53 protein-coding genes and 4 tRNA genes are annotated in these 52,536 nt (G+C 65.0%); 27 read left to right on the top strand and 30 right to left on the bottom strand.

Annotated features, from left to right (window positions below):
* The first annotated feature begins 124 nt into the window (after positions 1-124).
* Positions 125-799: a DUF1707 SHOCT-like domain-containing protein gene (locus tag GOEFS_RS15205; protein WP_040525239.1), complete on the top strand. Its 675-nt coding sequence runs from the start codon at positions 125-127 to the stop codon at positions 797-799.
* 175 nt (positions 800-974) lie between these two features.
* Here GOEFS_RS15205 and GOEFS_RS15200 read toward each other — a convergent pair whose 3' ends face one another.
* On the bottom strand, positions 975-4,388 hold the full coding sequence (locus tag GOEFS_RS15200) for a pyruvate carboxylase (RefSeq protein WP_007318817.1): 3,414 nt from the start codon (positions 4,386-4,388) through the stop codon (positions 975-977).
* 45 nt (positions 4,389-4,433) lie between these two features.
* Here GOEFS_RS15200 and GOEFS_RS23500 point away from each other — a divergent pair, with 45 nt between their 5' ends.
* Together GOEFS_RS23500 and GOEFS_RS15195 are read left to right on the top strand one after the other, a co-directional pair.
* Positions 4,434-4,604 carry a hypothetical protein gene (locus GOEFS_RS23500; protein WP_007318816.1) on the top strand — a complete coding sequence of 57 codons (171 nt, stop codon included), beginning with the start codon at positions 4,434-4,436 and terminating at the stop codon, positions 4,602-4,604.
* 37 nt (positions 4,605-4,641) lie between these two features.
* Positions 4,642-5,553, top strand: a complete 912-nt coding sequence (locus GOEFS_RS15195) for a TIGR03564 family F420-dependent LLM class oxidoreductase (RefSeq protein ID WP_007318815.1) — start codon at positions 4,642-4,644, stop codon at positions 5,551-5,553.
* Between the two features lie 122 nt (positions 5,554-5,675).
* Here GOEFS_RS15195 and GOEFS_RS15190 read toward each other — a convergent pair whose 3' ends face one another.
* Positions 5,676-6,674: an acyl-ACP desaturase gene (locus GOEFS_RS15190; RefSeq protein WP_007318814.1), complete on the bottom strand. Its 999-nt coding sequence runs from the start codon at positions 6,672-6,674 to the stop codon at positions 5,676-5,678.
* A 265-nt stretch (positions 6,675-6,939) separates the two neighbouring features.
* On the opposite strand from GOEFS_RS15190, the gene GOEFS_RS15185 reads away from it, so the two are divergent.
* Entirely contained in the window at positions 6,940-8,346 is a 1,407-nt protein-coding gene (locus GOEFS_RS15185) for a WS/DGAT/MGAT family O-acyltransferase (protein ID WP_007318813.1), read from the top strand.
* Between the two features lie 72 nt (positions 8,347-8,418).
* On the opposite strand, the gene GOEFS_RS15180 is transcribed toward GOEFS_RS15185, so the two are convergent.
* From GOEFS_RS15180 to GOEFS_RS15165, 4 genes are all read right to left on the bottom strand, one after another.
* Complete coding sequence (locus tag GOEFS_RS15180) at positions 8,419-9,321, bottom strand: serine hydrolase (RefSeq protein ID WP_007318812.1); 903 nt, start codon at positions 9,319-9,321, stop codon at positions 8,419-8,421.
* Between the two features lie 8 nt (positions 9,322-9,329).
* Complete coding sequence (locus GOEFS_RS15175; protein ID WP_007318811.1) at positions 9,330-10,211, bottom strand: LysR family transcriptional regulator; 882 nt, start codon at positions 10,209-10,211, stop codon at positions 9,330-9,332.
* A 35-nt stretch (positions 10,212-10,246) separates the two neighbouring features.
* Positions 10,247-11,185 carry a class A beta-lactamase gene (bla, locus tag GOEFS_RS15170; protein WP_040525237.1) on the bottom strand — a complete coding sequence of 313 codons (939 nt, stop codon included), beginning with the start codon at positions 11,183-11,185 and terminating at the stop codon, positions 10,247-10,249.
* A gap of 148 nt (positions 11,186-11,333) precedes the next feature.
* Positions 11,334-13,433 (bottom strand): NAD(+) synthase, encoded by a 2,100-nt coding sequence (locus tag GOEFS_RS15165; protein ID WP_007318809.1) that lies wholly within the window; start codon positions 13,431-13,433, stop codon positions 11,334-11,336.
* A gap of 69 nt (positions 13,434-13,502) precedes the next feature.
* Between GOEFS_RS15165 and GOEFS_RS15160 the strand changes: the two genes are divergently transcribed.
* The 5 genes from GOEFS_RS15160 (at position 13,503) to GOEFS_RS15140 (ending at position 16,735) form a co-directional block, all read left to right on the top strand.
* Complete coding sequence (locus GOEFS_RS15160; RefSeq protein WP_007318808.1) at positions 13,503-13,790, top strand: hypothetical protein; 288 nt, start codon at positions 13,503-13,505, stop codon at positions 13,788-13,790.
* A gap of 77 nt (positions 13,791-13,867) precedes the next feature.
* The gene (locus GOEFS_RS22565) at positions 13,868-14,440 is read left to right on the top strand and encodes a hypothetical protein (RefSeq protein WP_007318807.1); all 573 of its coding nucleotides are present in this window, start codon (positions 13,868-13,870) and stop codon (positions 14,438-14,440) included.
* Between the two features lie 89 nt (positions 14,441-14,529).
* Entirely contained in the window at positions 14,530-15,261 is a 732-nt protein-coding gene (locus GOEFS_RS15150) for a YcnI family copper-binding membrane protein (RefSeq protein ID WP_007318806.1), read from the top strand.
* Positions 15,254-15,775: a copper resistance CopC family protein gene (locus GOEFS_RS15145; RefSeq protein WP_040525236.1), complete on the top strand. Its 522-nt coding sequence runs from the start codon at positions 15,254-15,256 to the stop codon at positions 15,773-15,775. The genes GOEFS_RS15150 and GOEFS_RS15145 overlap by 8 nt, the downstream gene beginning before the upstream one ends.
* A gap of 9 nt (positions 15,776-15,784) precedes the next feature.
* A complete protein-coding gene (locus GOEFS_RS15140; protein WP_007318804.1) occupies positions 15,785-16,735 on the top strand; it encodes a CopD family protein in 951 nt (316 codons plus the stop codon).
* Between the two features lie 7 nt (positions 16,736-16,742).
* Here GOEFS_RS15140 and GOEFS_RS15135 read toward each other — a convergent pair whose 3' ends face one another.
* The 8 genes from GOEFS_RS15135 to GOEFS_RS15100 all read right to left on the bottom strand — a co-directional run bounded on the left by GOEFS_RS15135 (position 16,743) and on the right by GOEFS_RS15100 (position 27,503).
* Positions 16,743-17,492 carry a MerR family transcriptional regulator gene (locus tag GOEFS_RS15135; RefSeq protein WP_007318803.1) on the bottom strand — a complete coding sequence of 250 codons (750 nt, stop codon included), beginning with the start codon at positions 17,490-17,492 and terminating at the stop codon, positions 16,743-16,745.
* Positions 17,493-17,501: 9 nt separating this feature from the next.
* Entirely contained in the window at positions 17,502-18,989 is a 1,488-nt protein-coding gene (locus GOEFS_RS15130; protein ID WP_007318802.1) for a flavin-containing monooxygenase, read from the bottom strand.
* 10 nt (positions 18,990-18,999) lie between these two features.
* A complete protein-coding gene (locus tag GOEFS_RS15125; protein ID WP_007318801.1) occupies positions 19,000-19,923 on the bottom strand; it encodes a hypothetical protein in 924 nt (307 codons plus the stop codon).
* A 30-nt stretch (positions 19,924-19,953) separates the two neighbouring features.
* Positions 19,954-20,811, bottom strand: coding sequence for an SDR family NAD(P)-dependent oxidoreductase (locus GOEFS_RS15120; RefSeq protein ID WP_007318800.1), 858 nt, complete (start codon positions 20,809-20,811; stop codon positions 19,954-19,956).
* Positions 20,811-21,752 (bottom strand): alpha/beta hydrolase, encoded by a 942-nt coding sequence (locus tag GOEFS_RS15115; RefSeq protein ID WP_050949923.1) that lies wholly within the window; start codon positions 21,750-21,752, stop codon positions 20,811-20,813. Before GOEFS_RS15115 ends, GOEFS_RS15120 begins: the two co-directional genes overlap by 1 nt.
* 131 nt (positions 21,753-21,883) lie before the next feature.
* Positions 21,884-22,792 (bottom strand): alpha/beta fold hydrolase, encoded by a 909-nt coding sequence (locus tag GOEFS_RS15110; RefSeq protein WP_040525245.1) that lies wholly within the window; start codon positions 22,790-22,792, stop codon positions 21,884-21,886.
* Positions 22,793-22,826: 34 nt separating this feature from the next.
* Positions 22,827-24,329: a carboxylesterase/lipase family protein gene (locus GOEFS_RS15105; RefSeq protein ID WP_007318797.1), complete on the bottom strand. Its 1,503-nt coding sequence runs from the start codon at positions 24,327-24,329 to the stop codon at positions 22,827-22,829.
* A 114-nt stretch (positions 24,330-24,443) separates the two neighbouring features.
* Positions 24,444-27,503 (bottom strand): MMPL family transporter, encoded by a 3,060-nt coding sequence (locus GOEFS_RS15100; protein WP_007318796.1) that lies wholly within the window; start codon positions 27,501-27,503, stop codon positions 24,444-24,446.
* Positions 27,504-27,750: 247 nt separating this feature from the next.
* Here GOEFS_RS15100 and GOEFS_RS15095 point away from each other — a divergent pair.
* The 3 genes from GOEFS_RS15095 to GOEFS_RS15085 all read left to right on the top strand — a co-directional run bounded on the left by GOEFS_RS15095 (position 27,751) and on the right by GOEFS_RS15085 (position 29,553).
* A tRNA-Lys gene (locus GOEFS_RS15095) sits at positions 27,751-27,826 on the top strand.
* 173 nt (positions 27,827-27,999) lie between these two features.
* The gene (locus GOEFS_RS15090; protein WP_007318795.1) at positions 28,000-28,509 is read left to right on the top strand and encodes an alpha/beta hydrolase; all 510 of its coding nucleotides are present in this window, start codon (positions 28,000-28,002) and stop codon (positions 28,507-28,509) included.
* 144 nt (positions 28,510-28,653) lie between these two features.
* Positions 28,654-29,553 carry an alpha/beta fold hydrolase gene (locus tag GOEFS_RS15085; protein ID WP_007318794.1) on the top strand — a complete coding sequence of 300 codons (900 nt, stop codon included), beginning with the start codon at positions 28,654-28,656 and terminating at the stop codon, positions 29,551-29,553.
* Here GOEFS_RS15085 and GOEFS_RS15080 read toward each other — a convergent pair.
* Genes GOEFS_RS15080 through GOEFS_RS15065 form a run of 4 tightly spaced genes read right to left on the bottom strand, consistent with a single transcriptional unit; the run spans position 29,517 to position 32,202 of the window.
* On the bottom strand, positions 29,517-30,803 hold the full coding sequence (locus GOEFS_RS15080; protein WP_007318793.1) for an alanine racemase: 1,287 nt from the start codon (positions 30,801-30,803) through the stop codon (positions 29,517-29,519). The two genes, GOEFS_RS15085 and GOEFS_RS15080, sit on opposite strands and share 37 nt — an antisense overlap.
* Positions 30,800-31,195 carry a VOC family protein gene (locus GOEFS_RS15075; protein ID WP_007318792.1) on the bottom strand — a complete coding sequence of 132 codons (396 nt, stop codon included), beginning with the start codon at positions 31,193-31,195 and terminating at the stop codon, positions 30,800-30,802. The genes GOEFS_RS15080 and GOEFS_RS15075 overlap by 4 nt, the downstream gene beginning before the upstream one ends.
* Before the next feature lie 2 nt (positions 31,196-31,197).
* Positions 31,198-31,479, bottom strand: a complete 282-nt coding sequence (locus GOEFS_RS15070) for an ArsR/SmtB family transcription factor (protein ID WP_007318791.1) — start codon at positions 31,477-31,479, stop codon at positions 31,198-31,200.
* Between the two features lie 60 nt (positions 31,480-31,539).
* Positions 31,540-32,202, bottom strand: a complete 663-nt coding sequence (locus tag GOEFS_RS15065) for a response regulator transcription factor (RefSeq protein WP_007318790.1) — start codon at positions 32,200-32,202, stop codon at positions 31,540-31,542.
* 98 nt (positions 32,203-32,300) lie between these two features.
* On the opposite strand from GOEFS_RS15065, the gene GOEFS_RS15060 reads away from it, so the two are divergent.
* The 7 genes from GOEFS_RS15060 to GOEFS_RS15030 all read left to right on the top strand — a co-directional run bounded on the left by GOEFS_RS15060 (position 32,301) and on the right by GOEFS_RS15030 (position 35,293).
* Positions 32,301-32,576, top strand: a complete 276-nt coding sequence (locus GOEFS_RS15060) for a GlsB/YeaQ/YmgE family stress response membrane protein (protein ID WP_007318789.1) — start codon at positions 32,301-32,303, stop codon at positions 32,574-32,576.
* 52 nt (positions 32,577-32,628) lie between these two features.
* Entirely contained in the window at positions 32,629-32,826 is a 198-nt protein-coding gene (locus GOEFS_RS15055; protein WP_007318788.1) for a CsbD family protein, read from the top strand.
* A 33-nt stretch (positions 32,827-32,859) separates the two neighbouring features.
* On the top strand, positions 32,860-33,567 hold the full coding sequence (locus GOEFS_RS15050) for a PAS and ANTAR domain-containing protein (RefSeq protein WP_007318787.1): 708 nt from the start codon (positions 32,860-32,862) through the stop codon (positions 33,565-33,567).
* Positions 33,568-33,683: 116 nt separating this feature from the next.
* Entirely contained in the window at positions 33,684-34,886 is a 1,203-nt protein-coding gene (locus GOEFS_RS15045; RefSeq protein ID WP_007318786.1) for a lipase family protein, read from the top strand.
* An 88-nt stretch (positions 34,887-34,974) separates the two neighbouring features.
* Positions 34,975-35,047, top strand: a tRNA-Glu gene (locus GOEFS_RS15040).
* 38 nt (positions 35,048-35,085) lie between these two features.
* Positions 35,086-35,162: transfer RNA gene (locus tag GOEFS_RS15035), tRNA-Asp, on the top strand.
* Positions 35,163-35,219: 57 nt separating this feature from the next.
* Positions 35,220-35,293, top strand: a tRNA-Phe gene (locus GOEFS_RS15030).
* 131 nt (positions 35,294-35,424) lie between these two features.
* Here the strand turns inward: GOEFS_RS15030 and GOEFS_RS15025 are convergent.
* Positions 35,425-36,627, bottom strand: coding sequence for a tyrosine-type recombinase/integrase (locus GOEFS_RS15025; protein WP_007318785.1), 1,203 nt, complete (start codon positions 36,625-36,627; stop codon positions 35,425-35,427).
* A gap of 158 nt (positions 36,628-36,785) precedes the next feature.
* Here GOEFS_RS15025 and GOEFS_RS15020 point away from each other — a divergent pair, with 158 nt between their 5' ends.
* Positions 36,786-37,046 carry a helix-turn-helix domain-containing protein gene (locus tag GOEFS_RS15020; RefSeq protein WP_007318784.1) on the top strand — a complete coding sequence of 87 codons (261 nt, stop codon included), beginning with the start codon at positions 36,786-36,788 and terminating at the stop codon, positions 37,044-37,046.
* 70 nt (positions 37,047-37,116) lie between these two features.
* Here the strand turns inward: GOEFS_RS15020 and GOEFS_RS15015 are convergent, their stop codons facing one another.
* The 10 genes from GOEFS_RS15015 to GOEFS_RS23265 form a co-directional block, all read right to left on the bottom strand.
* The gene (locus GOEFS_RS15015; RefSeq protein WP_007318783.1) at positions 37,117-37,722 is read right to left on the bottom strand and encodes a hypothetical protein; all 606 of its coding nucleotides are present in this window, start codon (positions 37,720-37,722) and stop codon (positions 37,117-37,119) included.
* 79 nt (positions 37,723-37,801) lie between these two features.
* Entirely contained in the window at positions 37,802-37,942 is a 141-nt protein-coding gene (locus GOEFS_RS23495) for a hypothetical protein (protein WP_170323183.1), read from the bottom strand.
* Between the two features lie 78 nt (positions 37,943-38,020).
* Positions 38,021-38,446, bottom strand: coding sequence for a hypothetical protein (locus GOEFS_RS15010; protein ID WP_007318782.1), 426 nt, complete (start codon positions 38,444-38,446; stop codon positions 38,021-38,023).
* A gap of 13 nt (positions 38,447-38,459) precedes the next feature.
* A complete protein-coding gene (locus GOEFS_RS15005; protein ID WP_007318781.1) occupies positions 38,460-39,053 on the bottom strand; it encodes a hypothetical protein in 594 nt (197 codons plus the stop codon).
* Between the two features lie 18 nt (positions 39,054-39,071).
* Entirely contained in the window at positions 39,072-39,656 is a 585-nt protein-coding gene (locus tag GOEFS_RS15000; RefSeq protein WP_007318780.1) for a hypothetical protein, read from the bottom strand.
* 72 nt (positions 39,657-39,728) lie between these two features.
* Complete coding sequence (locus GOEFS_RS22560) at positions 39,729-40,901, bottom strand: DUF2637 domain-containing protein (protein ID WP_170323182.1); 1,173 nt, start codon at positions 40,899-40,901, stop codon at positions 39,729-39,731.
* Positions 40,902-41,134: 233 nt separating this feature from the next.
* The gene (locus GOEFS_RS14990; RefSeq protein WP_007318778.1) at positions 41,135-41,470 is read right to left on the bottom strand and encodes a hypothetical protein; all 336 of its coding nucleotides are present in this window, start codon (positions 41,468-41,470) and stop codon (positions 41,135-41,137) included.
* On the bottom strand, positions 41,467-42,075 hold the full coding sequence (locus GOEFS_RS14985; RefSeq protein WP_007318777.1) for a hypothetical protein: 609 nt from the start codon (positions 42,073-42,075) through the stop codon (positions 41,467-41,469). The genes GOEFS_RS14990 and GOEFS_RS14985 overlap by 4 nt, the downstream gene beginning before the upstream one ends.
* 20 nt (positions 42,076-42,095) lie before the next feature.
* Positions 42,096-44,015, bottom strand: coding sequence for an ATP-binding protein (locus GOEFS_RS14980; protein ID WP_007318776.1), 1,920 nt, complete (start codon positions 44,013-44,015; stop codon positions 42,096-42,098).
* 2 nt (positions 44,016-44,017) lie between these two features.
* Positions 44,018-45,004 (bottom strand): hypothetical protein, encoded by a 987-nt coding sequence (locus tag GOEFS_RS23265; protein WP_138918027.1) that lies wholly within the window; start codon positions 45,002-45,004, stop codon positions 44,018-44,020.
* Between the two features lie 248 nt (positions 45,005-45,252).
* Between GOEFS_RS23265 and GOEFS_RS14970 the strand changes: the two genes are divergently transcribed.
* The 7 genes from GOEFS_RS14970 to GOEFS_RS14940 all read left to right on the top strand — a co-directional run bounded on the left by GOEFS_RS14970 (position 45,253) and on the right by GOEFS_RS14940 (position 51,975).
* On the top strand, positions 45,253-45,459 hold the full coding sequence (locus GOEFS_RS14970; protein ID WP_007318774.1) for a helix-turn-helix domain-containing protein: 207 nt from the start codon (positions 45,253-45,255) through the stop codon (positions 45,457-45,459).
* The gene (locus GOEFS_RS14965) at positions 45,456-45,680 is read left to right on the top strand and encodes a hypothetical protein (RefSeq protein ID WP_007318773.1); all 225 of its coding nucleotides are present in this window, start codon (positions 45,456-45,458) and stop codon (positions 45,678-45,680) included. The genes GOEFS_RS14970 and GOEFS_RS14965 overlap by 4 nt, the downstream gene beginning before the upstream one ends.
* An 81-nt stretch (positions 45,681-45,761) precedes the next feature.
* Complete coding sequence (locus tag GOEFS_RS14960) at positions 45,762-45,983, top strand: hypothetical protein (protein ID WP_007318772.1); 222 nt, start codon at positions 45,762-45,764, stop codon at positions 45,981-45,983.
* Positions 45,980-48,988, top strand: coding sequence for a bifunctional DNA primase/polymerase (locus tag GOEFS_RS14955; protein WP_007318771.1), 3,009 nt, complete (start codon positions 45,980-45,982; stop codon positions 48,986-48,988). Before GOEFS_RS14960 ends, GOEFS_RS14955 begins: the two co-directional genes overlap by 4 nt.
* A 376-nt stretch (positions 48,989-49,364) precedes the next feature.
* On the top strand, positions 49,365-50,759 hold the full coding sequence (locus GOEFS_RS14950) for a hypothetical protein (protein ID WP_007318770.1): 1,395 nt from the start codon (positions 49,365-49,367) through the stop codon (positions 50,757-50,759).
* A 40-nt stretch (positions 50,760-50,799) separates the two neighbouring features.
* Entirely contained in the window at positions 50,800-51,216 is a 417-nt protein-coding gene (locus GOEFS_RS14945) for a hypothetical protein (protein WP_007318769.1), read from the top strand.
* Positions 51,217-51,276: 60 nt separating this feature from the next.
* Complete coding sequence (locus GOEFS_RS14940) at positions 51,277-51,975, top strand: hypothetical protein (RefSeq protein ID WP_100452045.1); 699 nt, start codon at positions 51,277-51,279, stop codon at positions 51,973-51,975.
* Positions 51,976-51,992: 17 nt separating this feature from the next.
* On the opposite strand, the gene GOEFS_RS14935 is transcribed toward GOEFS_RS14940, so the two are convergent.
* Positions 51,993-52,536 (bottom strand): uracil-DNA glycosylase family protein (locus tag GOEFS_RS14935; RefSeq protein ID WP_007318767.1); only part of this gene is annotated, 544 nt, incomplete at its 5' end.

Raw genomic sequence — 52,536 nt, 5'->3', positions numbered from 1 at the left:
CCTCATGTAGGCCCCCTGACAACAGTCAGGGGGCCTACATGCATTTGCGGACCTTGCGGTCCACGTCATCCTCGATATCGCACAGTCATAGTTCTCATTGGTGTAGACGCGCTAGGCTCCTACTATGACGAGGCCCGAACCGATGGGATCAGATCCCATCCGCGCTCGCGATACGGACCGGGTGACAACTCTAGCCATCCTTGACGATGCCCTCGCCGATGGGCAGCTCCAGATGAACACCTACATCGAGCGAGTCGAGGCAGTTAAGGCTGCCGCGACGCTCGCCGAGCTGACGCACCTGACGAAGGATCTTCAACGCCGAGAGTTTGGATCCGACCACGGTAAACGACGGCCACGTACCGGCCCCAAAAGATCGACGATAGTGATCGGAGTGCTCTCACTGCTGGTGGTGATCTTCGCGAGTATCGCCGTTCGCGGTCTTTTCGAGGATAGAGACACCGTAACCACAGTGAGTATGGAGAACCGAGACCCGCTGGTCGTCGGCGACATGTATACCGTTGACGGGATAAACGAGGTCATTGCCGCCATCGAAAAGAGGTTCGGCACGACTGTCATTGAGGGGATGCACCTCTTTAAAGAAAAGGCCGTTGTGTATGTCAAAGACAAGGCGTCGCCGGTCGGTCACACCTCGTATAACTATTCGTTAGGCGGCCAGTTCCACAGCCCGAGTTATTACGGAGGCCAGGCAGTCGGTTCGAGCGTGGGAACAACAGTTGACGTCAAAAGCTCGACGTCGACAAGCTCGTCGCGACCATCTCCTCAGCACCCGAGCGTCTGAAAGTCGATGCCATCAAGGCCGAACGCACCCCATTTCGAGTGTCGGTCAATGGCGACGACGGAGGTGAGGTCTGGATCGGCCTTAATAGCAATGGCATTGACTCCCATATGGTTACGACGCTAGATGGCACGCTCAAAGGCGCCGAAATATGCGGATGGGGTTGCTAGGGGCACTCCTACTCGCTAACTCCCGCCGCCGACACGACCGCGAGTAGGTCCCCGGCCTCTACCTGAGCCACCTTGGTGATCGCCGTCCGGCTGATCGTGCCGCCGCGCGACGCGGTGATGGCGGCTTCCATCTTCATCGCCTCGATGGTGCCAATAGTGGCACCGGCTTCGATGGTGTCGCCTTCGGAAACGGTCAGGGTGACCACACCGGCGAACGGTGCCGCGACGTGACCGGGATTGTCCTTGTCGGCCTTCTCCGCGGCCGGTACATCGCTGACGATAGAACGATCGCGCACTGCGACCGGCCGCAACTGGCCGTTGAGAATGCACATGACCGTGCGCATTCCGTGTTCATCGGCTTCGGAAATGGCCTCCAGCCCGATGAGCAGGGTGACACCTTTGGCCAATTCGACATTGTGCTCGTCGCCGCGGCGTAGTCCGTAAAAGAACTGATTGGCCGACAGCCGGGAAACATCACCGTATTTGTCGAGGTGATCCAGGTATTCCTTGGTCGGGCCGGGGAAGAGCAGTCGGTTCAACGTCGCCTGGCGGGTCGCTGAATCACCCGCGAGACCGGCCTCGTCCTCCGACGTCAGCGGAGTGATCGGCTTCGCCGAGGTACGCCCGGCCAGCGCACGAGAGCGGAACGGTTCGGGCCAGCCGCCGACCGGTGTGCCAAGCTCGCCGTGCAAGAAGCCGATCACCGAGTCGGGGATGTCGTAGCGACCCGGGTCCGCCGCGAAGTCCTCGACGTCGACACCCGTGCCGACGAGGGCCAACGCCAGGTCACCGACAACTTTCGACGACGGCGTCACCTTCACTAGTCGGCCAAGCAACCGGTCCGATGCCGCGTACTTCGCCTCGACCTCTTCGAACCGGTCGCCGAGTCCCAGCGCGATCGCTTGCTGACGCAGATTCGACAGCTGCCCACCGGGAATCTCGTGAGTGTAGACGCGGCCGGTCGGCGACGGGAGGCCAGATTCGAAGGGCGCGTACACCTTTCGCAGTGCCTCCCAGTAGGGCTCCAGGTCGCAGACGGCGTCGAGTGAGATACCGGTGTCACGTTCACTATGTGCGGCGGCCGCGACGATCGCCGACAACGACGGCTGGCTGGTGGTACCGGCCATCGGCGCACTGGCGCCATCGACCGCGTCCGCTCCGGCTTCCCACGCCGCCAGATAGGTCGCCAACTGGCCGCCCGGGGTGTCGTGGGTATGGATGTGAATGGGCAGATCGAAATTGCTTCGCAGTGCGGTGACCAACTTCGACGCGGCGGGTGCGCGCAGCAGTCCGGCCATGTCCTTGATCGCCAGCACATGCGCCCCGGCGTCGACGATCTGTTCGGCCAGCTTCAGGTAGTAGTCCAGCGTGTACAGGTCTTCGGCCGGATTGGCGAGGTCGCCGGTGTAGCTCATCGCCACCTCGGCGATCGACGTGCCGGTCTCCCGTACCGCGTCGATAGCCGGACGCATCTGGTCGACGTTGTTCAACGCGTCGAAGATGCGGAAGATATCGATACCTGTCGAAGTCGCTTCGGCGACAAAGGCTTTCGTGACCGCTTCGGGGTAGGGCGTGTAGCCGACGGTGTTGCGTCCGCGAAGCAGCATCTGCAGACAGATATTGGGAACGGCCTCGCGGAGTTGGGCGAGACGATCCCACGGATCCTCGTGTAGGAATCGCAGCGCGACGTCGTAGGTGGCGCCGCCCCACGCCTCGATGGAGAGAAGTTCGGGGGTCATTCGGGCCACGTGGCCGGCCACGCCGAGCAGGCTGGATGTACGCAGGCGCGTCGCCAGCAACGACTGATGTGCGTCGCGGAACGTGGTGTCGGTGACGCCGAGCGCTTTCTGCTCGCGCAGCGAAGCGGCAAAACCGTCGGGACCCAACTCCAACAATCGCTGCCGCGACCCGGCAGGCGGCGGTGTCGACAGATCGATGGCCGGCAGCTTGTCTAGTGCGTATACCGTGGTCGGGCGGGTGCCGTTCGGCTTGTTGACGGTGACATCGGCCAGGTAGGAGAGGATCTTCGACGCGCGGTCGGCCGAGGAGTGCTGCGTCAGCAGATGGGGGCGTTCCTCGATGAACGACGTGGTGACATGCCCGGCGCGGAAGTCTGGGTCGTCGAGCACCGCTTGCAGGAAGGGGATATTGGTGGAGACGCCACGGATCCTGAATTCGGTCACCGCCCGGCGAGCGTGGGCGACCGCGGTCGGAAAATCTCGACCGCGACATGTCAGCTTGACCAGCATCGAGTCGAAATACGCACCGACTTCGGCGCCGAGCGTCGTCCCACCGTCGAGGCGTACGCCACCGCCACCCGGGGAGCGGTACGCGGTGATCCGGCCGGTGTCCGGGCGGAAACCGTTCGCCGGGTCTTCAGTGGTGATACGGCATTGCAGAGCAGCGCCGTGCAGTTTGATGTTCTCCTGCGCCAGGTCCAGGTCGGCGAGTGTCGCCCCGGCGGCGATCCGCAATTGCGCCTGCACCAGGTCGACATCGGTGACCTCCTCGGTCACCGTGTGCTCGACCTGGATCCGGGGATTCATTTCGATGAACACATGGTTGCCGCGTTCATCGACGAGGAACTCAACGGTACCGGCGCAGCTGTAGTTGATCTGTCGGGCGAACGCGACGGCGTCTGAGCAAATCTTCTCCCGCAACGTCGGGTCCAGGTTGGGCGCTGGCGCCAGTTCGACGACTTTCTGGTGGCGACGCTGTACCGAACAGTCGCGCTCGAACAGATGGATGACATTGCCGTGGGTGTCGGCGAGGATCTGCACCTCGATGTGGCGCGGGTTGATCACCGCTTGTTCGAGGAATACCGTCGCATCGCCGAATGCCGACTCGGCTTCCCGGGCCGCGGCCTCGATAGCCTCCCGGAGGTCGGAAATCTCTGCGACGCGGCGCATACCGCGGCCACCGCCGCCGGCCACAGCCTTCACGAATAGCGGAAATGTCATCGACTCGGCGTCGGCCAGTAGTGCGTCGACGTCGGTCGACGGCTCCGACGACGCCAGTACCGGAAGGCCGGCGGCCTTGGCCGCGGCGATCGCGCGAGCCTTGTTGCCGGTCAGTTCCAGCACGTCGCGAGATGGTCCGACGAAGGTGATGTCGTTGGCCGCACAGGCCGCCGCGAGGTCGGGATTCTCCGACAGAAAGCCGTACCCCGGATAGATCGCGTCCGCGCCGGCCTGACGGGCCGCGGCGACGATCGCGTCGATGTCGAGGTAGTTGCGGACCGGGTGGCCCGGCTCGCCGATCTGATAAGACTCGTCCGCCTTGGTGCGGTGCGGTGAATTGCGATCTTCGTAGGGGAATACCGCGACGGTTCCCACGCCCAGTTCATAGGCAGCCCGGAATGCGCGGATGGCGATCTCGCCACGGTTCGCTACGAGCACTTTGGCAAAGGCACTGCTGGTCATCTGATCGGTATTCCCTTGAGCTTCGGTTGAGGAAGTTGCTCTGACGTGGACCTTCGGATGCCGCGCTACGACACCCCGACCCGCACCGTGCGTGGACGGCTCCTCAACCCTGCCACGTTGATTTCCCGGACGCGAACAATTGGGTTACGCGGGGGTTACATCGGCCTGGTGCCAGCGACTATCGAGCTGTCAGAAGTTTCGGGTGCGCTCGCGTAGGTTTGATTCCGAACCATCCGCGGCCCAAAGGAGTGTCATGCGTATCGGAATCATGCTCAACGATCAGACCGGCCCCGACGCGGTGCGTCGACTGACCGATGAAGTGGCTCAACTAGCCGATGAGGGATTCGAATCCGCTTGGCTCTCACATATTTTCGGGCTCGACGCGTTGACGGCGCTCGCCATCGCCGGCTCGCGCGTGCCGGGCATTGAACTTGGCACGGGCGTAGTGCCGACCTACCCGCGACATCCGGGTGCGCTGGCCCAACAGGCGCGGACCGTCGCGCTCGCCGTCGGCGCCGGCCGGCTCAATCTCGGCATCGGCCTCTCTCACCAGGTCGTCATTGAGAATATGTTCGGCTACGACTTCTCCCGGCCGGCCCGGCACATGAAGGAGTATCTCAATATCTTGATGCCCTTGCTCGACGGCGACCAGGTGTCGTATACCGGCGAGACGATGTCGGGCCATCTCGCGATGACGATGGGTGACAGTGGTCGCGTGCCGGTGCTGGTCGCCGCGATGGGCACCTCGATGCTGAAACTTGCCGGACGTCGTACCGATGGGACAGTGCTGTGGATGACCGGGCCGGTCACCGTCGCCGAGCATATCGCGCCGACGATCACCGCTGCCGCCGCTGACGCGGGTCGTCCGGCGCCGCGAGTTGTCTGCGCGTTGCCGGTCCTGGTCACCGACGACGTCGAGGCGGCAAAAGCCAAGGCCGCCAAAATATTTGAGGTCTACGGGACGCTGCCGTCGTACCGGGCGATGATGGATCGAGAAGGTGCGGCCGGACCGGAGGATTTGGCGATCATCGGCGACGAAGCTCAGGTAGCCGACCGAGTACGCAATGTATTCGCATCGGGTGCAACGGAATTCGTCGGATCGGTCTTCAGTGGTGGCGACGACGCGGTCCGCACCCGAGCGGTGTTACGCGAGCTGGCTGACTGAAGTCTGCGCTGTGGGTGGCGTCGGGGGACTGATACCCTCGCCGACGCCGACGGTGCAGATTGTGGCCCGAAACGACGACGCCGCCGCCCCGGAAATCCGGGACGGCGGCGTCGTGTCTAAACCTAAGAAGCCTGAGCCTGCTTGGCAGCCTTCGCTGCTTCACGAGCCAACGCGCGGTCGCGCATCTCCTCGAAGCGAGTCGCATCCTTGCCCAACTGCTCGAGGAAGGCGGCCAGCTCTTCGCGGGTCTTCTCACCCTCGGGACCGAAGTCGGTGCGGTCGAAGACATTCCACTTACGCAGCACCGGCATGATGACCTCTTCGAGGTGCTGGCGCAGGTCGTAGATGCCGTGCTTGGCCATCAACACACCGTGGCGACGGAAGTTCGGCATACCGGCACCCGGCATCTGGAAGTTGGTGACGATGTCGGTGACCGCCCGCAATGTCTGGTCGGGGGAGATATCCATGCCCGCACCACAGATGTTGCGGTAGAAGATCATGTGCAGGTTCTCGTCTGCTGCGATGCGCTGCAACATGCGGTCGGCGATCGGGTCGTTACAGGCCTTGCCAGTGTTGCGGTGGCTCACTCGCGTAGCCAATTCCTGGAAGGTCACATATGCGACCGAATGCAGGATGCCCAGTTCGTCGGCGTGCGCCTCGAGCTCGTCGGCTCGCCCGGCGGCGGCCAGCATGGGGTCGTAACCGTTGGTCATGTGGATCATGCGCGCCTCTTCGAGGGCAACGGGATCCACGCCACGGGTTACGACGAGATAGTCGCGCATGACGATGCCGTGGCGGTTTTCCTCGGCGGTCCAGCGGCCGACCCAGTCGCCCCACGCCGAATCCATCGAGAAGTTATCGGCGATCACGCGGTGATACGACGGCAGGTTGTCCTCGGTCAGGAGGTTGGTGATCATCGCGGCTTTGGCGACCTCGTCCAGCTGTGACTGCTCAGGGTCGTAGTCGACACCGCCGAGCTCGGCGAAGTTGCGGCCCTCGTCCCACGGCACGTAGTCGTGCGGGTTCCAGTTCTTCGCGGTTTTGATGTGACGGTTGACGTTGTCCTCGGCCACCGGCTCCAGTTCCTGGAGAAGTTCGAGTTGCGTGAGCTCGCGTGCCATGTAATTTCCTCCGAACAAGCTTTCCGCGGGTATTAGTGATTCTGGGTCGCCCAGCGCGCATTCACATAGTGAAGGTGGGCACCAGTTTTCAGCCTACGGCATTCAGGCAAGGTCGCCCAAACTTCTCCCTACGGTGTCGTAACCATCTGTGAGGTCGCTGTACACCCCATTACATGTCGCTGCGAGCACCGCGAGCGTTAGCCGGATTCGACGATATGTTGCCGACGTCACCACCGACGTCGACCGCGTGCGGCACGATAGAAAGATGCAGCGGTTGAGCGGATTAGATGCCTCGTTCCTCTACCTGGAGACCAGATCGCAGTTGATGCACGTCATCGGCATCATCGAAATCGATCCCGCTACCGTCCCCGGCGGATACAGCTTCGAGACGATGCGAGCAGAACTCGAGCGACGACTGCAAGCGATGCCGACGTTCCGGCGCAAACTAGCCAATTCCGTACTCAACATCGATCATCCGGTCTGGATCGAAGACACCGATTTCGATATCCAGCGTCATGTCCACCGGGTAGCTGTGCCCTCACCCGGCAGTGAGCGTGAGGTGGCCGATTTCTGTGCCCATCTCGCCGGCCAGACCCTCGATCGAGGCAAGCCGCTATGGGAGCTGTGGATTCTGGAAGGCGTCGCCGGTGGGAAAGTCGCGGCCATGCTGCGTATGCATCACGCCGGGGTCGACGGCGTCACCGGTGCCGACCTGCTAGCTCAGCTATGCACCCTCACTCCCGATCTTCCAGAACTCGACGAACAGAAGGTCAAAGAGACTGCGGGGTCGTCGTCGCGCACGACGATGGCGGCCGGTGGCGCGGTGAACTACCTGGTACAACGCCCTATCGCGATGGCCAAACTGCTGCCCGCCACGCTGCGTGTTCCGGTCGGCTGGTTGCGTCGGGCCCAGTCGGCCGATGCCATGCCTGCGCCGTTCCAAGCGCCACGTACGCCGTTCAACGCGCCGATCACACCGCATCGGGTGGTCGCGATGGGCCAGGTCCCGATGGCCGATATCAAGGAAATCAAGAATCATTTCGGCGTCAAGATCAACGAAGTGGTGTTGGCTCTGGTTGCCGGCGCGCTGCGTGACTACCTACTGCATATCGACGCACTGCCCGAGCAACCGCTGGTCGCGATGGTGCCGGTGTCGGTCCACGACGCCGATGAGACGGACCTGGTAGTGGAGGGGACAAACAAGGTCAGTGGAATGTTCACCGAGTTGGCGACCGACGTCGCCGATCCGGCCGAGCGAATCGAGGCGTCGGCGCGTGCCTCACGGATATCCAAAGCCCATCATGCCGATATCGACGCCAACATCCTGCGTGCCTGGGCGCAGTTCGCGCCGGGGACAACGCTGGCCGCGGCGATGAAGTTCTACGGCGACCGCAAACTGTCGAATCGGCACCCGGCGGTGTTCAACGTGCTGATTTCAAATGTCCCCGGCCCCGACTTTCCGCTGTATTTCCTCGGTGCGCGGGTGGAAGGCGTCTATCCGCTCGGTCCGGTATTCCACGGCGGTGGTCTCAACATCACGGTATTTTCCGCCGACGGAAAGCTGAACTTCGGGCTATTGGGCTGCAAGGAGCTGGTTCCCGATGAATGGTCGATCGTGGAGAGTTTCCAAGCCGAGGTCGACGTGTTGCTGGCCGCGGCGGCTGCCCCTTGAAAACCGCACGCTAGGGACGCGCCGAGGGCAGTGTGCCCCCGGCTGGGTCTTACGGTGCGGTTTCCAGGGACGTTAGACCAGCGGTCGGCGCAACGCCATCACCACCGCGCGCGCCACTTCGCCGATCGCGCGGTCGACAGTCGGTAGCGAGGCAGCGGCACGCGCACTTTTCGTGAAAATCGCGATCGCCACAGACGATTCACCGGGGAACTCCACAACGGCGATCTCGTTGCGAATCGAACCGATGGTGCCGGTCTTGCCCGCGACGGTGGCATGCGGCACCGCCAGTCCGGACGCGATCCGCGTCGTGAACACCTGCTTGCGCATGGTGCGACGGATGAAGTCGCACGAATCGGGCGATGCCGCGACATCCCGCCATACCGCGTCTAACAGCGTGGTGCACTCGCGAGGAGTACCGGCGCTGGCATACGCGGCATCGTAGGCGGAGACCTCGGCCTCGACGTCGGGATTCGCGAGGGCTTCGAATGCTTCGGCGACGGTCGAGGTTCCGGTCTCGGCGCGCAGGCGCGCGTGGACTTCGCGCATCCCGCTCACGATCCTGGTGTGCGACAACGAAAGATCGGCGAGATCGGCGGCTAGCTGGTGCAGGCCGACTCTTCCCAGCACGACGTCGGCGGCGGCATTGTCGGAGACCGTCATCATCGACACGCATAGATCGCGCCAGCTCATGGTCACCGGATCATGTAACACGGAGAGTCCGGTTGCGCCTTCCGCGACGTCGTGCGGCGTTACGGTGACACGCTCGGCAAGGTCAATGTCGTTGCGGTCCGCCATCCGACAGAGTGAAATCATCAGTGGCAGTTTGTATACCGATGCGAGGACAACCGGCGCATCGGGTCGATATCCGTATTCGACGCCCGACTCGTTCAGAGTACGCGCGTGAACCCAGCCTGCGCATCCGGCGTCGGCGAAGGTGTGGGCCACGTGGTCGTCGAGCGTGCTGTCATCAACCATCGCGTGTCTCATCGGCCGGCTCGGGCGAGTTTCCACATCGACGATGTCACGACTTCGGCGGCTTCACGATGTTCCGCGGATTTGTAGACAACTCGCAATCGCAGTGCGACGGTGTCGGGACTTACTGTGAGACAACAGATTTCCGGCACTTGGTCGAGGTCCGTCGACTGGGATGTGAGGCCAAACGCATGGCCGGAGGCGATGGCCGCTGCCGCCTCGGCGGCGGTGTCGACGACGATTGGGTTCGGGTCGAGTCCATGACCGCGCAGACAGTCGAGCAGATCGTCGAAGCCGGCCGGGTTATGACTGCGCGGCGGATGGACGAAGGCCAACCCGCGCAGGTGCCGCAGTGTGGGCTGGATGGCCGAGGTGATCGGGTGGGCGCTGGGAACCATCAGGCGACGCGGTACGCGCACCGGTGACGCGGTCGGTAATCCATTTGTCAGACAGGGGGATTCGACCACAGCGAGGTCGAGTAGGCCCGCGCTGACCTGCTCGACCAGCTGCGTCGTCGGAGCGGTGCGCAGGTGGTCCGCGCGTTGATGCTGGGCGAGTCGACCGGCGACATGCGCTGCCATGCCGACATCGAATTGCGGTGTGGCACCCCATTTCAATGCCTCGGAGTCGTCACGCAGGCGACGTGCCTCACCGGCGAGGCGGCTCGCATCGTCGATCAGCAGCCGGGCTCGTGGCAGCAGTTCGCGTCCAGCGGCCGTCAGCTCCGCACCACGAGACGTCCGGCGGATCAGGGTCACACCGAGTTCTTTCTCCAACCGGCGTAGTCCTTGCGAGACAGGTGGTTGCGTCATCTCCAACCGGGAGGCGGCATCGCCGAAGTGTCCTTCCTCGGCGACTGCGACGAAGAAGCTCAGATGCCGGACGAGATCCATGCCTGCACCATAACCCGGCTACCGGCCCAGGTGGCTCATGCGATCAGCGGGGTGAGCAGCTGGGTCACTCGTGCGAGCAGAGCGTTGAACGCGGGTGCGTCAGATCGGTTCCGGGCATCGCGCGTCATGATCACCAGGTATAGACGCTTGCCGGATGGGGTGAGGATGACGCCTGCCGCGTTCGTGGTCCCATAGTCTCCGGACCCGGTCTTGTCCGCGGTAGTCCAGCCGGCGGGAAGGCCGGCGCGGGTGCGTTGGTCGGAGGTCTTGGTCGCGCGCATCCACTCGAGCAATTGTGTCGAGATATGTTGTCCCGCACCGCCGTCGAGTAGTTGTCGATATCCGCTCAGGAGTCCGTCCGGTGTTGTGGTGTCGCGGAAGTCACCCGGCGCCGCCGAGTTCAGGTCGGGCTCAATCCGAGTAAGTGAGCTCTGGTCGTCGCCGAGTCGGCGTGCGGTGGTGGCGATCGACGTCGGTCCGCCCAGGTCTCGTAACAACAGGTTGCCTGCGGTGTTGTCGCTGCGGGTTAACGCCGCTATACACAACTCCTGCAACGACATTGACGTGCCCACCGCTGCCGACGTCACCGGTGAGTTCACCACTATGTCGGCTGAGGTAATCCGAACTCGCGCGTCGAGTCGTGCGCCGATGCCGTGTTTACGCAGTATCTCCGCGACCGCGTACGTCTTGAACGTCGACAGCATAGGAAAACGGTTGGCGGAGTTGACTTTAACGGTGGCTCCCGTCGCCGGATCGTAGGCAGCGACGCCGATCTCGGCGCCGGACATCGCGGCGGCATCGCGAATCTGAGCTTCGATGGCAGCGGTCCGCGCCGACGTAACCACTTGCTGGCTCGCAGTAGCCGACGCAGCGGTGTGGTCGGAGTCGGGTGTGCACCCGGTAGATAACGCCGCACCGACGGCGATCACGGTGCTGGCAGACAGGAGACGTCGGAGAAATATGCGAGTGGGCATGCCCTGCAATCAATCAGTCAATCGCGCTCGGGACAAAGTGCGGCACTGGTCGACTTCGATAGCGAACCGATATCGCCGCTGGTCACCCGCGTCTTTCGAAATCCGCACGCTCCGGGCCTGTCGAGCGCAATCTGCCCCCGGCGGTGGCCTACGGTGCGGTTTTCGGGGAGTCCAGCTCCTCCAGCCACGCCCGAACCGACGCATCCGACGGGGAGCGCCAATCACCGCGCGGCGACAACGATCCGCCCGATCCGATCTTGGGACCATTCGGCATCGCGGTTCGCTTGAACTGATTGGCCATAAAGCGTTTCAGGAACACCCGCAACCATTTCTCGATGGTCGCTCGGTCATAGTCCGGTGACCACGCGTGCTCAGCCAGGAAGGCTACTTTGCTTGGGCGGTAACCGAATCGAGTCAGGTAGTACAAGAAGAAGTCATGCAACGCATACGGCCCGACGGTGTCCTCGGTCGACTGGATCGACCCGTCCTCGCCGGGGGGAATGAGCTCCGGTGAGATGACATCATCGAGGATTTCGCGGAGCGTCGCCGCGGTAGCCTCGGAATAGCGTCGCGAGGTCGCGCCACCCGTCGCTTCGCTCACCCCGGTGACATTTTCCGTCGCTTCGCTCGCCCCGGTGACATTTCCCGTCGCTTCGCTCGCCCCGGTGACATTTCCCGTCGCTTCGCTCGCCCCGATCATCCAGCGGATCAGATGCTGGATAAGGGTTTTCGGCACCGAAGAGTTGACGTTGTAATGTGACATCTGGTCGCCGACGCCGTAGGTGCACCACCCCAGCGCCAGTTCCGACAGGTCGCCGGTACCCAACACGATTCCGCCGAGATGATTGGCCAGGCGGAACAGATGCGACGTCCGCTCACCCGCCTGCACATTCTCGAAGGTGACGTCGTAGACCTTCTCACCCTTCGCGAACGGGTGGTCCAGATCGGCGAGCATCTGCAAGCACGACGGCCGGATGTCGAGCTCGGTCGCCGACACCCCCAACGAACTCATCAACTCGTGTGCCCGCCGTAGCGACGCGTCGCCGGTGGCGAAGCCCGGCATCGTATAGGCGTGAATGTTGGTGCGAGGCAAGCCGAGAAGGTCGAATGTGTCGACCGCGACGAGTAACGCGAGGGTCGAATCCAGTCCGCCGGACACGCCTATCACGATCTTCTCGATGCCGGTGGCGCGCAACCGTGCCGCGAGTCCTTGGACCTGGATATTGCCGACCTCGCGGCACCGCAGATCACGGTCGACGACCCCGGCGGGAACATATGGGAACCGCGCGACGTCCCGACGCAGGGTGGCAACTGGCGTTGGGTTGAGGTCAAACCCGATGCGGCGCAACTGTTTCAGATCGGAGGCATAGTCGCCCACCTGGTCGCGCATGCTGATCATGCGACGTCGTTCCTGTGCGAGACGATCGAGATCGATGTCGGCCGTGATGGTTTGGTCCGCGATCGCGAAGGGCTCGCTGCGGGCGAGCAGACTCCCGTTCTCCGCGATCAACGCGTCGCCGTCCCAGGCGAGGTCGGTCGTCGACTCGCCGAATCCGGCGGCGACGTACACGTATGCCGCCGAGAGCTTGGCGGAATGACTGGTACACAACGCTTTTCGATACGATTCTTTGCCCACCGTCACCGGACTACCGGATAGATTCACCAGCACCGTCGCGCCGGCCATCGCCGCCCAGGTGCTGGGTGGAATCGGTACCCAGCCGTCTTCGCAGATCTCTACGTGCAGGTTGAAGCCCGGTAAGTCATTCGCGGTGAAGATGAGGTCGGCCCCGAACGGAACGTGTTGTCCCAGAACGGTTGCGACGTTAGTCGGTGCGTCGCGCGCGGCGGCGAACAGGCGCTGTTCGTAGAACTCCCGGTAATTGGGCAGATACGACTTCGGCACCACCCCGAGGATGACGCCGTCGTGCACAACGACGCCGCAGTTGTACAGTCCGTCTCCGACGACGAGTGGAACGCCGACGACGGCGACGGGTGCGAGTCCGCGGCTAGCGTCGACGATCGCTCGTAGGCCGTCGAGGCACGCATCCAGAAGGGCGTCCTGCTGCACCAGATCGTCGACGCTGTACCCGCACAAGCCGAGTTCGGGAAATACGACGAGGGTCGCACCGTCGGCGGCCGCTGACGTCAGCAGTCCGATCGTCGCCTGGGCGTTGAACGCGGGGTCGGCGAGCTTGAGTACCGGGACGGCGCCGGTGACACGAGCGAAGCCGTGGTCGAAGATCGTCACCCCATGAACACTAGCTCGCTCGGGAAAAGGCTGGTCATTTCGCACGCCGTGTGCATAAGATGCTGAACTATGAATTCACGATCAATCAAATCGCTGGTCGTCGGTGGGGCGGTAATCGCTGGCGCAACGCTGTCGTCAATCCTCGCGGCTCCGGCCGCCAACGCCGACATCCGCAACGAGGCTTCGGTGCTGTGCGCGGCCGGCACCTGTAAGAACAACGGTCCCAGCTGGGATGTTGGCTTCGGCAACGTCACCTGCGCGAATGGCCTGACCGCCCCCGGCATCGCGTTGGTACCGCCACACGGCATCGCGCCGCTGGCATCCGCTGGTTGCCAGCAGCCGCGTCTTTACGGATAGTCCGACCTCGTTCCGATGCCCGCCGTGGATACTCGCGGCGGGCGTGGGAAGATTGACGGCGTGATACGAGGCGATCGGTGACCGCGACGCGCGCTCTGCGCGGCGAGTCGACCTGCCGCGCACGTATCCTCGACACCCGTGCAGCGGTTGCACGCGTTGCCGTAGCGAGCGTCGTACCGTCGGTTGCCGTCGGCGCGCACGCCATCGCGGGCGGGGGACCACCGCAAAGCGGCGGACTCATTCTGCTCGCGGGTATCGGTGTGGTCGCCGGGCTCATGGTGCGCGGTGCTGGACTCCTCGGCGTGGCCGGGGTGTTGACCGGCGCTCAGGCGGCTTGCCATGCCGCGCTCGCGATCTCGCATGGACATCTAATGACATCCGGTCTGTCCAGCGCACCGGGAGCGGCGTCTATGCTGCTCACCCACCTGGTCGCGATTCCGCTGTCCGCGCTCGCGATAGTGGCACTCGCCCAACTGATTTCACTGATCACGTCGATACTGCGGGTGGTCGGCGGTTACGCCGCCGCGGTTCCGCGTGACACCTACCGCGGCTACGTCGTTCCGAGTGAACTTAGTGGATGCCGTCTGGCTGCCCGCCCTCCTGTTCGGGGACCGCCGACTGTCGCCGGCGCGCCCCTTCTCGTCTACTGACGGCCATTTCTGCTGTGGCCGAACGGCTTTCGTTGGCGCGCTGACGTTCTTATCCTACTGAGCAGCCATTCACGAAAGAGCGATTTGTCATGTCTTCGTTAACCAAGTCCCGTTCTGTCCTGCGTCGAGCCGCCATACCCGCGGCGGTCATCGCCGCGGCCGCGACGACCGCGTTCGCCGGTGTTGGGGTGGCCAACGCCCACGTCACGGTGTCGACGTCCACCGCCACCCAGGGCGGCTATGGCGTCGTTACGCTGTTGGTCCCCAACGAATCCGATGCCGGAGCGGCGACCACCAAGGTCTCGATCGAGATACCGCGTCTCAAAGGATTGCGCACCGAGTCCGTACCCGGTTGGCGTGCGGTAATCGACAAGGATCCCAAGACCGAGGAAGTCACCCGGGTCACCTGGACCGCTGCCGACGGCAATGCCGGTGTGAAAGTCGGCGAATTCGGCCAGTTCAGCATCGCGGGCGGGCCGTTCCCGTCGCAGTCATCGGTCAGTCTGCCGACCGTGCAGACCTACGCCAATGGTGAAGTGGTCAACTGGAATCAGCCGGCTGGTGCCGACGGGGCAGAACCCGAACATCCCGCGCCGACGCTAACACTCGCCGCGGACAAGAGCGGTGATGCGCACTCGGCCGGACACGCATCCACCACCGAGACCGATGACCAGGAAGCTTCGGCCTCGGATAACACCGCGCGCTGGATTGGCGGCGTCGGATTGGTGCTTGGTGCGCTCGGCGTGGTCGTCGGGGTCGGCGCTCTGGCGCGACGCGGCCGGGCGGCTGGCAACAGCGGCTCGGGCGGCGACGATGCGTAGGCGCTGCGGGCTGGTCGTTCTCGTCATGTTGTTCGCGATGACGGCCGCCGTTTTCGGTGCGGCGACGGCGAGCGCGCATTCGCGGTTGGTTGCCTCCGATCCGGCCGACGGTGCGAAGGTCGCGACCTCGCCTGCGGCGGTAACCCTCACATTTAACGAGGCGATCCAGGAATCCTTTGCGGTACTCACCGTGGTTGGGCCAGATGGAAACTTCTGGCAGCAAGGCGATCCCAGTGTTGTCGGGCCGACTATCAAGGTCAACCTGCGTCCGCTGGGACCCGCTGGTACCTACCAGATCAACTACCGAGTGACGTCGGCCGACGGACATCCGGTCGAGGGTAAGCGTTCGTTCACCCTCACCACGGCGGGTACGGGCACCCCCGGACCCAGTGCGCAGCAGGCTGCCGATTCTGATTCCGGTGGTCTTCCGGTCTGGCCGTTTATCGCGGTCGGTGTGGTCGTTCTGCTCGGCGGCGCGGGCGTCGTCGTGTGGATGTCGCGGCGCCCGGCGTAGGGCTCACCGATGCCGGCGAATGTGGCGGGTAACAACGCCGCGCTGACGGTGCGGCGTCGGGCAACTTTGCTCGGCGCCGCGTTTCCCGCGGCATTCGCCGGGTTGCTCGCGTGTTGGTGGCTGGCCGATCCGACCGGACCGGGCTTGGCTTCGACGGCAGCCGTGGTGACGTTAGTCGCCGGGGTGACGCTGGTCGGACTCGGTCTGCTTCCACTGCTCGGTGCGCAACCGTCGTTGGCGGCGATAGCCGGATTGGCGTTGCTGTGGCTTATCGCCGACGTGGTCGTCATCTGGTTCGACGTCGCTGCGCGGGCCGGTACCGGAGTGGGGTCGGTACGCGTCGAGGAGTTTGTCGATGGCGTGACTTCTTCTCCCGGAGAGGTGATTTCGGGAATAGTCGCGCTAGCCATCGTGATGTGGGCAGTGATCGCTCGACGTGCCGGTGAGCCGGCCGTTCCGGTGACTGTTGTCGGGGCATTGGCTGGACTGGGGATCGCCGCGCCCGCCGCGACCGGCCACGCGGTTACCCATTCCGTGGAGCCGGTACTCGTTGTGGCGCATGCTCTTTGCGCGGCCTGGTGGTGTGGAAGTCTGGCAGCGATGGCGATATCGGTCACCAGTCGAAATGGGTGGCGAACGGTGCTGCCGGCATTCTCCCGCTACGCCCCGATCGCGGTGGGAATACTTGCGATCACCGGATTAGCTTCGGGTGCAATCGAATTGGGCCTTGGTAGCGGCTGGTGGGCCACCGGCTATGGACGCGTGATGCTGGCCAAAACGCTGGGACTGGCGGTGCTGCTCGGAATAGCTGCCTGGCACCGTCGACGCTGGGTTCCCGACGTAGGGGCACGACGTCGCACCGCCGAGCAGTCGCTGCGGTCCGCGGCCGTCGAAGTGGTACTGATGTGCGTGGTGTTGGGCTTAGCGGCCGGACTGGCGTCCACCAGCCCGTTGGGATAGCGCCGGATTACGTCTCCGTACGATCCGAGTGACGCCGTGCCGCGACTTCGTGGACGCGTATCTCGTTTTCCCGGGCTTGGTCGAGTGCCCGATCAAGTGCGGCGCGCGCATTCTGCGTTCCGGTTCGGCGCATCGTCGTCAATAGATCTGTTGCCCAGGCGATCTCATCGTCGCCAGTCGGCACCCAGCCGGGGCCGCGACGTCGAATGATCTCGTCATGCGCTGCTTTGATGAACACGGCAGCGGCCTCATCGAGCTTGTCGATGAATTCGGCGTGGATACCGATCAGGTCGGCGAGTGCCATGTCGCGCTCGATGAGTTGGCCGAGATTCCCGATGATGTGCGCATCGATGGGTCGGTAACCGGCCGGGTCATCGGTTGGAATGAGTATCTGCGCCCGAACCAAATCCGCCAGCGTGGAACCGTCCAGTGGCCCCAACTTCTTTTCGAGTTCGTCGACGGACATAGAGCTGGGCGGCTCGGCAGCCCATTGCTTGTCGAGCAGGTCGGCGAGGTCGAGTACTTCGCCGATCGGCGCTCGGGGATTGGTGAGGAAGGTCGCGATATGTTTGAGCGTGAATCCGTTGCCGAGAAGCCGGTTGATTGCCCGGAGATTTGCCAGATGCCGCTCGGTGTAAATCGCGATCCTGCCCCGGCGCAATGGCCGGGGCAGCAGGCCCTGCTCTTGATAACCGCGGATGTTGCGGGTGGTCGTTCCGGAGACCCGAGCCAGATCGTCGATTCGGTATTCAGTCACGCGAGTAACCTACCCGGCCGCGGCCTGTGCGAACTCGTTCTGCCGGATCGTGATCCGGAAGTCCTGTAACTCCACTCGCCGTAACTGGTTGACATACTGAGTGGCGAAGCCGGGGAACATCGTCGCGTTGAACCCGTCGTCGGTGAGATACCAACTCTGACAACCCGAATTCCACGTCGTCGACGTCAACCTCTCCTGGATGTCGTTGTTGTAGCTCGCTTGCGCATCGGCCCGCACCTCGAGCGATTTCCAGGCATTCTCGATCACCAGCGAAATCGCGTCGGTGATGTAGTCGATCTGCGCTTCCATATAGACGAGCGCGGAACTGTGACCCGGTCCTGAGTTTGGGCCGAAGGTGAAGTACAGGTTGGGATATCCCGATACCGCGACGCTGCGGTACGCGTATGCCCCGTTACTCCATTCCGCGCCCAGTTCGCGCCCGTCCATGCCGGTGATAGGGATTGGTGTCCCCGCCTTGGAGACGTCGAATCCGGTGGCGAAAACGATGGCATCGGCCTGATGCTCGATACCTTCGACGGTGCGAATTCCGTTGGCGGACAATTGTGCGATCGGCCAGGTGACAAGTTTGCAATTGTCGCGCTGCAGCGCCGGATAATAGTCGCTGGTCATCAACAGCCGTTTGCACCCGGCCGCGAAGTCGGGGGTGAGTTGGCGACGCAGCCACGGATCGGAAACCTGAGTCCGCAGATGCAGTTTGCTGACCGCTTCCACGACACGCGTTAGCGGTGTATTCCACACCACGCCGAGCGCGACCGACTCATGCCCCCAGAACCACGCGGCCCGCGCGAGCCGTTGTGCCAGTGGGGTATTGCGGTAGAGACGCTTGGTCGACTCGCTGGTCGCCGGATTGACTCGGGGCAGAACCCAGCTTGGGGTCCGCTGAAATACCTTCACCGACTTAGCGGTCTTGACCAGCTCTGGCACGATCTGCACCGCGCTCGCTCCGGTGCCGATCACCGCTACCTTCTTGCCCGCGAAGTCATAGTCGTGATCCCAACGGGCACTGTGGATCTTGTGTCCGGCGTAGTCGTCGATGCCGCGAATATCCGGGAAGGACGCGTTGGCCAGCGGCCCGGAGGCCACGACGACCGACTGGGCCACAACGGATTCGAGGCCGGCCTCGAAAGAGATCGTCCATTCCCCCGCCTCGTCGTCGAAGCGCAGGCCGCTGACCGTGTGGCCGAAGCGGATATGTGGTGCGATACCGGAGGAATCGACCATCGTGTCGATATAGCCGAGGATTTCGTCGCTGCCCGAATAGGTCCGCGACCAGTCCGGATTCGGTGCGAAGCTGTATGAATACAGTCGCGACGGAATATCGCATGCCGCACCGGGATAGGTGTTGTCGCGCCATGTTCCGCCTACTCGACTGTCCCGTTCGAATATGACGAAGTCGGTGATTCCCTTGTCTTTCAATCGGATCGCAGTGCCGATTCCGGCAAACCCCGCGCCGATTATTGCTACCGAGATAGTCATCGATCAGTCCTTACGCGGTGGGTTCGTAGGTCAGCTCTTGTGACCAGGTCGGCTTCCGGTGCACCAGGTCGAACGGAATCCGCTCGGTGATCTTGACCAGTGAGTCGGCTGCGAAGTGATAGGGCACGTTGCCGCGGTTGATGACCCAGCCGCCGTGCCGGGCGACCAACCGGAACATCGGTAGGCGCCGTGCGTATTCGCTTCGCTCGCCGACCGACTTGTATCGCTTCATCGCGCCGTAGAGGCGTTGCTCGTCGACGCCCATCGCGACGATGTTGTCGCGCATCTTGTTGAGCAGCGGCATATAGCTCAGTAGCCCCACCAGCAACGACGGGTTGACCCATCCGCCGACGAAGTCGATCGCGAGCTTCCGGGTGCTGGCGTGCCCGAGAATGTCCATGACCTCGAAATCCACTGCGAGATGGCGGGATTCGTCGGAGTTGATCCGCTTGAACACTTCCTGGGCGACGGGATCTTTGACCTCGTCGGTGATGAATTTGATCAGCGCGCCGTCGAGGGCTACCTCGAGCATCGGGATCACCGTGCCGAGGAAAGATAGCGACATACCGTCGGAATGCTTGTCGAGCCAGTTGATCACTAACTGCACGTTGACATTCGGGGACGGGATCTCGTCGCCGTCGAGCATTCCCCACCGACGCATCAGCGCGAGTTCGGCATTCGCGTGCTTCTGTTCTTCGGCGTGGAAGTGTTCGTAGATGCTCTTCAGCGTCGGCGTCGGAGCCTTCTTCGCCATCGCCGCGAAGCCGCGCGCACCGACGTTTTCGATCCACATCAAGTCGGAGAGAAAGGGTTTGAGTTTGGCGTGCAGCTCGGGATCGATGAGTTCGGCGCCGGGCGCATCCCAGTCGATATCGGCCAGCGCCCACTGTCGATCCTTGATCTTGGTGAGCATATTGTCCAGATCCATAGCCATGAGTCGTGCCTTTCGTCGTAGATGAGTGTGTTAGTCGGTCGGCAGGAGCCGGCCGAGAAGTCCGAGGCCCCAGGCGTATTGCGCGGGGAAGTGTCGTTTGAGATGCCAGACCACGTTGGCATCGAACTGTGGGAGAACATAGAGCTTGCCCAGGTCGTTGGCGTCGAGTGTTGCCGCCGCGACTCGTGCGGGTGAGATGCCGGTGAGGGTCATCAGGCGGTCGGCGAGTGAGAATCCGTCAGCGGTGATGCGACCGTCGCGTGCGACGTTGGTCTTGACGAATGTCGGGCACAAGACGGTGACGTCGACGTCGGTGCCGCTGAGTTCGGCCGCGAGGGTTTCCGAGAGCGACATGACGCCAGCTTTCGACACGTTATACGGGCCCATCGCCGGGGCTGCGGCGAATCCCGCCGCGGACGCCACGTTGATAATCCCGCCACCGGATTCGCGCACCATCGGCGCGAACAGCTCGCAGCCGTGAACGACGCCCCAAAGGTTGATGCCCAACGCCCAGTTCCAGTCATCGAGGCCGATATTGCCGACTACCTGGCCGCCGATACCAACGCCGGCATTGTTGATCACCAGAGTTGGTGGACCCTCGAATGTCTCGCGAGCAAAGGCGGCGAGCGATTCGACGTCGCTTCGCGAGGAGACGTCGCAGAAGAGCGCTCGCGCCGGCGGCGCTGTAGTTATCTTCGCGATCATCGCAACCGTTTCGCGTGCCCGCTCGGGGTCGATATCTGAGCAGATGACTTCGCCGCCCCGACGCGCTAACTCGAGCGCGAACTCCCGGCCGATCCCGCTTCCGGCTCCGGTCACAACGGCTTTGGCGTTAATCGAAGTCCGGTCGCGAACGAACTTGACCCGTAATTGGTCGATTCCGAGCATTAGCTACATTCCTTGTCGAGTTCGGCTGGGCGCGCCGCGAAAGCCGTCTGGATGAAATCGCGAACGCGAAGTAGTGCGGCATCGGCATCGGGTCCGAGCCTGGGCAGTGCTTGGAATACGTGCATCATCGCCGGCCAGATCTCCAGCGTGGCGGTGCCGCCGTGCTTGGTCACCTCGTCTGCGACGTGGCGGGCATCGTCTGCGAGCATTTCGGCGCTGCCGACTTGAACAAGAAATGGCGGCATACGTTGCGCCGCAGTAAAGTTCAGGCGCAGTCGAGGGTTGTGCGGACTCTGGCCGCGAGTGTAGAGATCGACCAGGCGGCGAGCGGCGGAGGCAGAGATCGCCGGGTCGCGGTGTTTGCGTTCGCAGTTTTCGGCGAGTGCCAGCGTCAGGTCGATCAGAGGTGAAAATAGAACGGCGGCTGCGGGATTGCGATCGGGCGGGAGGTCGGCGTTGGCCAGCAGATCGCAGATGAGATGTCCGCCAGCCGAATCTCCGGCGATTGCCAGGTCAGATCCGTTGTACCCCTGGTCGATCAGCCACCGATAGCCCTTTTCCACATCGTCGGCCGCCGTGGGGAACCGATGTTCTGGAGCGAGCCGATAGTCGACGACGAAAACCGGCAGTCCGGTTGCCGCCGAGAGCCGTGCCGCCAGACCACGGTGGGTGCGGGCCGAGCAGATGACGAAGGCGCTGCCGTGGACGTAGTAGATCGCGCGGTCGCCGACACGAACCCCGGGACCGAGTACCCATTCGCCACGTACTCCGTCGTCGGAAACCGGCCGGATCGTCGTTCCGGACGGAGTCGGACCCAGGACCCGCATTATTCCGGCAACGAGTCCTCGCGCGATACGTATGCCACCGGCGTTCATCGGAATCACACCGGTAGTGCGTCCCAGAGTTTGCCGCGTGAGGGTCGCGATCAGCGTCGCGCGCATCGCCGGCAACGTCGGGACGGGAGCCACCGGGATTGGAGTGCTATTAGCCACTCCAATATGTCAGCATCAACCGTGCCAGTTGTCAATGGCACGGTTAGTGCTGGCGAGATAGGGGTGGATAGGTGAGCTGGTCAGCCCTGGTTTTCGCTCCACAGCTCCAGGAGTTCGGTGAGAACGTCGGTTGCCATCCCCAGTCCGCCCAGGTGAGATTCGCCGTGCATGGTGTACAGCCTGGCATCGGGCAGCAGGTTCACCATCTGCTCACCGTGGCTGAATGGAATGATGTGGTCCTCGTCGCCATGCCACCAGCGCACCGGTACCGAGACATCGCCAACCCGAAATCCCCAATCCCGAGCGAAGACAATCGCGTCGGCGAAGGGAGCCTCGGCGCGACGCGCACCACCGTGCAGCAGGTCGTCGAGAAACATCGCGCGAAACTCGGGGCGCGCCAATAGCTCTCGGTCGGCTCGGGGTGAGAACCGGCCGTAGAGACTGATCGCGGGCACCGCCACCGGTCGCGCGATGCCGATCATTGAACTCAACGCTCGACCGATTGGCGCACCCGCGACTTGCAGTAGCGGAGCGGCGTACTTGGCCAATTGTGTTGCGCCACCGGCAATCGCATCGGGTCCGACCGTCGGGCCGACGCCGCCGAGAACTCCTGCGACGACGACGCGATCCGGCGCCTCGTGAGCCACCGCCAGGGTGTACGGGCCACCGCCGGACAGGCCGATGACGGCGAACTTGTCGATGCCCAGGGTGTCGGCCACCTGCAAAAGGTCGGGAGCGAAGTCGCTGACCGACCGATAACGATGCGGCGTCGATGATCCGACACCGGGCCGGTCGATGCCGATGATCCGGACTTCGTTCTCCTCACCGAAGGCGCGTGCTTCGAGCGGAATCTGGCGGCGCGCGCCCGGCGTTCCGTGCAACCAGAAAATGGCACGACCGGTGGCTGAACCGAACTCGGCGAATCCGATCCGACGGTTTTCTCCGACGGCGACACTGCCTTCGATCTTTGGGCGCTCGATGTCAATCATCGAACCAGCATGCCACGGCCATTTCATCTCCTAATCACGCCCCGGCGATGTCGTGATCTCTGTTCAAAGCCGCGATGTCGGCGCCGCGAGGTAGTGGGTTTGTCGTGCTGCGTTCGGCGTCGAAGACGCGGACCGCCTGTCCGTCCGCGTATGCCGGCCAACCCGGCGAGCCGGTCTTGGCGAATGACACCCACGCGGCGTGGATGTCGTCGGCGAGCCGCTGGGGCGGGTGCGGGCCGGTGAACGATTCGCTACCCGATACGGCGTCGAATACAAAGGGCAGTTCCAGCGCATGGCAGGGACCGAGGTCGGAAACTGCTGTACCCCAGGCAAACTCATAGACGAATACGTCGCTGCCCGACTGCCCGGCGGTGTGTGCCAGCGTGAGCATCGGTCGGCGGAAGAATAGGTCGGAGACGATGTGGTCGAAGATATCGGCGGCGGACTCGTCGGGGTGGTTCGCGGAATACGCTGCGACGACTCCGGCGTCGGCACCAAACCGCGCGACCGCCATCGGCAACATCTCCTGGGTGATCGCACCGCGCAGGCCGCTGCTGGTACTGAACAACGAGAACTCGCGCGCGGTGGAGCCGGCCAGCAACGAGATGCCGCCAGCGGCGCCGGCAGCCACGGCGTCGTCGGGAAAGACCGGGATGAGATCGTCAAACGCTGGAATGAACCCGGTGATGCCGCCGCCAGCGGAGACCGTTGTTGCTCCCCAGCGAGCCGGGTCGGGTGCTTGCCGAATCTCGTCGCTGATCTTGTCCTGCGCGGCGATCAGGGTCGCCGGGTCAATACTGGCGAACGCCTCGGCGGTTGGTGAGGTGCCCAGTAACGCGGCGAGTTCGGCGGTGACTTTACGGGCGTCGTCTGCCTCGACGATGGAATGCCCGTGTCCGCTCTGCACGATGGCTTTGGCAAAGAGTCCCCGTGCGCCGGGAGACGCCAGTAGGTTCGCCACGCTCATGCCGCCGGCGGATTCGCCGAATATTGTGACATTGCGTGGATCGCCGCCGAACTGAATGATGTTGTCCTGCACCCATTTCAGTGCCGCGATTTGGTCGCGCATACCGAGATTTGTCGGTGCGCCGTCGATCGGCAAGAAACCGAATACGCCGAGCCGGTAGTTGATCGACACCAGCACCACACCGTCGCGGGCGAATGCCGAGCCGTCGTACATCGGCGAGGCGTTGGAGCCACGGGTGAACGCGCCGCCGTGAATCCACACCATGACGGGCAGGTCGGTGGCTCCGACGTCGGGAGTCCACACATTCACATTGAGGCATTCACCGCCCAGCTGAGATGCCGTGACCTTGCCGAACCAACCGTTGATCGGTTCGGGGTAGGCGCTTTGCCAGCACGACGGACCTTCGGTGGTCGCCGCGCGAATTCCGTCCCACGGAGTCACCGGGGCGGGAGCCGCGAATGTCGACTCACCGACCGGAGCTGCGGCGTACGGAATGCCGAGAAATGTTGTGACGCCGTCGTTTTGCTTCCCGGCAACCTCGCCGCCGGTGACTGTGACCGTGATATCCATCTGTCTCTTTCGATTGGCGTGGCGGTGCGCGCTCTGTGCATTGCCCATCGCAGCCAGTATGCAGCGTCGAGATGGCCGAAGGTGTGCGATTGGAAGGCCAGTCAGTGCCCGACGTCACTCGGCCCGGGTTCGCGCCGGCCACCAGATCCGATCGCCGAGCACGACCATCGCGGCAGGTACCAGCACGCTGCGTACGAGAGCGATGTCGAGCAGCAAGCCGACGCCGATGGTGAAGCCGATTTGGACCAGGTTCAGCACGGTGCCGCTCATCAACGCGAACATCGTCAACGCGAATACCACGCCAGCGGTGGTGATCACGCCACCGGTGCTGCCGAAGCCGCGAATGACGCCGCGCATCATGCCGTCTGTCGCGGCTTCTTCCCGAATACGCGAGGCGAAGAGCATGCTGTAGTCGGCGCCCACTGCGATTAATGCCATGAACGAGACCGGGATTACCGACCAGTCCAGCGGGATGCCGAATCCGTGTTGCCAGATCAGCGTGGCGATCCCGATTGTCGAAGCGAATGACAGGACTACCGTGCCCACCAACAGGATTGGGGCCAGAATGCTTCGCAGTAGAACGATCAGAATCAGCAGCACGGCGAGAACGGCGACCGTGGCGAAGATGATGAAGTCGCGGATCACCTGGTCTTGCATACCCGCGGACAGGGACGCCAGGCCGGTGGATTGGACCTGCGCGTCGGCGAGGCTGGTCCCGGCGAGTGCGCGATGCGCGACAGTGGGCAGTTGCCCGCTCGCGTCCAGTGCCTGTCCGCTGTAGGGGTTGACCTTCCAGGTTGCCAGCATGCGCGCGGTCTTGCCGTCGGGGGACAGTAGTAGTTGGCTACCCGCCACGAATCGCTTGTCGTGCAAGGCTTCTGGTGGAAGATAGAAGCCAGTGCCTGGACCGGTCGTGGTCTTGGCGCTCATGGCGGTCAGATATGACGACGCGCGGTTCAAGCCGGCGGTCAGCTGACTTGTGAGTGCGACGGTGCGGTCGGTGCCTTCTTTGACTTGGCGCAGGCCGGTCGCGAGCTGGGTCATGCCGTCGGACAATTGCGTAACACCGTCGGTGAGTCGGGTTAGGTCTGCTCGGACCTGTTCGGGTGAGCGGCCGTTGAGTTGACGAGTCAGCGTCTCGACGGTGGCCAGCGCGTTGCGGAGTTGGGGGAGAAGGGCATTGAATTTCCGGACGAGTTCGGCGGGAACGCCTGCCAAACCTTGGATTGAGCGGAGTGCTTGCGATGCGCGGCCGCCCAGGGCGAGGTCGAGTTGACCGAATGCGGCCCGGGCCGCGAGGCAGGCCGGATCGGTCTGACAGCGAGCGGTCGGGCGTGCGGTAATAAGTGGACCGAACGTCGAATCCAGTTGTCGAAGGGCGGTATTGGTCGCGGAGTCCGCCTGCTGGAACCCGGCGACCAACGTGGTGAGTGTGGATAGGGTGGTACGCAGCATGGGAATGGTTGACGCGACGCTGTTGGTGGAACCGTCGGTCGCGATAGAAATAATGTTCTGCGCGGTGGATAAGCCGTCGAGTACGGTACCGGCCATTGTGACGACCTGATCGGTGCCCGAGACTAAGGCGGGCATTTGGGTGACCGCGTCGTCGGCGCCGGCGCTGAGCTGAGTGACACCGCTCGCGAGCCGTCGTAATTCCGGTGTGGCGGTGACCATTTGGTGAGCGGCGGTGCTGAGCTGAGACCCGACGATGCCGGTCTGGTAGCCGGTGGCGGCCTCGGGCAGCGGTTTGCCGTCGGGGCGGGTGATGGAGTTGATCTTGGCGACCTCGGGCATATTCGATACCGCGATGGCCGAAAGTTCCAGCGCGGCAAGGTCGGTGGTGTTGCGCAGGTCGTGATCACTGCGGATGATCAGATATTCGAGGGCGATTTCGTTGAGCCCGTAGTGTTTGTACACGGCGTCGTAGCCGCGGGTGGAGTCGTTGTCGTGCAGGAACATCGCCGACTCGTCCCAGTTCATCCGGAAGGTCGTCAAGATCGACGCGGTGCCGACCAGGAACAGTACGACCACCGCGGTGTACACGCCGGCGTGGCGAATGACGCGAACACCGCGGCGCTGCCAGGTTCGGGTGCTGTCGCCGCGAGGTTCGGCGAGACCGCGACGGCCAGCCAGTGCCAGCAAAGCTGGCGGGAGCGTGAGCGCGACGGCGGCGGTGACCACGATGGCGATCGCGGTCGGCGGGCCGGCCGTGGTGAACATACCGATCTTGGTGAAAATCATTGCGGTACATGCCGCCGCGATGGTGAGGGCGGAGGCGACCAGGATGGGAGCGGTCCGGCCGCTGGCCTGTGCTACCGCGTCAGCGACGGGAATCCGCTTGCGTCGTGCCTCGTGATAGGAGGCGATCATGAAGATCGCGTAGTCGGTGCCCGCGCCGAGTACAAGCGCGGTCATGATCGCGATGGTGAAGTTGGAGATCGACAGTGAGTCGTTGCCGCCGAGGAAGGAAATAATCGGGCGGGCGATACCCAGAGTTACGCCGATAGTGATCAATGGGATTGCGGCAGTGGCGAATCGACGATAGGCGACGAAGAGCAACGCGGTGATCAACGCGATCGATACCAAGGTGATGATCAGGAGCGAGACATCCATCGCGGAGAAGAGGTCGGCAAGCGTGGCCGTCGGACCGCTGTAGTGGACCGCCAGGCCGGCAGGTTTGGCGATGTCGTCGATGATTGCTCGTATCGCTTGGGTGCTGTGATGAGCCCGAGTTGATCCGACTGACCCCTGTGCGGCGATCATCAGCGTCACGGCCTTGCCGTCGGGGCTGAGTGAGATGTCGCGGGCAAGCGGGTTGCCGTAGATGTCGATGACGTAGGCGATGTCTTCTTTGTCGGCGATCAGGCGAGACAGCAGGTTTCGGTAGTACTGCTGGTCGGCGTCGGAGATACCTTTCTCGTTGACCAGAACTATGCTGCTCACGCCATTGGACGGCGGAACCTTGAAGTCGCGCGCCATCGCCTCGAGATGTTGGTTGGCCTCCAGGTCGCTGGGCAAAAAGTCGGCGGAGGTGCGTGCGACGGTGAGTTCTAGCTGTGGCACAACGACGTTGAGTACGGCGGCGAGCGCGATCCAGAAGCCGACGATCCACCAGGCGTAGCGCCCGATCCAATGCCCGGCGGAGGCGAAGGCCTTGCTCTGTCCGTGCGCCATGAGTTCTCCGTCGTCGGCGGGCATACCCGCGTGACCCGACTATGTCGGGATGCATAACTGAGATAGCTTCACCTGCAAGTGACTCGACGGTCAATTGGTTGGCGAGGATCGAAATGAGGCCCATATCACTCACCGAAAGTGACTTGAATCACTGACTGGAAGGTTCGGGGCCTCGATTTTGGTGCGGTGGGTGCGTCTGTATACTTTTGGGCTGTTGCTCCCGCCGTCAGGTGGGGTGCGACAGCCAGCCCCTTTAGCTCAGTTGGTAGAGCTACGGACTTTTAATCCGCAGGTCCTCGGTTCGAGCCCGAGAGGGGGCACCAGAAGACGCGTCGCATACTTCTCACTCGAAGATCCACCTCGTTTACCCGGATTCACCTCGGTCTGTGCCCGAGCTGAATCCGGGTAAATGAGGTGGATCTTTCGGTTGGTGCGGCTAGCGTCGTGGCTGTGGCCACGCAACACCTGGAGTGAGCCGCCCCGCAAAGGAGTCGCCATGCTCTTCATCCACGGTGCCGGCGGATACGTCGACGATCGGCCCCTTGCCCAAACCCTCGCCGACGCCACCGACGGCAATCTGGTCATGCCGCGATTCCCCGACGACGACATGTCCTTCGGGTCATGGGCCGGCGCCGTCAGAGGCTCGCTCGAAGGATACCGCGACAGAATCGTCGTGGCACATTCATTCGGTGCGTCGATCCTGCTTCGTGTTCTCTCCCAACAAGATTGGCCGATATCGGCGGCGATCCTGCTAGCAATGCCCGATTGGACTCCGGCCGGTTGGGATATCCCCGACTACGCATTCGATGGACCAGAGCCGACCGTCCCGATATCGCTGCAGCACTGCCGCGACGACGAGGTGGTGCCGTTTGCGCACGTGGGAATGCACGCCGAACGCCTGCCGTCGGCGCGGGTTGTCGAGCACGAGACTGGCGGTCATCAGTTCGAAGGGGTGACGACGGCGATCGTCGCTGATATCGAGAGCTACCAACCGCCGGGTGGTTGAGTGCGCTCGCCGAGCGCAGCGAGACGCCCCGTCCGATGGTTGAGTGCGCTCGCCGAGCGCAGCGAGACGCGCGTGTATCGAAACCCGGCGAGACGAAAGCCCAACTTGACCGGCACCTCCGCCCGCGCGAGTAGCGTGGAACGAGTGAGCGTCAACGTCCTCGGTCCAGCCAAACGCGCTTTTGGTCATGTGCTGCGTCCGTACCCCGCCGACGCGGTGCCGACCGGATCGATGGTCGACCTGGCCGGCCGGGGTTCGACCTTCGTCACCGACACCGGACCCCGCGATGCGCCCGCGGTGTTCTTGCTGCATTCGGTGCTGACTACCGGGCTCCTCTGCTGGTACCCGAGTATTCCAGCGTTGAACGAGAAGTACCGGGTGATCACCCTCGATGCTCGATGGCATGGGCGTGGCATCCGATCCGACAACTTCACGTTGACCGATTGCGCCGACGACGTCGTCGCATTGGCCGACGTTCTCGACATCGAGAAGTTCACGGCGGCCGGTTTCTCGATGGGCGGCGGAATCGCGCAGTTGACGTGGCGTCGACACGCCGACCGAGTGAGCGGATTGGTGCTCTGCTCAACCGGTCCATTCTTCTCCACCAGCAAGCCGGAACATCAGGCGAAGGCACATCGCAGCGGCCGGGTGTTGCAGGCCGTCGATCGGCTACTACCGCATCCGTCGACGGCAAAACTTGACGACACGACCGCCCATACTTCGGTGTGGGCGATGCGGCAGTTCTTCTCGACGCCGGTAGCCGAGATGTCGCGCTTCGGAAATGGCTTGGGGGAGTTCAACTCCCGCGAATGGCTCGGTGAGATCGATGTTCCGACATCGGTTGTGGTGTCGACACATGATCGAGTGGTGGAGCCGGAGCGGCAAGAACTGCTCGTCAACGGGATCGCCGGAGCGCAACGATTCGACGTCGAAGGCGGGCACGCATGTTGTGTGCTGGGAGCTGAGCGATTCGTTCCGAAGCTGGTGGATGCGGTAGACGCAGTAGCTCAGAAGAATGTCACCACCGCGTCGACAACGCGATAGCTGTCATCGACGACGGGTAGTACCTTCCATTTGTCCAACGTGGTACACGGATGCGACACCGTTGAGCAGATCAGGTCGCCGACGGAGATATCGGCGTCAGGTGATACCGCGACGTGTGCGTGTTGATCGCTGAGCTTCAGAGTTGTTGCGTCACTGAGGAGTTCGATGTCGCCATCGCGGCGCACGATCCTTATCGGCCTCGGTAAACCCGCGTCGAATGAGCAGTCCCGGCGGCCCATCGAAGTGATGATCAGACCGGGCTCGGGGCGGGACAGTACCGCCGACCATACCTCTAATGCGTTGCGCAGCAACGCTTCACCCGCTCGCCGACCTGCGAGAGGTGAGCCCTGGTCGTACAATTCACCGTCCTGAGTCACATAACACCCGCTGCGCAGAACGATCCGGGCGGGCACCGGCCAACCCGGCTGCGCGAAGGCTGCGAGAACCCGGTCGAACCACAGGCTCCCACCCGCTGTGACTAGGATCGACGACGCGGATCGCAGGCTAGTCGACTCGATCAGCGTGGTCGCGATGTCGTGGACGGTTGCCAGGAAGTCGTCAACCGCCGACGTGTCGTCACCGATGCCGGGGAGCAGCCCTTCGAAACATTCCACTCCGACGAGCTCCAGATGTTGCGCCGCGTCCACTGCCGCCGCAACCTCTTGTGCCGCAGCATTATCGCGGACCCCGCATCGACCATCTGCGTGGCCAACCTCGATCAGTATTTTCACCGGTCGCGGGCACCGCGCCCGAGCAAGTTCTGCTTCCAGCAACTCGACCGCGTCGACCGAATCGGCAAGACTATAGAAGTCGAACCGCTCGTCGTCCGCGAGTTCTCCTGCGAGCCAGGAGATTACGCCCTTCTCTACCAGCTGATTCGCGTAGATGATGCGATCGATGCCGAACTGCCGATATAGCCGCAAGTGAGCCGGAGTCGCGGCGGTGAGGGCCCACGCGCCAGCCTCGATCTGTCGCTCGAAGAGCTGCGGTGCCATCGTCGTCTTACCGTGCGGCGCTAGGAGTGCCCCGTGTGCGTCGCAATACTCTTGCATGGCAACGATATTCGCGCCCACCTCGCGACTTCGGAGCACTGCTGCCGGCATCGGAAGATCACCGCCCACTACTGACGGTTTAGCGTCGACGAAGGCCGCGAGCGACTGTGTCGACGAATTCAGCGGCATACCTTTGGTGCCTACCGGCAGGACCGTATCCCGCAGCGCAGCAACCTGTCCGGCGTCGATCGTCGTCACTCGTTCATGCTCACGAATTGGATCAGGTTGCCGCAGGTGTCATCGACGGTGATTGCGCTGACCGTGCCCATCTCGGCGGGTTCGCCGAGCACCCGAACGCCCTTCTCCACCAACTCGGTGTAGACCGCGGCGACGTCGTCGACCATGAACGACGTGCATGGGATGCCATCTTCGACTAGCGCCTTCTGATATGCCTGCGCAGCCGGATGGCCATTGGGCTCCAACAACAATTCGACGCCGTCGGCGGCATCGGGGCCCACCACCGTCAGCCATCGTGCGGCTCCGATCGGTATGTCATTCTTCACCACGAAGCCGAGGGTGTCGGTGTAGAACGCAAGTGCTTTCGCCTGATCTTCGACGAAGACGCTGCTGACGTAGATACGTGGGCGCATGATTATTCTCCAGTTCGATCGGTCGGCCACCGTTGCGTGATGGCCCGAAGCGGTTCGGTGTCAACTGTGTGAACCTTGGTACGGCCGACGCGGCGCGAATGCACCAGCCCAGCCTCCTCGAGGACTGCGAGGTGCTGTGAAATCGCTTGTCGGGTAGCTGTATTGGAATATCGGGTAGTCAGTCTGGTGCAGATGTCGAACAGTGTCAGGTCGTCCTGCGCGACGAGTTCGTCCAGGATCTGCCGTCGAGTCGCGTCAGCGATCGCGCGGTAGATGTCAGACACCTACCGAGGATAGGCAAGTAATTGCTTGCATGTCAACCGTGAGTGCGCGACGGCGACGGGTCACCTGATGGTTGGGTCGTCAATTTCGTTGTGGCCCAAGCGACGTCGATCGGGCAGAAAGCCGTGCTCGACACCCCAGAGTGCTGCTTGGGTTCGGGTGGTCACGCCAATTCGTCGGTAACAACTGCGGATATATGTCTTGACCGAGTTGATGGACAACCCCGCGCGATCGGCGACGTCGGCGTTGCTTAATCCCTGGGTGATGAGTGCGAGGACTTCCGATTCGCGTTGTGTCAGTCCTTCTTCCCGGCCCGGCCAGTCGCCGGCGATGACCTTCGTCCCGCTGCGATCGAGATGCACCGCTTCCTCCCCGCGATGCACGGCCACTAGTGCCGCGACGAGTGACGCGGCCGGTAGTCCCTTCGCGATGTATCCGCGTGCGCCGTTCGCCAACGCGGCATCGATCAACTGTGCGTTGAGATTCCACGAGTACACCACGACCTTGTCGACCAACGGGTTGGTGGTGAGTCGATGCACTTCCGCGCGATCACCCTGCGGGTTGGCGAAGGAGTCGTAGAGTGCGATGTCGACCCGCTCGCTGACATTGGTGTTGGTGTTGAGTTCCACTACCTCGATGCGGTCCTGATAGGACCGCAGCATTGCGGCGAGTCCTTGTACAACCACCTCGTAGTCGTCGACCAGGGCCACTCGAATAGCGCGCATCTCACAATGTTATCGAACTCGAATACACCCCTGGGGGTGAAGACAATGGCATGCCGGTAGCCGTACGTTCGGCCTAGCGGGTGAGGAAAGGATATGAAATGACACTGTCGCTAAGCATTATCGGCTGGATTGTCCTGGGAGGTCTCGCAGGATGGATCGGTTCAAAAATCATGGGAACCGATGCGCAACAGGGAATTATCCTCAACGTTGTCGTTGGTATTGTCGGCGGCTTACTCGGTGGATGGTTGCTGCAACTGGCTGGCGTCGACGTCGCCGGCGGAGGTTGGCTATTCAGCTTCTTGACGTGCTTGGCGGGTGCCTGCCTCCTGCTGTTTGTAGTACGGCTCGTCACCGGGCGTCGTCGGTCCGTGTGAGCTATTTGGTTGAGCACCAACATTATTCAATCTCAGGAGATAGGAGCTAGACATGGGTGTCGGAGACAAGATCGGCAACAAGGCCGAGGAAATCAAGGGTCGTGCCAAGGAGGCCGCTGGATCGGCCGCGGGCGACGAGGACTTGAAGAATGAAGGCCAGGCCGACCAAGCGTCATCGGCGGTCAAAAAGGGCGTGGAGTCTGTCAAGGATAAAGCCAACGAAGTCGCGGACAAGCTGACTGGCGACTAGTCGGCTGGGTCGACTCGTCGGGGATTTCTCACCATGACATTTCAGATCGAATCCTGTTCGGAGAGTTCGGCTTTTCGCTCCGGTAAGTTCGCCTACTACATTGAGGGCGATCGGTGGGAATGGTCCGACGAGTTGGCTCGCTTGCACGGGTACCCCTCAGCTTCGGCGGTCGAACTGACCACCGAACTCCTTCTGCGGCATAAGCATCCGGACGACCGGGTTCGAGTTGCCGAGTTGATTGACCGAGTGAGGTCGGGCCGTGAATCGTTCAGCGGTCGACATCGGATAGTAGATGTGAGCGGAAACGTCGTGGAGGTGATGGTGGTCGCGGACATCATGGTCCCGTCCGGTGCCGCCGAAGTGGTTGGCACAGCGGGGTATTACATCGCATTGGACTATTCGCGAGGCGAAGCGGAGATCGCTCGCGAGGACCAGCAGCGGACACGGGACCGAGTCGCCGAGGTGCTCGAACAGCGGATGCTGATCGAGCAGGCGAAAGGCATTCTGCGGTTTGTGTACCAGCTCGACGATCAGCAGGCATTCGACCTGCTGGTTTGGCGATCGCAGCAGACCAATACCAAGATCCGCGATCTCGCCGCACTCCTGTGCGACCAACTCGGGAGTGTTCCGCCGTCAAACGACACCAGAGCTCGGTTTGACCGGCTCCTGCTGACTGTTCACGAAAGTGCCGGACCAGCCCTTGACGACGAAATGGCTGAGAATCCGTCCGCAGCGCACTAGCTCCCGCTTTCGAAAGTCTGTGCAGCGCCGATTCTCGTTGGCGAACTTGATGATTCGGGTCTCGAGCGGCGACGTCGTCCGCCACTGTTGAGTAAGTAACTCAGCGGAGGTAGTAGATGAATAGTCGAATCATCGGCGCGGTCGTCCTCTCGATCGCGCTAATCGTCGGCGGCCTGACATTCGCGCCATCCGCCGGCGCGACACCGCCCTCGGGCGATCCCTTCTACCGCTACAGCGGAAACCTCGCCACCAAGAGTCCAGGGCAGATCCTTAAGTCCCGCGCGGTGAAGTTTGTATCAGAGGGGCAGGTGATTCCGGTCGCCGCGACCCAGCTGCTTTATCGCAGCGTTGGGGAACATAATCAGCCAATCACCGGAGTTACGACGGTGCTGCGTCCGCGGACAGCTAAGAAGACGCGGATTTTGTCCTTTCATATGGCGTACGACGGTCTTGGCTCGCAATGCGATCCGTCGTACACCCTGCAGGGAAACAAGCCGGGAGCGGCCGGGCGGCTTGAGCAGGTGAAGATGCTGGACTATCTGGCTCGTGGATTTACCGTCGTGGTCCCGGATTATGAAGGGCAGCAACAAGAGTGGACCATCGCCCGGCAGTCCGCGCGTCTCGCGCTCGATAGCGTCCGAGCGGCGCAGAAACTCCTGCGTCTGCCTTCGTCGACCCCGGTGGGGCTACTCGGCTATTCCGGTGGATCGGTGCCGACCGAGTTCGGTGCGGAGCTGGCGCCAACCTACGCGCCGGAGCTGAATATCATCGGTGCCGCCGCGGGAGGGCTTCCGGTGAATCTGGCCGACAACCTGGGCTACGTCAGTGGGAGCAAGACGTGGGCCGGCGTCATTCCAGCCCTGGTCGAGGTTTACCGCCGTACCTACCGCCTCGACGTTGCGTCGTTTCTGTCGAAGCGGGGGCTGTATTTGATAGCGAAGGTTCGTAACGGGTGCATCGCGTCGTTCGCGTCGAAGTATCCGGGGCTGACAAATGCCGACATGGTGCGGTCGCCGTACACGAGTCTCCTGCAGGTTCCTGCGGTGAGCGCGGCGATCGCGCGCAATGTAATGGGCACATTGGGTCGCCCTCGGGTCCCTATGCTGCTCGGCGTCGGGCAATCTGATCCGATCGGCGACGGGGTGATGATCACGGCGGATGTCGCGAAGCTCGCAGCGAATTACTGTGCCACGGGTGTTCGTGCGCGTTTCGCCCGCTACGCCGGCGACAGTCATGCGAAAGCGTTCTTTCCGTTCGAGAGCCAGGCTGACAATTTCCTTACCTCGCTGTTCGAGCGGAGGCCGGTCGCGACCTGCTGATTTCCGTGGAAATTGGGTGTGACCAGACGATTTGTAAATCCCGGGCGTCGTGTCATAAGCTAATTCAGCTCCCAAACGGAGAAGACCGGCCCCCTTCGTCTAGCGGCCTAGGACGCCGCCCTTTCAAGGCGGTAGCGCGGGTTCGAATCCCGTAGGGGGTACGCATGGCGAATCGCTTAGGCGATTCGTTGCGCAGCAAGGCCTTGTGGCGCAGTTGGTTAGCGCGCCGCCCTGTCACGGCGGAGGTCGCGGGTTCAAGTCCCGTCAAGGTCGCCAGAAATCACCGGCATATTGCCGGTGATTTTAGGTTTCGGCGTAGTGCCGGTGCCGCCCGGCCAGGTAGCTCAGTTGGTACGAGCGTCCGCCTGAAAAGCGGAAGGTCGCCGGTTCGATCCCGGCCCTGGCCACAAGATGAACCACCTGGTAACAGGTGGTTTTTCTGGTTTCTGGGGTAGGTTGCGATCGCCTCGATGTGACACGAGGTGACACATCGGATTCCTTATTCCTCCGGCGGCTCCCGAAGGTGACACGGGATGTGTCACTTCGCGTCCTTCTTCTTCTTCCCGGTCGTGATCGAGCCGAGCATGGCCGCGGCGTCAGCGAGCGCGTCGTTCGTGCTGTGCGCGTAGGTACGCAAGGTGAAGCCTGGATCCTGATGCCCGAGCCACGCGGCGATCACAACCACGGGGACGCCGTTCAGGTGCATCAGAGTCGCGCACGAGTGGCGCGCATCGTGCAGCCGAACGTGGGGGAGACCAGCCCCGGCGAGTGCCTTGCGCCAGGCCGCGGTGAGGGTGTCCGGGTACGGCGCCGTTCCGAGCTCGTCCACGACCACGTAGCCGCTGTCGACCCATTTCGATCCGAGGCGGAGCTTTGCCTCCTTCTGCCGCTTCCGAACGCGACGCAGCGCGGCGGTCAAGTCGTCGGGCATCGGCAGCGTTCGGACACTGCTCTTCGTCTTCGGCGCACCGGTCGTCGCGCCACCCGCCGTGGCCAGACGCGCAGCCGTGACCGCGAGGGTCCCGGCGTCGAGGTCGATCGCGTCCCATTTCAACGCGAGGATCTCTCCGCGGCGCAGGCCGAGAACTGCCAGCCTCCAGGCGATCCCGAAGTTGTGCGAGTCTGTCGCGGCGAGCAGCGCGGAGACCTGCTCGGCGGTCAACGTGTTCATCTTCTTCTCGGTGTCGGTGGAGAGGGACTTCACGAGGGCGGCTGGGTTGCGCACGAGGACGCCTTGGTTCACCAGATCGTCGAAGACGCTGCGGGTCCGGGCGAGCATGGGGTTGATGGAAGTCGCGGCCCAGGTGGAGCGCACCTTCTTCGCGGACTTCTTCAACTTCGTCGGAGCGTTCCACGTCCCCATGTGACTCGTTCCCGCGCGCAGCGCCTGCACTACACCTTCGATGTCGTCCTTCGTGACGTCCTGCACCTTCTTCGCCCCGAGGTGATCCACGATCGGGCGGAGGCTCGTCACGTAAGCGCTCCGGGTCTTCGGCCGTATCCGCTGCCCGAGCAACCAGCTGTCAACGGCCTGCTGGACGGTGAGTTCGCTGGGTGCGACGTGCACGCCGCGGCTGCGGTCCGCGCCGGTTCCCTGGTGGAAGTCCACGGCCTCCTTGAGCGTCCGGAACCTCTTCCTCTTCTGCTGCCGCTTGCCGGTGCCCGTCACCTCGACGCGGACTTCGTACCGCCGGCCGGACGGCAGATCGATAGGGGTTACGAACTCAGGGATCTTCGCCATCGCTGGAGCATCTCTTGAGGCAAGGCCATTTGCAGTGTCAAAAGGACGACACGCCGACATGTGGACCGCACTCTGGCCTGCGCTCAGCGCGACACGCCGAAAAAGTACGCGATTCCGTTTCAGTTGGAGGCGCCCGATTCTCGTGGTGCGATTGCAACATGAGCGAGAACCAGAACAGCGATCTCGCCGCCGCGCTCGCCACGCTGCTGGCCGCGGTCGGCCAGAACCAGCCGCCTGCACCCGCTGCGCCGGTCACCATGCTGACCGTCGCCGAGACCGCCGAGATGCTGCGGTGCAGTGAGAGCCTCATCTACGCGCAGTTGAAGGACGGCAGGATCAAGGGAGTGAAGGTGGGGCGGAGAAGGTTGATCCCCATGCGCGAGATCGACCGACTCATCGCCGGAGACGTCGCCGCGTAGCACCCGACCCATATATAAGGAGCACCCCGTCACTCGCAACGAGTGGCGGGGTGCTTGCGTCGGTGAGTCGTCAGGCAGCGGCTTCGATCGCGGCGACCGTCTCCATGACCGCGACGCGTTCCATGATCTCGCGCCACCGGTTCCCGACGGCCATCGCGATGCTCGCGCGAGTCGACTCGTCTAGCTCCTCACGAGCGGCGGCGGCCACGGGATCCGCATCGAGCACGGAGCTGACGAAGGCAGTCGCCGGATCGCCGCCTTCGGCGAGCCACCGCGCGTTCGCAACCGCGAGTGCACCGGCGAAGGCCAGCGTGGCGGTTCCGCTGTTGGCGTCGGCCTCCGCGAACAACTCGGCGGCGGCGCGGCGGTGCATCTGCTCGTCGGCGGTCAGCTCCGGCACCTCGGTCAGGGCGGCGATCTCAGTCACGTCGACCCACACCTCGTGCAGCCAATCCGAGAGCGTCAGCATCGTGAAGGGGCCGACCTCCACCGCGGCGGCGTGCGTCACCGGGTCCGTGCTCAGCTCGTGGATCAGCTGGCAGGTCACCGTGGTCCCCTCGGCGTGCGCGCGGTGTCGTGCGGCGGCCACGGCCCCGGCGTACGCGGTGACGGCGGCGGGTGCGCAGCTGTCTTGAGCGATGGCGTAGGCGGCGAAGCGGTATGCGTTCTCGTTCATCGTTCTCTCCTTGGTTCAGGCGGTCCGGCGGTCGGGGCGCGACACCACGCGGTAGTGATGCCGCACCCTCACCGTCGGGTCAGATGTCGGGACCGTCGGCGTCGTCGTCGGTCTTGCCGGCGTAGACACCGAACGGATCGCCGGGCGGCACACGCGGCGTGTGTGGATCCGGCGTCCAGATGCGCGTCAGCTCGGTGTCGTTCTCGTCGGGGTCGGTCATAGTTCTCTTCCTTCTCTCTGGTCCGGCGGACCCCGCACCGCACCTCCCCGCGGAGGTGCGGCACGGCCGCTCGTCGGGTCAGCGGGACGGATCGACTCGGCAGCCGGTGACCGCCGTGGTCGCTTCGGCGGGGGCGGGCTCGAGCGCACCGTCGCCGTCGCGGTTGGGCAGCACGTAGGTCCGTCCGTCGACGCGGAGCACGCGCACGCAGCGGTCGCCAACCGAGACCCGATCGGTGACGGCGGCGGGGGTGCAGGCGTCACCCACACCGTCGACGCGGCGGAGCTGCTGGTCTCCCGCCGCGGCGCTCCAGGTGCGGCCGTCGAACGCGACGACCGACAGCTGGCACTCGTTCCCGACCATGCGGTGCGCGACCGCGGCCGGCGGTGCGACTCCCTCTTCGTGACGCGGCGTGAACGCGAGCGTCAGCAGCACTCCCAGCGTGAGAGCGAGTGCAGCGACGATGGTCGTACGGCTGGTGATGATCGACTTCACGATGCTCATGGGTGATCTCCTTCTAGTTGGTGGGCAGCGGCACGACTTCGCCGGACTCGGATCGGAGGTGCGGCACCACGCCGCGGGTCGGGACGGGCTCGGGCACCAGGTACACGGCGCTGCCGACGCGCACCCACGTGCCGCGCTCGTCGACGAACTGATACGGGGTGCTCGCGGCCGGATCGTCTGCCGTCGGGACGTTGGCGGCGGGGCTGCAGGTCCAGAGATCGGATGCCCCCGCGTTGCTGTGGAACGCCCGCTCGGCCTCGGTGTCGCGCACGAGCTGGCCGCCGTCCGTGCCGTACATCCGCCAGAGCGCGGCGTCCGAGGTGCGCACCCAGCTGCACCCTTCGCCGTGGCTGAACATGTACGGGAAGCCGCGCGCGGCGGCAGCCTCTGCCGCGATCCGGTCGACGCCGTTCGGCAGCCCGAGGACTCCGAGGATGGCGAGCTCGCGCTTACCGGCCTCAGCCTCGGCGCGCTTCACCTCACGGTCGGAGGCGACGCTCGGAGCGGCGGAGCTGGTCGGTGCCGAGATGGACTCGGTCGTCGGGGAGCAGGCGGTCAGGGCGAGGGTGACGGCCGCCAGGGCGATGGCACCGATGTTCTTGTTCATGTTCGTTCTCCTTCGGGTTCAGTTCGTGGGGGTCGTGGGTCCGGCGCTGGCCTCCGCGACCAGCACGGCGCCGCGCTCGCTGATCAGAGGCGGCAGCGCGTACGCCACGCCGTTGATCGAGACCTTCGTCGTGGTGCCGTCACGCCAGCGATACGGCGTGGACACCGCAGGGTCGGGGCGCGTCGGCATCGACCCCTGCTGGTAGCACTCCTTGGCGACCAGCGCGCCGGGGTGCGCCTTGAACCAGGACTGCTGGCGGTCGTCCCGGGACAGCGCACCGCCGCCGGAGTGGAGGCTCCACAGCGCACCGTCAGGCGTCCTGACCCAGGTGCATCCGTCGCCCCACGAGAAGGCCAGCGGCGTCCCGTCCTGGGCGGCGACCTCGGCCAGCTCGCCGATGACCGGGCCGGGAATGCCGAGCTGGCCGTTGCGGTCCAGCCGGCGCAGGGCCTCGCGCGACTGCTCCTTGAAGGACTTACTGGCGCTGGGCGATGCCGAGGTCGAGGAGTTCGTCGACGAGGCGGTCTCGGTCGGGGTGCCGCACGCGGTGAGGGTCAGGGCGACCGCAGCGAGCGCTGCGACCGAGTACTTCTTCGTGTTCATCTCGGTTCCTTTCGAAGGAGGGGAGGGTGTTGCACCCGGGGCGTCGGCGGGGTGGGTAGCGGAGGGTCTGGGTTATGTAGCGACGAGTTCGCGGGAGGCCGTGACGATGCGCTGGACAGCGGACTCTGAGAGACCCGTCACGTCGGCGAGCTCGCGGTTCGTTTCGCCGTTCGCCTTGCCACGAAGCACTCGGTGCACCGCGGCGAGCGGGGCGGTGGTGCGGCCTGCTTCGACGAGCAGTTCGGCGCGACGCAGGTACTCGTCGCCGTCCTCTGCGTCGCGATCGGTGGCGGTCTGCGTCGCGGCCGAAGCAGGTGCGTGCGTCGCGGCGGGTCGAGGAGTCGGCACCGCAGCGAGCCGCCGCGTCGTGGGCGCTTCGTCGCGGTGCTTCGCGGCTGCGTCGCGCGAATCATCCCTGGTCACGGGCAGTTCCTCGGTGTCTGCGTCGCGAAGTGCGTCGCGCTGCGTCGCGGTCTGAGTCGCGAGTTCCTCCGGCTCCGCGTCGCGAACTGACGTGGTCTGCGTCGCGAGCTCCGCGTCGCGAACGGAGGCAGTCTGCGTCGCGGTGGGAGCGGGCGCTGCGCCGCGCACGTCGCGAAGCATCGGTGCATCGACCTGCTCCGCGTCGCGGTTCGCAGTGGTCTGCACCGACTGCACCGGCTGCGTCGCGTCGGCGGGGGCGCTTCGCCACCATGCGCGCACCCGCTGCGGGAACGAGGGGCGGGCAGCCTTCGCCTTGCGTCGCGGGCGCGTCGCGGCCACCAGTCCCACGGTGCACACCGCGATGACACCGTCGAGGATCAGCGGGAACAGAGCTGCGTCGACGTAGCTGTACCCGTAACCCAGGGCCAGGTCGCGGAGCGCCGCGAAGCTGAGTCTGAACGCAGCGCTGGCCAGGCCGATCACGGCGAGGAGGAAGAACCAGAAGATCGCCGAGCCCGCTTCCGCCGCGGCCCGTGCCCACGCGGCCATGAGGTGGAACAGCCCGAGCAACGCGGTCGGTCCCAGGAGTGCGAGGACGACGGGGCCGATGGTCGCCCAGTGCAGGCCGTGCACGATCACGGTGTGAGCCACGTTGCCGGCGACGCTGGCCACCGTCGCGGAGACCAGCAAGGTCCACAGGATGGCGCGGACCTCGCGCAGGGGATCCAGTGCCTTGCGGTCGGACGTCACGGTCTTCTCCTCTTCATGCGCTGTGACCTGCGGAAACGGAGGCGCCGGCCACTCCGGCTGGTCGACGGTCACACTGGCGGCTCCTGCCGACCGGTCCGGCTGATCAGCGGCCACGGCGCTCGTAGCGGGCGCTGTGGCGGTGTTTGTAGCGCGGGTTGTAGCGGAACCCTGGTTGTGTTTCGCCTCGTCCGCACCCTCGAAGCCGGGGCAAACGTGCAGGTCGCAGGTCCGTGGATGCATGTCCACCCCCTCCGAGGAGGTGTACGGACCGGTCGCGGCGGAAGGCGCTTGTAGCGCGGGGGTGATCACGTGTCCGCCTCTCGCTCGACCCTCGCGTCGGCGATCATCTGCGCGACGGCATGGCGACCGAGGCCGACGCGGTCGGCGAGGGCGCGCTCGCTCACTCCGGTCTCGTGCAACAGGAGGAGCAGGTGCCCGAGTCGGCGGCGCCGCCCCTTCTCCCCGCGGACCCAGCGTTCGAGTCCGCGAAGTGCATCCTCCGCGGTCACCGGGTCGTCCGGATGCGTGTTGAGTGCCTGGGCCGCCACCGTGATGACGACGGAGAGTGCCTTGGTCGCGTCGCGGAGCTCCTCGGTCGCGCGGGCCGCGGCGGTCGGGTCTGTGGTCACGAAGCGAGTCATGCGAGCTCACCTCCGATCGCCTCGGCGACGGCGGCCTTGACCACCGCCGGATCGATGTCACCGACCGACGCTCCGTGAGCACCGGCCGACTGTCCCTGTGCACCGGCCGCCACTGCCGACGTCTCCTGACCGACGTTCCCCGTGTACCGAGCGTCCGTATCCGCGGGATTCTGTGACTCCGCGTCGAGTTCGTGCAGGTCAGCGACGTGCACGGGCCTCCATTCGCCATCAGACTTCTCCAAGTCGACGCCGCGGTACCGCGCCGCGGTGCCGGAGAGCCAGTTGCTCAGCGTCTGCGGGCGCACCCCGTGCGAGCCGCGGGCGGTGGTGGTGACCGCCGCTCCGCCGAGCACAGCGGCCGCCGTGACGTCGACGACCGCGGCATGGATCTCGCGCTCGGCGGCGGTCCAGGAGGCGACCGCCGCGATCATCTGCGCGGGGGACGGGTACTCGGTCTCGGACAAGGCCCTGAGCGCGGCGGCGGCACGACCGATCCGCTTCACCGCCTCGCGGGCGGCATCACGGCTGAGCTCCACCGAGGCCTGGACGTTGGACGGGGTCGGGCTCTTCTTCAGGTGCGGGGCGAGGGACGGGTACGAGGTCATGTTGATCTCCGTTCGTGGGGTCAGATCACGTGGACGTTGGACAGGGGCTTGCGGCCGGGGCTGTAGCGCTTGGACGTCGGGTCGAAGACAGCAGCGGCGGGGTCAGGCGTTCCGTCGGGAAGATCGAGGAGTACTGCTGGAAGCGAGTCGGAGCTCGGCTCGGACACCGGCGTCCAGTCCTGCCATGAGCCGTCGCCTCCCTCCTCGCCCGGAAGCGGGAACCGCCACGCGATCCGTCGCGGGCGGGGAGCGGCGGCCACCGCCGCGGCCATCGCGTCTGCTGCGGGACCGGGCGGGTTGAAGAACCCCTGGAACATCGAGATGGTCATGTCGCCCTCCTCGCCGACATCGGCCACCAAACTGCGGCCCTTGATGTTCGGGTTGATCCCGTCGCGCACCTTCTTCGCCGCCGCTCGCTGATCCGCGAACAGAGCAGAGAGGTGGTCGTCATCGGGGCGGCCGACCACCACCTGAGTCTTGAGGTTTCCCCGCAGCGTTCCGGGAAGAGCGCTGACGTACGCGTGCTGCCCGGCGAGGACGACGAAGACCTTGAGTTCACGTGCCTCCGCGGCGAGCTGCTCCATACGCGTGCGGGTGACTTCGGCGGCGGCCTTCTGCTCCTTGGTGCCTCCGCCCAACGTGTGGAGCCAGCTGCCCCACTCGTCAAAGAACAGGACCAGCGGAGTCGGTCGGTACTCGTGGCCTGCCCGCTGGATGAGATCCTGCAGAGCCTGCCGGCGGCGGTACTCATCGTGGGTGAACTGGACCGCGCGATGCAGTGTCGCTTGGGATCCGGCGCAGTATCCGATGATTCCGTTGCGCCCGCTGAGTGCGATACGGCGCATGTCACTACCGGCGCGGCCGTCAGCCAGTAGAACGGATGCCCCTTGCAAGCAGGCAGCGTCGAGGAGAGAGGTGATCAGCGTCGTCTTGCCGGATCCGGTTCCACCGAACACGGCCATGTGCGGGGTGGCGGCCTGCGGCACGAGGATCGGCGAACCGTCCCCACGCACACCCAACGGGAGCACAAAACTCGACCCCGCGGCGTGACGCTCTGCCTCCGTGCGGGGCCGAACGAAGAGCGCCGGCGACATCACGTTGACCTTCGGGAAGTCCGCTCCGACGGACTTGGTGTTCAGGTGCAGCACGGGATGTACGCCGTGCTCCGACACCTCCAGGGCCGGTGCGTTCAGCGACTGCCGCAGCGCGGCGCGCGCCCGCTCGACGTTGGCGATGGTGAGTCCGCCGGGGAGCTCCAACTCGACGGTGCCGCCGCGCTGATCCTCGCTGAACTCATGGATCTTTGGCCGCCTCTTCTTTCCCTTGACCGAGCCCGGAACGCTGAGCCCGGCAGCGTCCCAGACGGCCGCACGCGACGCGGGATCGGAGTAGAACCTGCCGGCCTTCTGTCCGTGCGAGGCCCACGCGTCGACGGTCACGCCGACGCCGTCACGCCGGAGAGTGAAGGCGCTTCCACCCGCGCGCTTCACCTCGAAGGATCCGAGGTTCCCAGCGGCCTCGATCGCCGCGAGCATCGCCGAGGCGATCGGCTTCCCCTTCATTCCGGCGGGCGGCTGCACTGTCGCGGCGACCGTCTCACCCACTACGCCGGTGGTGATCTGCGTACCCGCGGGGGCCATGGGCTCGAGCGTCTTGCGCAGCCGATCGGCTACCCAGGCGGCGCCGGACAGACGCGGCGTCTCCGACTCCTGCCCTCCCGTCTGCGCGGGCAGTGGACGGGCGGTCTCGATGGCCGGGAGCATCGCCAGGTAGCGATCGACCTCGGCGGTGAGAGCCTTTTCCTGCGCCTCGGCGGCTGCCTTCTGCGCGGCGTGTTCCTGCTCGGCCTCGGCCTCATCGTCGGCCGGCTTGGGGGCGTCGGTGGGCTCGGGCGTGGGCTCGTCGATGCCCTCGAAGAGGAAGTCGTACTCGGCGGACATGCTCACCAGTCCTCGTCGTCGCTGTCGCTCGATGCGGCGGGCCCGCTGTTCTGGTCCAGGGCAGCGAGGTCGCGATTCGAGAGCACGACCACCCACTCACCGCTCGCGTGAATGCGTGCGGCCGGGCCGGCGTGACGGACGCGGGCGGTGCGCTCGAGCAGGGTGCGAACCTTGTCGATCTCGGTGCCGCCGACGAGGACGGAGGCGGGGCGGATCACCAGCGCGGCGTCCCCCTCGTCGCCGGTGGGCTCGACGCGCACCACGGAGGCGGCAGGAGTGAACGCGCCGGTCTCCGGATCGGTCTCGCCGAGCCGTCCGAGCTCGCACGCCTCGGCGAACGCGCGCTGCGCGGGGGCGATGCTGCCGGCCCGCGTCATCACGGTGGCGAGGGCCGTGCCCGGGGTCCAAGGCACCACGGCGCCCAGTGCCCCATACCGCGCGAGATCCTGGGGATCGGTGGGCGGGCCCGTGACGGCGGGCACTTGCACCGCGGGTGCCGGGAGGCCCAAGCCGAGCGGATCGAACTCCGACCGCGGAGGCAGCTGTGCGAGCGCGGCCTGCTCCGCCTCGGTCTGCCGGCGTGCGAGGTCAGCGGCGGCGAGGGCGCGACCGCGAGCGGCCTCGGCGGCGGTGGCCTGCTCCCGATCCTCGGCGTTGCCCTTGCGGATCGTGACGGTGACGGTGATGGCGATGGCGATGCCCAGGAGCAGGCAGATCATGCCGGCGTGGTCACTGAACCAGGAGCCGAGGCCGCTGGAACCGCCGGAGGATTCGGCGCCCTCGCGCCAAGCGGTCTCGACCCCTTCGGCCGAGTCGCAGAGGCGGCGGAGGTTCTCAGAGAGCTCTGCGCAGTCCGGATCCGCGGCGTAGGCCGTGTTGGGTGCGGCGAGCGCGAGGGCTGTGACAGTGAATGCGCTGGTCAGGAGCCCGCGAACGCCGGGGGACGTGACACTCGTTCGTCGGGAGCTGCGGTGGATGCGGTGGGTCATGGCAACCATGGTGGGCGAAGGTTTGCACGGTGCACAACGTCGGAAACCAGTGCGGCGCAGTCAGTTTGGCGTTCGTGGACGGTTCGTGACGGCTGTTGTCGCAACATGTCGCGGGCCAAAGAAAGTTTCCGGCGCGACACGCTCCTGACCAGCGCGGGGCGTTTGAGTCGTCGCCCGGTGGCGGTCGCTGACATAGTGCTGCGGCACACGGCGTCGCGAGGCGTCTGAAGTCGGGAGAAGGGACCGAGATGAAGCAGAGCAAGGGCATGAGGATCGGCTACCGGCCGGCCGAGATCGCGGCGGGAACAGGCTTCAGCCTCCGCACGATCCAGCGCAAGATCGCGGACGGGGAACTCGTTGCGCACCGCTGTGGGAAGGCGATCCTTGTCTACCCGCAGGATCTCGACGCGTGGCTCGACTCGCTGCCGACTGTCGTGGACGGTGCCGCCGCATGAGTACCGAAGGAGTCCGCGCCGCGGCCGAGGGTCTGTTCCGCGCTACCCGTCCCGGCGACCGCCACGGCGCTGTCATCGCCGGGTGCCGCGCCGCTGCACGGGTCGCACACGTGGATCACGCGGTCGCGTTCACCATCGGGTCGCTGGCCGCAGAGGAGAGGAGCCGGGCCGCGGAGATCGATTCCTGGTTGGACCGCAACTGGGCGCAGATCGCGCCCTGACCCCAAACATGCGAAAGGGCCGGTTCGTGGCCGGCCCGATCGCTCAAGTACGCCCCCGAGTACCAATCGAAAGGCAACACCATGTTCGCACATCTCGACGTGGCCTCAAGCCCTGAGCGCGACACGCCGACCGCCGAGGTGGTCGCCCACTCCTTCTCCGAGCTCGAGGCACTGCTCGCCCGGCCCCGCACCGAGGGCGAACCGCTCCTCGTGCGGCTGGAGGGCCCGGCCGCCGCGCAGATCCTCGGAGTGGGGGTGGCCGTCACGGTCACCCCCGCTGTCGCCGAGGAGGTGACGCGATGAGCACCACCTTCGAAGCGTTCCTAGCCACGCGCCCGCAGCTCGTCCGCGACTCCACCCCGCTCCCCGGGCTGTGCCACTGCCCCGACCGGTACTCGGTCGACGACCGCCCGATCGTGATCCGGCACAGCGTCTGCGACAACACCCCCGGCTCGTACGCGTGGGTCGACCTGAGCAACGAGGGCGGGCCCCTCATGCGTTCGGTCGACCTGGAGGCTCTCGCGGCCTGGATCCCCGCGCCGCCGCCGGCCCCCTCGCTGGACCCCGGCCTCGCGGTGTTCGTGATCCGGCGCATGCTCGCGCTGGGGTTCCACCTCGTGCGGCTGCACGCCGGCACCAAGAAGCCGATCGGCGCCGGCTGGAACGACCCGGCTCGTACCCCCGCCCTCACGGAGGAGGAAGCTCTCGCACACGTGCTGGAGGGCGGCAACCTCGGCGTGCTGCTCGGGCCGTCGCACCTCATCGTGGTCGATGCCGAGAACCTCGCAGCGGTGCAGGCACTGAAGGCGGCTGGGCTGCAGCCGGTGCTGATCACGGCGAAGGGCACGCTGCCCGTGCAATGCGACCCGCGCTACGACAAGCGTGGCGGTGGACATGCCTGGCTGCGGGTGCCGGAGTCGCACCGCGGGCGGCGCCTGTCGAACATCCCGCAGGCCAGGGTCGGTGACGGCGGTCTGATCGATGTGCTGGCCGCGCCCGGGAGCATGGCGGTGGTGCCGCCCACCGCACTCATCGCGGCGGGAGGTCATCGGTACGTGGCGGATGGCGGCCACCAGGTGTGGCACGCCGAGGACGTGGCGGACGCGCCCGAGTGGCTGTTCGACCCGGCCGTCGAGTGCCCGGCCGGTATGGAGAAACTGCACGGCGGGCTCGCCGAGAAGGTCCGGGAGCGTGGACCGGTCTCGGAGTCGTCCGTGGAGCTGAGCTCGGACCTGGATGCGGTGCCGTGGGGGGAGGTGCTGGCACTCGATCCGCAGGCCCGACTGGAGGACTGGGGCGACGAGGATCCTGAGTGCGGATGCACGGAAGTACACTTCCGCGGCGCGACGCACCGCCGGAGCGCGTGGCTCCACGCGTGCGACCGTGGCACCTATGCGCACTTCGTCTCGGACACCGCAATGGCGTCGCTGAAGCTGGATATGCGCACCGTGAGCAAGGCTCAGCTCGCCGCCTCGCTGATGGGCGTTCCGTCGACGGGAGCCGGGTTCCGCGCGGTCGCGAAGCACTTCGGGATCGAGCTGCGTCGGGACCACGAATTCCACACCATCGATGCCGACGACCTCGAGGAGGCCGCGACCGAGGCCGAGGCCGCCGCAGCAGGGGGTGTCACCACGGTCGCTGTGCCGACGACGGGCACGCCGATGCCGGACGGATCGCACAGGGGTGAGATCGTCCACGTCGAGGTGGGGGCCGATGGTCTGCTTCGCCGGGCGCAGCGCCTCCGTGGTGCCGCCGCTGAACTGCGTGCCGGGCAGCATCCGGTCGAGCCGCGGGATGGAGCGGTGCTGCTGGGGGCGGACTCGGTCGTCGGGGCACCGACGGTGGGGGCGAACGCGCTCCAGCCGATGCCGGAGCCGGAGCCGGAGCAGACGGCCGAGGAACGGGCTGCCGCCGAGGCTGAGGCGCTCGCGGACAAGCGCGACCCGTACCGGCACCTGCCGGACCCGTGCACCGAGGAGCTCGAGGAGTTGGTGTTCGGGGATCCGCGTCTGCCGCAGGTGGGCCAGATCCGCACGGCGGCCCGCGCCGCGGCGATGTCGCCCTGGTCGACCCTCGGCCTGAGCATCGGCCGCGGCCTGCTGCGGGTCCGGGCGAGTGTCCTGGTACCGGACCTGGTCGGCGGCATGCCGGCGCCTCTGAACTACCAGATCGGCATCGTCGGTGCTTCGGGGCGTGGCAAGGGCGCGGCGCACGGCCTGGTGATCTATGACGCCGGGGTGCTGATCCACACCGAGGACTCGGTCGACAAGAAGTTCATGCCGCCGTCGGGCGCCGCGCTCGCCGGACTGTTCGTGGCACGCCAGAAGGACGACGACGGCAAGGTGGAGGTCGTGCCCATCCGTGAAGCCGCCTGGTGCGACTGGTCCGAAGTGGACACGCTCACGGCGCAGTCCGGACGTGGGGGCAATGACCTCGCTTCTGAGCTGCGCGCCGCGATCACCGGAGCCGAGCTCGGCACCGATCCGAAGAAGGACGGCGCGGACCCGCTGAAGGTCGAGCCCCTGTCGTACCGGATCCTCGTGTCGTTCTCGACGCAGTACGGCAAGCCTGCGATGGCGCTGATGGCCGAGCGTGACGGCGGCACCCTGCAGCGCACCAACTGGTTCTCCACCTCTGACCCACGCAGCCTGTCCAAGCGCCCGCGCGGTCCCAAGCCGCGTGCGGAGATCGACATCATGCGCGGCCTTCCGACCTCGCACGTGGTGAAGCACCCCGACGGTGACCGCGAGTTGCTCACCGTAGACGACGCCATTCACGACGAGGTGTGGGAGGCCCAGGCCAACAAGATCCGCTTCGACCGCGACGTGGACGAACTCGCCGGCCACCAGAACCTGAACCGACTGCGCACCGCGGCGTGGGCCGCCCTGATCCAGCACCAGGCTCACATCGGCGCTTTCGAGTGGGAGTGGGCCGGCCACGTGATGGAGCACTCGCGGCGCGTGCGTGACCGCCTCGAAGCCTCGGTGAAGGGCCTCAAGAAGGAGCAGGCGCAGGAGAACGGCAGCCTCGACTTCGACCGCAAGAACGCGGCGGAGCTGGCGAAGGTGGCGCACACCGAGGCTCTGCTCACCTCCCTCGCCAAGTGGGGCCGCGACGTCCGGGAAGGGCGCAACAAGTTCGGCAAGAGCGGCCCGACGTTCACGCTGCGGGACATCCAGGCGTCGGCGAAGAACGCGAAGTCGGAGCGGTACACCAGGGCTGCGGAGCTCGCGACCGAGCTGTGCATGCGGCAGCTGTGGGTCTGCGAAGGCGAGCGGATGCGCTCCGTCGAGCCCGACCCTGAGTGACCTCGCGGCGGGTGTCCACCCAGGTGTCCACCCTGGGTGGACGGTGGGTGGACAGTCGGGTGAAACGGATCGTCGAACCGCAGGTGTCCACCCGTCCACCCGTCCACCCTGGGTGGACGCGCCGCGGATGGCTCCTATAAGAGACGGCCGCAGCTTCACTTAACTACTACCGTCACCTGGTCTTTTGTGAATCAGTCTCCCGGATTCCCCCGACCGTCCACCTTGGGTGGACGGGTGGACACCCCCGCTGAGGGTGGACACCCCGCCGAGGGTGGACAGGTCGGTAGACCGCCCGCCGAGTAGCCACTGACGGCTATCGGTGGGGACCGCGCCGCGCTGTGCGAAGACTGTCACTGCCGGGCAATACGCTGGTTCCGTGGACTCTGAGCCTCTCACGCTGAGCGACATCGACACGACCCGTGCGCTGCGCACCGACGATGAACTTCTCCGACTCGTCGCCGCGATCCACGGATCCCGAGCGGAGGCCCAAGAGACCAACTGGCTGGAGTGGAAGAGCAGCCTGGACCTCAACACCGCCGCGGGTAAGTTCGCCGTCGCCAAGGCGGTCCTCGGGTTCGCCAACCGGTCTGTCGAAGACGCGCGACTCAACTGCGGCGGCGTCGCCTACATGGTGGTGGGCGTGGAACCCGGCGCCGCAGCTGGGATCCCTGCGATCGACCACGCAGATCTGACACCGGGGATCAAGACGTACGCCATGACGCCTCGGTTCACGCCTCGCACAATCCGGTTCTCCGGGGTCGAGGTGCTCGTGGTCGTGGTGGAGCCACCCGAGCCCGGCGACTCCACGCACACGTTGCAGAAGCAGTACGACAAGTTCCACGCTGGGCTGGTGTTCCATCGCGGAACGGCTCGCACCGCTCCGGCGGGGCCTATGGAGATGGAGATGCTCGGCCGCCGACTGGTGGCGGGTGCACAGCGGCAGGAACTCGACCTGGAGCTGACGGCCGATGCGGAACCGCTCATGCGACTGAGCATCGAGCGGGAGGAGCTCGAGGACTGGTTGCGGCGCCATGAGGCCTATGTGGGGGCCAATAGCGGCAAGCCCGCGGATCGGCCACCTCCGCGCCCCAAGCCGCAGCCCAATCCGGCACGTCCGGCCTGGGCTGCGTACGACACGTTCAGTTCGCTCGGTGACATCACCGGGTCCTTCGGGATGCTCCGGTACGCCGACCCGAAGGACGCCGAGGAGTTCGACCGCCGGGTCGCCGACTACCTCGCCAAGCTACGCAGCCGGCTGATGGATCACGTGCTCCGTCAGATCGTCGACGACGATGACGCGAACACCGTGCATTTCCGGGTCGGCAACGACACCGACGACGCGGTGTCCGGTGTGCAACTGATGGTCCGCATCCGGAAGGGCGGTGTTCTCGTGCGCACCTACCCGCCGAGTGTTCCCGACCTCCCGACTCTCCCGAAGTGGCCGGACCCATTGGACAAAATGCTCGCCAACGCTCGTGCAGGTCTGGGGAGGGCTGAGATTCCCGACTTCTTCCCCCGCGCCGGGTCCGTTGTCGACACCGGCGATGCCTTCGAGGTCACCTGGGACGTCGGTGACCTCAGGCCTCGGGAGCGGTCCGCTGACTTCACCCTGACCATCGTCGCCGGCATCGACGCGCCGGAGGAGATCAGCGTGGAGATGATCGCCAGCGCCATGGACCGCCGCGGGATCCGGACGAAGACGGAGCAGATCACCGTCTTGCCGGAGGCTTGGACTATCGACGACTTCTACGACGCGGAGCCGCAGGACTGACCGGCTGACGCCACCGCGTCACGAACTAACGTTGCGGGACATGAACTTCGTGGTCGCTCGCAGACTGGAGAAGTGGCCCAACGCGCACTCGCGCGCGGAAGCCGCCCGCATGCTCGACAGCGGCGCCTCTCTGGCCGAGGTTCTGCGACGTTACCCCGACGCGGTGCCCAACCGTTGGAAGGGCAAGCCCGTCGAACCGGCCCGCCGCGTGATCTACGCGTACTACGCACTGCTGCAGGAGGTCCAAGGTGAACCCGATGTCGACCCCGCCGACGCTGCGAAGGTCGAGACGATCATGCGCGACGAGGGAATCGCGCTGGCCTGCATCCGCACGGGCAGCGCGCTGACGCGGTACCGCAACGAGTGGCCGCCACTGCGCTGGTACCGCGACCAGGCTCCGGAAAGCTGGACGAGCGAGTACGAGGCCCTGCTGCGCACTGGCTCGGGAGAACACTGACGTCGCACAGAAGCAGTGGTGCGCCCAGCTGTGCGTTGCACGTCGGGCTACCTTGTAGCGATGCGGTGGTACGCGCGCCCCGAGGGCAGCTGCGCACAGCTGAACCTCGCGCCTCAGCTCGACTCATGGGACCGGGCCGACAACCGCAGCCAGGTGCAGCTGGGGAGCTTCCTGGACGAGGCGCAGGCCCTACTCGTCCCCTCGCGGATCGATGGCCCCTGGGCGCTGCGGCTCGACGTCGGATTGGCTCCGCACCTGGATCTCCTGGACAAGCGTGACCTCGACAACTACGCGAAGCCGCTCGCTTCCCGTCTGTCCGACAGTGGGCTGGTGTCGGTCTGGTGCACCAAGCGCAGCGGCGGGCACTCCGCTGTGAGGATCGAGGCAGCCCGCGAGGTGCCTGCGCCGTCGGCCGAGGTGCTGCAGTTGGTCACTACTGCATCCTGGGACGGCCCTGCGGCGAAGGAGCAGATCCGCTCGGCCCTCGCAGGTGTCCCGGAGCTGCCGGATGGACCCGTCATGCTCGAACTTGCCTTCACCGTCGGGCCGAGCAGGAACTGGCTGAACCTATGGAAGCCGACCATCGACTCGCTGGGCTCCCTTCTCGGCCACGAGCAACCGTTCCGCACGTGGAACCCCCGCGACGGCAGGATCACCGAGCTGGGTCTGCACCTCGACGTCGACCCGTCGCTTCGCTACGAGGTCGGCATCGGTATCGCAGCTCGACCCGTCGTGGCGGCGCGGATGGACGCCGGGTAGGCACGCGCCCTCCGCAGCTACCCGACCTCAAACCCCCACGCGATTGCACGGGCGAGACTCGGTGAGTAGTACGCGCGGTCGGCTGTCTTCTTGAACCGCAGGGACCCGGGGTGCTCGGGGAAGAGCAGGTACGTCGCCGCTGGTCTCGGAGCGCGGGGCCTGACGAACGGCCACGACACCTGCGGCGCGTCGGGGTAGCGCTCCGTCAGGACCTTCTCGGCGTCCTCGCCCAAACCGATGATCAGCCGCGGCGACACGATGTCCAGTTCCTCATGCAGGAAGTGCCGGCAGTTCTCGATCTCGTGCCGATCCGACTTCCGGTCGTTCTCCGGGTGGCAGTGCACCACGTTCGAGATGAACAGGTCGGACTTCTTCAGATCGGCCAGTTCCAGCGCACGGTCGATGTACCGCCCGCTGCCGCCGGTGAACGGGATCCCCGACTCCATGCACTTGCGGCACAGGCTCTGCCCGACGATGGCGACGGGAGCGTGTGCCGATCCGTACCCCGGTGCCGAAGCGGTCACCCCGGGCACGTTCATGTCCGGGCACTGCCGACACGTG

The sequence above is a fragment of the Gordonia effusa NBRC 100432 genome, from assembly GCF_000241305.1.
GTDB classification, from domain to species: Bacteria; Actinomycetota; Actinomycetes; order Mycobacteriales; family Mycobacteriaceae; genus Gordonia; species Gordonia effusa.
This window is presented reverse-complemented; position numbering and strand designations above follow the sequence as displayed.

What these genes read in the sequence shown, in the direction of transcription:
- GOEFS_RS15205 (WP_040525239.1), top strand. Translation starts at nt 125, where the DNA reads ATGACGAGGCCCGAACCGATGGGATCAGATCCCATCCGCGCTCGCGAT.
- GOEFS_RS15200 (WP_007318817.1), bottom strand. Translation starts at nt 4,388, where the DNA reads ATGACCAGCAGTGCCTTTGCCAAAGTGCTCGTAGCGAACCGTGGCGAG.
- GOEFS_RS15195 (WP_007318815.1), top strand. Translation starts at nt 4,642, where the DNA reads ATGCGTATCGGAATCATGCTCAACGATCAGACCGGCCCCGACGCGGTG.
- GOEFS_RS15190 (WP_007318814.1), bottom strand. Translation starts at nt 6,674, where the DNA reads ATGGCACGCGAGCTCACGCAACTCGAACTTCTCCAGGAACTGGAGCCG.
- GOEFS_RS15185 (WP_007318813.1), top strand. Translation starts at nt 6,940, where the DNA reads ATGCAGCGGTTGAGCGGATTAGATGCCTCGTTCCTCTACCTGGAGACC.
- GOEFS_RS15180 (WP_007318812.1), bottom strand. Translation starts at nt 9,321, where the DNA reads ATGGTTGATGACAGCACGCTCGACGACCACGTGGCCCACACCTTCGCC.
- GOEFS_RS15175 (WP_007318811.1), bottom strand. Translation starts at nt 10,211, where the DNA reads ATGGATCTCGTCCGGCATCTGAGCTTCTTCGTCGCAGTCGCCGAGGAA.
- bla (WP_040525237.1), bottom strand. Translation starts at nt 11,185, where the DNA reads ATGCCCACTCGCATATTTCTCCGACGTCTCCTGTCTGCCAGCACCGTG.
- GOEFS_RS15160 (WP_007318808.1), top strand. Translation starts at nt 13,503, where the DNA reads ATGAATTCACGATCAATCAAATCGCTGGTCGTCGGTGGGGCGGTAATC.
- GOEFS_RS15150 (WP_007318806.1), top strand. Translation starts at nt 14,530, where the DNA reads ATGTCTTCGTTAACCAAGTCCCGTTCTGTCCTGCGTCGAGCCGCCATA.
- GOEFS_RS15145 (WP_040525236.1), top strand. Translation starts at nt 15,254, where the DNA reads ATGCGTAGGCGCTGCGGGCTGGTCGTTCTCGTCATGTTGTTCGCGATG.
- GOEFS_RS15140 (WP_007318804.1), top strand. Translation starts at nt 15,785, where the DNA reads ATGCCGGCGAATGTGGCGGGTAACAACGCCGCGCTGACGGTGCGGCGT.
- GOEFS_RS15130 (WP_007318802.1), bottom strand. Translation starts at nt 18,989, where the DNA reads ATGACTATCTCGGTAGCAATAATCGGCGCGGGGTTTGCCGGAATCGGC.
- GOEFS_RS15125 (WP_007318801.1), bottom strand. Translation starts at nt 19,923, where the DNA reads ATGGCTATGGATCTGGACAATATGCTCACCAAGATCAAGGATCGACAG.
- GOEFS_RS15120 (WP_007318800.1), bottom strand. Translation starts at nt 20,811, where the DNA reads ATGCTCGGAATCGACCAATTACGGGTCAAGTTCGTTCGCGACCGGACT.
- GOEFS_RS15115 (WP_050949923.1), bottom strand. Translation starts at nt 21,752, where the DNA reads ATGCGCGCGACGCTGATCGCGACCCTCACGCGGCAAACTCTGGGACGC.
- GOEFS_RS15110 (WP_040525245.1), bottom strand. Translation starts at nt 22,792, where the DNA reads ATGATTGACATCGAGCGCCCAAAGATCGAAGGCAGTGTCGCCGTCGGA.
- GOEFS_RS15105 (WP_007318797.1), bottom strand. Translation starts at nt 24,329, where the DNA reads ATGGATATCACGGTCACAGTCACCGGCGGCGAGGTTGCCGGGAAGCAA.
- GOEFS_RS15100 (WP_007318796.1), bottom strand. Translation starts at nt 27,503, where the DNA reads ATGGCGCACGGACAGAGCAAGGCCTTCGCCTCCGCCGGGCATTGGATC.
- GOEFS_RS15090 (WP_007318795.1), top strand. Translation starts at nt 28,000, where the DNA reads ATGCTCTTCATCCACGGTGCCGGCGGATACGTCGACGATCGGCCCCTT.
- GOEFS_RS15075 (WP_007318792.1), bottom strand. Translation starts at nt 31,195, where the DNA reads ATGCGCCCACGTATCTACGTCAGCAGCGTCTTCGTCGAAGATCAGGCG.
- GOEFS_RS15065 (WP_007318790.1), bottom strand. Translation starts at nt 32,202, where the DNA reads ATGCGCGCTATTCGAGTGGCCCTGGTCGACGACTACGAGGTGGTTGTA.
- GOEFS_RS15060 (WP_007318789.1), top strand. Translation starts at nt 32,301, where the DNA reads ATGACACTGTCGCTAAGCATTATCGGCTGGATTGTCCTGGGAGGTCTC.
- GOEFS_RS15055 (WP_007318788.1), top strand. Translation starts at nt 32,629, where the DNA reads ATGGGTGTCGGAGACAAGATCGGCAACAAGGCCGAGGAAATCAAGGGT.
- GOEFS_RS15050 (WP_007318787.1), top strand. Translation starts at nt 32,860, where the DNA reads ATGACATTTCAGATCGAATCCTGTTCGGAGAGTTCGGCTTTTCGCTCC.
- GOEFS_RS15045 (WP_007318786.1), top strand. Translation starts at nt 33,684, where the DNA reads ATGAATAGTCGAATCATCGGCGCGGTCGTCCTCTCGATCGCGCTAATC.
- GOEFS_RS15025 (WP_007318785.1), bottom strand. Translation starts at nt 36,627, where the DNA reads ATGGCGAAGATCCCTGAGTTCGTAACCCCTATCGATCTGCCGTCCGGC.
- GOEFS_RS15020 (WP_007318784.1), top strand. Translation starts at nt 36,786, where the DNA reads ATGAGCGAGAACCAGAACAGCGATCTCGCCGCCGCGCTCGCCACGCTG.
- GOEFS_RS15015 (WP_007318783.1), bottom strand. Translation starts at nt 37,722, where the DNA reads ATGAACGAGAACGCATACCGCTTCGCCGCCTACGCCATCGCTCAAGAC.
- GOEFS_RS23495 (WP_170323183.1), bottom strand. Translation starts at nt 37,942, where the DNA reads ATGACCGACCCCGACGAGAACGACACCGAGCTGACGCGCATCTGGACG.
- GOEFS_RS15010 (WP_007318782.1), bottom strand. Translation starts at nt 38,446, where the DNA reads ATGAGCATCGTGAAGTCGATCATCACCAGCCGTACGACCATCGTCGCT.
- GOEFS_RS15005 (WP_007318781.1), bottom strand. Translation starts at nt 39,053, where the DNA reads ATGAACAAGAACATCGGTGCCATCGCCCTGGCGGCCGTCACCCTCGCC.
- GOEFS_RS15000 (WP_007318780.1), bottom strand. Translation starts at nt 39,656, where the DNA reads ATGAACACGAAGAAGTACTCGGTCGCAGCGCTCGCTGCGGTCGCCCTG.
- GOEFS_RS14990 (WP_007318778.1), bottom strand. Translation starts at nt 41,470, where the DNA reads ATGACTCGCTTCGTGACCACAGACCCGACCGCCGCGGCCCGCGCGACC.
- GOEFS_RS14985 (WP_007318777.1), bottom strand. Translation starts at nt 42,075, where the DNA reads ATGACCTCGTACCCGTCCCTCGCCCCGCACCTGAAGAAGAGCCCGACC.
- GOEFS_RS14980 (WP_007318776.1), bottom strand. Translation starts at nt 44,015, where the DNA reads ATGTCCGCCGAGTACGACTTCCTCTTCGAGGGCATCGACGAGCCCACG.
- GOEFS_RS23265 (WP_138918027.1), bottom strand. Translation starts at nt 45,004, where the DNA reads ATGACCCACCGCATCCACCGCAGCTCCCGACGAACGAGTGTCACGTCC.
- GOEFS_RS14970 (WP_007318774.1), top strand. Translation starts at nt 45,253, where the DNA reads ATGAAGCAGAGCAAGGGCATGAGGATCGGCTACCGGCCGGCCGAGATC.
- GOEFS_RS14965 (WP_007318773.1), top strand. Translation starts at nt 45,456, where the DNA reads ATGAGTACCGAAGGAGTCCGCGCCGCGGCCGAGGGTCTGTTCCGCGCT.
- GOEFS_RS14960 (WP_007318772.1), top strand. Translation starts at nt 45,762, where the DNA reads ATGTTCGCACATCTCGACGTGGCCTCAAGCCCTGAGCGCGACACGCCG.
- GOEFS_RS14955 (WP_007318771.1), top strand. Translation starts at nt 45,980, where the DNA reads ATGAGCACCACCTTCGAAGCGTTCCTAGCCACGCGCCCGCAGCTCGTC.
- GOEFS_RS14945 (WP_007318769.1), top strand. Translation starts at nt 50,800, where the DNA reads ATGAACTTCGTGGTCGCTCGCAGACTGGAGAAGTGGCCCAACGCGCAC.
- GOEFS_RS14940 (WP_100452045.1), top strand. Translation starts at nt 51,277, where the DNA reads ATGCGGTGGTACGCGCGCCCCGAGGGCAGCTGCGCACAGCTGAACCTC.